The sequence below is a fragment of the Streptomyces sp. MS191 genome (assembly GCF_008042125.1).
In the GTDB taxonomy this organism is placed as follows: Bacteria; Actinomycetota; Actinomycetes; order Streptomycetales; family Streptomycetaceae; genus Streptomyces.
Window position 1 is genome coordinate 2532824 of sequence record NZ_RDBI01000040.1, and the last position, 57252, is coordinate 2590075.

The 57252-nt window shown below is 69.5% G+C and carries 54 protein-coding genes; 29 read left to right on the forward strand and 25 right to left on the reverse strand.

Going from position 1 to position 57252, the window contains the following annotated elements; translation table 11 throughout:
- Nucleotides 1-280 precede the first annotated feature (280 nt).
- Entirely contained in the window at nt 281-2068 is a 1788-nt protein-coding gene (thiC, locus tag EAO71_RS18685) for a phosphomethylpyrimidine synthase ThiC (RefSeq protein WP_147978752.1), read from the reverse strand.
- Nucleotides 2069-2278: 210 nt separating this feature from the next.
- Here thiC and EAO71_RS18690 point away from each other — a divergent pair, with 210 nt between their 5' ends.
- Nucleotides 2279-3631 carry a YibE/F family protein gene (locus tag EAO71_RS18690; protein WP_399755262.1) on the forward strand — a complete coding sequence of 451 codons (1353 nt, stop codon included), beginning with the start codon at nt 2279-2281 and terminating at the stop codon, nt 3629-3631.
- Nucleotides 3632-3755: 124 nt separating this feature from the next.
- Here the strand turns inward: EAO71_RS18690 and EAO71_RS18695 are convergent, their stop codons facing one another.
- The 4 genes from EAO71_RS18695 to EAO71_RS18710 form a co-directional block, all read right to left on the reverse strand.
- On the reverse strand, nt 3756-4190 hold the full coding sequence (locus EAO71_RS18695) for an SsgA family sporulation/cell division regulator (RefSeq protein ID WP_147979383.1): 435 nt from the start codon (nt 4188-4190) through the stop codon (nt 3756-3758).
- Between the two features lie 138 nt (nt 4191-4328).
- The gene (locus tag EAO71_RS18700) at nt 4329-5099 is read right to left on the reverse strand and encodes an IclR family transcriptional regulator (protein ID WP_187282706.1); all 771 of its coding nucleotides are present in this window, start codon (nt 5097-5099) and stop codon (nt 4329-4331) included.
- A gap of 281 nt (nt 5100-5380) precedes the next feature.
- Nucleotides 5381-5599, reverse strand: coding sequence for a DUF5326 family protein (locus tag EAO71_RS18705; RefSeq protein ID WP_147978754.1), 219 nt, complete (start codon nt 5597-5599; stop codon nt 5381-5383).
- 191 nt (nt 5600-5790) lie between these two features.
- Complete coding sequence (locus EAO71_RS18710) at nt 5791-6108, reverse strand: cupin domain-containing protein (protein ID WP_147979385.1); 318 nt, start codon at nt 6106-6108, stop codon at nt 5791-5793.
- 49 nt (nt 6109-6157) lie between these two features.
- Here EAO71_RS18710 and EAO71_RS18715 point away from each other — a divergent pair, with 49 nt between their 5' ends.
- The 5 genes from EAO71_RS18715 to EAO71_RS18735 all read left to right on the forward strand — a co-directional run bounded on the left by EAO71_RS18715 (nt 6158) and on the right by EAO71_RS18735 (nt 9833).
- Nucleotides 6158-6535 carry a phage holin family protein gene (locus tag EAO71_RS18715; protein WP_147978755.1) on the forward strand — a complete coding sequence of 126 codons (378 nt, stop codon included), beginning with the start codon at nt 6158-6160 and terminating at the stop codon, nt 6533-6535.
- Nucleotides 6536-6540: 5 nt separating this feature from the next.
- A complete protein-coding gene (locus tag EAO71_RS18720) occupies nt 6541-7029 on the forward strand; it encodes a low molecular weight protein-tyrosine-phosphatase (protein ID WP_147978756.1) in 489 nt (162 codons plus the stop codon).
- Entirely contained in the window at nt 7026-8177 is a 1152-nt protein-coding gene (locus EAO71_RS18725) for a cystathionine gamma-lyase (RefSeq protein ID WP_147978757.1), read from the forward strand. The genes EAO71_RS18720 and EAO71_RS18725 overlap by 4 nt, the downstream gene beginning before the upstream one ends.
- A 244-nt stretch (nt 8178-8421) precedes the next feature.
- Nucleotides 8422-9318, forward strand: a complete 897-nt coding sequence (locus EAO71_RS18730; RefSeq protein WP_147978758.1) for a LysR family transcriptional regulator — start codon at nt 8422-8424, stop codon at nt 9316-9318.
- Nucleotides 9319-9353: 35 nt separating this feature from the next.
- A complete protein-coding gene (locus tag EAO71_RS18735; RefSeq protein ID WP_147978759.1) occupies nt 9354-9833 on the forward strand; it encodes an NUDIX domain-containing protein in 480 nt (159 codons plus the stop codon).
- Nucleotides 9834-9959: 126 nt separating this feature from the next.
- Here EAO71_RS18735 and EAO71_RS18740 read toward each other — a convergent pair whose 3' ends face one another.
- Together EAO71_RS18740 and EAO71_RS18745 are read right to left on the reverse strand one after the other, a co-directional pair.
- Nucleotides 9960-11258 carry a globin domain-containing protein gene (locus EAO71_RS18740; protein ID WP_315986600.1) on the reverse strand — a complete coding sequence of 433 codons (1299 nt, stop codon included), beginning with the start codon at nt 11256-11258 and terminating at the stop codon, nt 9960-9962.
- A 43-nt stretch (nt 11259-11301) separates the two neighbouring features.
- Entirely contained in the window at nt 11302-11973 is a 672-nt protein-coding gene (locus EAO71_RS18745) for an HAD family hydrolase (RefSeq protein WP_147978761.1), read from the reverse strand.
- A 77-nt stretch (nt 11974-12050) separates the two neighbouring features.
- Between EAO71_RS18745 and EAO71_RS18750 the strand changes: the two genes are divergently transcribed.
- The 4 genes from EAO71_RS18750 to EAO71_RS18765 all read left to right on the forward strand — a co-directional run bounded on the left by EAO71_RS18750 (nt 12051) and on the right by EAO71_RS18765 (nt 14493).
- Nucleotides 12051-12578 (forward strand): DUF2269 domain-containing protein, encoded by a 528-nt coding sequence (locus EAO71_RS18750; protein ID WP_147978762.1) that lies wholly within the window; start codon nt 12051-12053, stop codon nt 12576-12578.
- A 5-nt stretch (nt 12579-12583) separates the two neighbouring features.
- Complete coding sequence (locus tag EAO71_RS18755) at nt 12584-13447, forward strand: GNAT family N-acetyltransferase (RefSeq protein WP_147978763.1); 864 nt, start codon at nt 12584-12586, stop codon at nt 13445-13447.
- A 78-nt stretch (nt 13448-13525) separates the two neighbouring features.
- A complete protein-coding gene (locus EAO71_RS18760) occupies nt 13526-13984 on the forward strand; it encodes a MarR family winged helix-turn-helix transcriptional regulator (protein ID WP_147978764.1) in 459 nt (152 codons plus the stop codon).
- Nucleotides 13985-14040: 56 nt separating this feature from the next.
- Nucleotides 14041-14493, forward strand: a complete 453-nt coding sequence (locus EAO71_RS18765; RefSeq protein ID WP_147978765.1) for a GNAT family N-acetyltransferase — start codon at nt 14041-14043, stop codon at nt 14491-14493.
- Between the two features lie 65 nt (nt 14494-14558).
- Here the strand turns inward: EAO71_RS18765 and EAO71_RS18770 are convergent, their stop codons facing one another.
- Nucleotides 14559-15953 (reverse strand): serine hydrolase domain-containing protein, encoded by a 1395-nt coding sequence (locus tag EAO71_RS18770; protein ID WP_147978766.1) that lies wholly within the window; start codon nt 15951-15953, stop codon nt 14559-14561.
- Nucleotides 15954-16037: 84 nt separating this feature from the next.
- Nucleotides 16038-17525, reverse strand: coding sequence for a replicative DNA helicase (dnaB, locus tag EAO71_RS18775; protein ID WP_147978767.1), 1488 nt, complete (start codon nt 17523-17525; stop codon nt 16038-16040).
- A 424-nt stretch (nt 17526-17949) separates the two neighbouring features.
- Here dnaB and EAO71_RS18785 point away from each other — a divergent pair, with 424 nt between their 5' ends.
- On the forward strand, nt 17950-19287 hold the full coding sequence (locus EAO71_RS18785; protein ID WP_147978768.1) for an MATE family efflux transporter: 1338 nt from the start codon (nt 17950-17952) through the stop codon (nt 19285-19287).
- Between the two features lie 101 nt (nt 19288-19388).
- Here the strand turns inward: EAO71_RS18785 and rplI are convergent, their stop codons facing one another.
- The 4 genes from rplI to rpsF all read right to left on the reverse strand — a co-directional run bounded on the left by rplI (nt 19389) and on the right by rpsF (nt 21113).
- The gene (gene rplI / locus EAO71_RS18790) at nt 19389-19835 is read right to left on the reverse strand and encodes a 50S ribosomal protein L9 (RefSeq protein WP_147978769.1); all 447 of its coding nucleotides are present in this window, start codon (nt 19833-19835) and stop codon (nt 19389-19391) included.
- 18 nt (nt 19836-19853) lie between these two features.
- The gene (gene rpsR, locus EAO71_RS18795; protein ID WP_005315025.1) at nt 19854-20090 is read right to left on the reverse strand and encodes a 30S ribosomal protein S18; all 237 of its coding nucleotides are present in this window, start codon (nt 20088-20090) and stop codon (nt 19854-19856) included.
- A 58-nt stretch (nt 20091-20148) separates the two neighbouring features.
- Nucleotides 20149-20748, reverse strand: a complete 600-nt coding sequence (locus EAO71_RS18800) for a single-stranded DNA-binding protein (protein ID WP_147978770.1) — start codon at nt 20746-20748, stop codon at nt 20149-20151.
- 74 nt (nt 20749-20822) lie between these two features.
- Nucleotides 20823-21113 carry a 30S ribosomal protein S6 gene (rpsF, locus tag EAO71_RS18805; protein WP_004950685.1) on the reverse strand — a complete coding sequence of 97 codons (291 nt, stop codon included), beginning with the start codon at nt 21111-21113 and terminating at the stop codon, nt 20823-20825.
- A gap of 285 nt (nt 21114-21398) precedes the next feature.
- Here rpsF and EAO71_RS18810 point away from each other — a divergent pair, with 285 nt between their 5' ends.
- From EAO71_RS18810 to EAO71_RS18820, 3 genes are all read left to right on the forward strand, one after another.
- Entirely contained in the window at nt 21399-21698 is a 300-nt protein-coding gene (locus EAO71_RS18810) for a hypothetical protein (RefSeq protein WP_147978771.1), read from the forward strand.
- Between the two features lie 190 nt (nt 21699-21888).
- Nucleotides 21889-23007, forward strand: a complete 1119-nt coding sequence (locus EAO71_RS18815; RefSeq protein WP_147978772.1) for a lipid II:glycine glycyltransferase FemX — start codon at nt 21889-21891, stop codon at nt 23005-23007.
- 85 nt (nt 23008-23092) lie between these two features.
- Nucleotides 23093-24124 carry an alanine racemase gene (locus tag EAO71_RS18820; protein ID WP_147978773.1) on the forward strand — a complete coding sequence of 344 codons (1032 nt, stop codon included), beginning with the start codon at nt 23093-23095 and terminating at the stop codon, nt 24122-24124.
- A 100-nt stretch (nt 24125-24224) separates the two neighbouring features.
- Here the strand turns inward: EAO71_RS18820 and EAO71_RS18825 are convergent, their stop codons facing one another.
- Together EAO71_RS18825 and EAO71_RS18830 are read right to left on the reverse strand one after the other, a co-directional pair.
- Nucleotides 24225-25718: a glycosyltransferase family 87 protein gene (locus EAO71_RS18825; RefSeq protein ID WP_147978774.1), complete on the reverse strand. Its 1494-nt coding sequence runs from the start codon at nt 25716-25718 to the stop codon at nt 24225-24227.
- A 110-nt stretch (nt 25719-25828) separates the two neighbouring features.
- A complete protein-coding gene (locus EAO71_RS18830) occupies nt 25829-28558 on the reverse strand; it encodes a transglycosylase domain-containing protein (RefSeq protein ID WP_147978775.1) in 2730 nt (909 codons plus the stop codon).
- 368 nt (nt 28559-28926) lie between these two features.
- Between EAO71_RS18830 and EAO71_RS18835 the strand changes: the two genes are divergently transcribed.
- From EAO71_RS18835 to EAO71_RS18845, 3 genes are all read left to right on the forward strand, one after another.
- Nucleotides 28927-29616 (forward strand): PadR family transcriptional regulator, encoded by a 690-nt coding sequence (locus EAO71_RS18835; protein ID WP_147978776.1) that lies wholly within the window; start codon nt 28927-28929, stop codon nt 29614-29616.
- 49 nt (nt 29617-29665) lie between these two features.
- Nucleotides 29666-30748 (forward strand): inositol-3-phosphate synthase, encoded by a 1083-nt coding sequence (locus EAO71_RS18840; protein WP_147978777.1) that lies wholly within the window; start codon nt 29666-29668, stop codon nt 30746-30748.
- Nucleotides 30749-30824: 76 nt separating this feature from the next.
- Nucleotides 30825-32084, forward strand: coding sequence for an MFS transporter (locus EAO71_RS18845; protein WP_147978778.1), 1260 nt, complete (start codon nt 30825-30827; stop codon nt 32082-32084).
- 74 nt (nt 32085-32158) lie between these two features.
- Here the strand turns inward: EAO71_RS18845 and EAO71_RS18850 are convergent, their stop codons facing one another.
- Nucleotides 32159-33601 (reverse strand): CCA tRNA nucleotidyltransferase, encoded by a 1443-nt coding sequence (locus EAO71_RS18850; protein ID WP_147978779.1) that lies wholly within the window; start codon nt 33599-33601, stop codon nt 32159-32161.
- A 191-nt stretch (nt 33602-33792) separates the two neighbouring features.
- On the opposite strand from EAO71_RS18850, the gene EAO71_RS18855 reads away from it, so the two are divergent.
- The 7 genes from EAO71_RS18855 to trxA all read left to right on the forward strand — a co-directional run bounded on the left by EAO71_RS18855 (nt 33793) and on the right by trxA (nt 43320).
- On the forward strand, nt 33793-36096 hold the full coding sequence (locus EAO71_RS18855) for a DUF6049 family protein (RefSeq protein WP_147978780.1): 2304 nt from the start codon (nt 33793-33795) through the stop codon (nt 36094-36096).
- A 260-nt stretch (nt 36097-36356) separates the two neighbouring features.
- Nucleotides 36357-38339 carry a murein biosynthesis integral membrane protein MurJ gene (gene murJ, locus EAO71_RS18860; protein ID WP_261992181.1) on the forward strand — a complete coding sequence of 661 codons (1983 nt, stop codon included), beginning with the start codon at nt 36357-36359 and terminating at the stop codon, nt 38337-38339.
- A gap of 117 nt (nt 38340-38456) precedes the next feature.
- The gene (locus tag EAO71_RS18865; protein ID WP_147978782.1) at nt 38457-40160 is read left to right on the forward strand and encodes a protein kinase family protein; all 1704 of its coding nucleotides are present in this window, start codon (nt 38457-38459) and stop codon (nt 40158-40160) included.
- Between the two features lie 24 nt (nt 40161-40184).
- On the forward strand, nt 40185-40889 hold the full coding sequence (gene sigM, locus EAO71_RS18870; protein WP_147978783.1) for an RNA polymerase sigma factor SigM: 705 nt from the start codon (nt 40185-40187) through the stop codon (nt 40887-40889).
- Nucleotides 40886-41800, forward strand: a complete 915-nt coding sequence (locus EAO71_RS18875) for a hypothetical protein (protein WP_147978784.1) — start codon at nt 40886-40888, stop codon at nt 41798-41800. The genes sigM and EAO71_RS18875 overlap by 4 nt, the downstream gene beginning before the upstream one ends.
- A 159-nt stretch (nt 41801-41959) precedes the next feature.
- Complete coding sequence (gene trxB / locus EAO71_RS18880) at nt 41960-42925, forward strand: thioredoxin-disulfide reductase (RefSeq protein ID WP_147978785.1); 966 nt, start codon at nt 41960-41962, stop codon at nt 42923-42925.
- Nucleotides 42926-42975: 50 nt separating this feature from the next.
- Entirely contained in the window at nt 42976-43320 is a 345-nt protein-coding gene (trxA, locus tag EAO71_RS18885; RefSeq protein ID WP_147978786.1) for a thioredoxin, read from the forward strand.
- Between the two features lie 104 nt (nt 43321-43424).
- On the opposite strand, the gene EAO71_RS18890 is transcribed toward trxA, so the two are convergent.
- The 9 genes from EAO71_RS18890 to rpmH all read right to left on the reverse strand — a co-directional run bounded on the left by EAO71_RS18890 (nt 43425) and on the right by rpmH (nt 50166).
- Nucleotides 43425-44042: a GNAT family N-acetyltransferase gene (locus EAO71_RS18890; protein ID WP_147978787.1), complete on the reverse strand. Its 618-nt coding sequence runs from the start codon at nt 44040-44042 to the stop codon at nt 43425-43427.
- A 153-nt stretch (nt 44043-44195) separates the two neighbouring features.
- Nucleotides 44196-45299, reverse strand: a complete 1104-nt coding sequence (locus EAO71_RS18895) for a ParB/RepB/Spo0J family partition protein (RefSeq protein ID WP_147978788.1) — start codon at nt 45297-45299, stop codon at nt 44196-44198.
- Nucleotides 45296-46372 (reverse strand): ParA family protein, encoded by a 1077-nt coding sequence (locus EAO71_RS18900; protein WP_147978789.1) that lies wholly within the window; start codon nt 46370-46372, stop codon nt 45296-45298. The genes EAO71_RS18895 and EAO71_RS18900 overlap by 4 nt, the downstream gene beginning before the upstream one ends.
- A gap of 266 nt (nt 46373-46638) precedes the next feature.
- Complete coding sequence (gene rsmG / locus EAO71_RS18905) at nt 46639-47355, reverse strand: 16S rRNA (guanine(527)-N(7))-methyltransferase RsmG (RefSeq protein ID WP_147978790.1); 717 nt, start codon at nt 47353-47355, stop codon at nt 46639-46641.
- Nucleotides 47356-47469: 114 nt separating this feature from the next.
- Nucleotides 47470-47979: a Jag family protein gene (locus tag EAO71_RS18910; protein WP_147978791.1), complete on the reverse strand. Its 510-nt coding sequence runs from the start codon at nt 47977-47979 to the stop codon at nt 47470-47472.
- A 13-nt stretch (nt 47980-47992) separates the two neighbouring features.
- Nucleotides 47993-49309 carry a membrane protein insertase YidC gene (yidC, locus tag EAO71_RS18915; protein WP_147978792.1) on the reverse strand — a complete coding sequence of 439 codons (1317 nt, stop codon included), beginning with the start codon at nt 49307-49309 and terminating at the stop codon, nt 47993-47995.
- A gap of 3 nt (nt 49310-49312) precedes the next feature.
- The gene (gene yidD / locus EAO71_RS18920; protein ID WP_147978793.1) at nt 49313-49639 is read right to left on the reverse strand and encodes a membrane protein insertion efficiency factor YidD; all 327 of its coding nucleotides are present in this window, start codon (nt 49637-49639) and stop codon (nt 49313-49315) included.
- Nucleotides 49636-50007, reverse strand: a complete 372-nt coding sequence (gene rnpA, locus EAO71_RS18925; protein WP_147978794.1) for a ribonuclease P protein component — start codon at nt 50005-50007, stop codon at nt 49636-49638. The genes yidD and rnpA overlap by 4 nt, the downstream gene beginning before the upstream one ends.
- Nucleotides 50008-50028: 21 nt before the next feature.
- The gene (rpmH, locus tag EAO71_RS18930; RefSeq protein WP_015659252.1) at nt 50029-50166 is read right to left on the reverse strand and encodes a 50S ribosomal protein L34; all 138 of its coding nucleotides are present in this window, start codon (nt 50164-50166) and stop codon (nt 50029-50031) included.
- Between the two features lie 382 nt (nt 50167-50548).
- Between rpmH and dnaA the strand changes: the two genes are divergently transcribed.
- The 5 genes from dnaA (at nt 50549) to EAO71_RS18960 (ending at nt 57147) form a co-directional block, all read left to right on the forward strand.
- Nucleotides 50549-52324 (forward strand): chromosomal replication initiator protein DnaA, encoded by a 1776-nt coding sequence (dnaA, locus tag EAO71_RS18935; protein WP_147978795.1) that lies wholly within the window; start codon nt 50549-50551, stop codon nt 52322-52324.
- Between the two features lie 982 nt (nt 52325-53306).
- Nucleotides 53307-54437 carry a DNA polymerase III subunit beta gene (dnaN, locus tag EAO71_RS18945; protein ID WP_147978796.1) on the forward strand — a complete coding sequence of 377 codons (1131 nt, stop codon included), beginning with the start codon at nt 53307-53309 and terminating at the stop codon, nt 54435-54437.
- Nucleotides 54438-54537: 100 nt separating this feature from the next.
- Nucleotides 54538-55416, forward strand: coding sequence for a phosphogluconate dehydrogenase (NAD(+)-dependent, decarboxylating) (gnd, locus tag EAO71_RS18950; protein WP_147978797.1), 879 nt, complete (start codon nt 54538-54540; stop codon nt 55414-55416).
- A 56-nt stretch (nt 55417-55472) separates the two neighbouring features.
- A complete protein-coding gene (gene recF / locus EAO71_RS18955; RefSeq protein WP_147978798.1) occupies nt 55473-56594 on the forward strand; it encodes a DNA replication/repair protein RecF in 1122 nt (373 codons plus the stop codon).
- Nucleotides 56595-56598: 4 nt separating this feature from the next.
- Nucleotides 56599-57147: a DciA family protein gene (locus EAO71_RS18960; RefSeq protein WP_147978799.1), complete on the forward strand. Its 549-nt coding sequence runs from the start codon at nt 56599-56601 to the stop codon at nt 57145-57147.
- Nucleotides 57148-57252: the final 105 nt, after the last annotated feature.

Here is a 57252-nt window from a genome sequence, read left to right on the forward strand (position 1 = left end):
CCGAAGGTCGGCTACAGCGGGCCGGACTTCTCCAGTCCGAGCGAGGGCGCCTCGGGCACCCGGCCGACGTACAGCAGCCCGGACTTCAGCAGTCCCGACTTCGGCCCGCCGGAGCACCGGCCGGAGTGAGCGGGGCGGAGGGCCGAGCCCCCGAAGTGCCCCGGGCTCGGCACGGACGACCTGCCGGAGCGACCGGCTCCGAGCCGCCGGCGCGCCGCCACGCACCGGACCCGCGACTCCCCCGGTGGGTCGCGGGTCCGGTGCGTCGTCGGTCCCGGCGTCAGTCCGCCAGCGGCAGGTAGACCCGGTTGCCCGAGGCCGCGAACTCCGCGGACTTCTCCGCCATCCCCGCCTCGATCTCGTCGGACCGGAGATCGCCGCCGTGCTCGCGCCGGATGTCCTGGGAGATCTTCATGGAGCAGAACTTGGGTCCGCACATGGAGCAGAAGTGCGCGGTCTTCGCAGGCTCCGCCGGCAGCGTCTCGTCGTGGAACTCACGTGCCGTGTCGGGGTCGAGGGCCAGGTTGAACTGGTCCTCCCACCGGAACTCGAAGCGCGCGTCCGACAGCGCGTCGTCCCACTCCTGCGCGCCCGGGTGCCCCTTGGCCAGGTCGGCCGCGTGCGCCGCGATCTTGTACGTGATGACACCGGTCTTCACGTCGTCGCGGTTGGGCAGTCCCAGGTGCTCCTTGGGCGTGACGTAGCAGAGCATCGCCGTGCCCCACCAGGCGATCATCGCGGCGCCGATGCCCGAGGTGATGTGGTCGTAGGCCGGGGCCACGTCCGTGGTCAGCGGGCCGAGCGTGTAGAACGGCGCCTCCTCGCAGATCTCCTGCTGGAGGTCGATGTTCTCCTTGATCTTGTGCATCGGGACGTGTCCCGGGCCCTCGATCATCGTCTGGACGTTGTGGCGCTTGGCGATGGTGTTCAGCTCGCCGAGGGTGCGCAGCTCCGCGAACTGGGCCTCGTCGTTGGCGTCCGCGATCGAGCCCGGGCGCAGGCCGTCGCCCAGCGAGTAGGTGACGTCGTACGCCGCCAGGATCTCGCAGAGCTCCTCGAAGTTCGTGTAGAGGAAGTTCTCCTTGTGGTGCGCCAGGCACCACGCGGCCATGATCGAGCCGCCGCGGGAGACGATGCCGGTCTTGCGGCGGGCGGTGAGCGGGACGTACGGCAGCAGCACGCCGGCGTGCACCGTCATGTAGTCGACGCCCTGCTCCGCCTGCTCGATGACGGTGTCCTTGTAGATCTCCCAGGTCAGGTCCTCGGCCCGGCCGTCGACCTTCTCCAGCGCCTGGTAGAGCGGCACGGTGCCGATCGGGACGGGGGAGTTGCGCAGCACCCACTCGCGGGTGGTGTGGATGTTGCGGCCGGTGGACAGGTCCATGACCGTGTCCGCGCCCCACTTGGTGGCCCAGGTCATCTTCTCCACCTCCTCCTCGATGGAGGAGGTGACGGCGGAGTTGCCGATGTTGGCGTTGACCTTCACCAGGAACCGCTTGCCGATGATCATCGGCTCGATCTCCGGGTGGTTGACGTTGGCCGGGAGCACCGCGCGACCCGCGGCGATCTCCTCCCGGACGACCTCGGGGGAGACGTTCTCGCGGATCGCGACGTACTCCATCTCCGGGGTGATCTCGCCCCGGCGGGCGTAGGCGAGCTGCGTGACGGCCTGGCCGTCGCGACCGCGGCGGGGCTGGCGCGGGCGGCCGGGGAAGACGGCGTCGAGGTTCTTCAGCCCGCCGCGCGGCGAGGTGTGCTTGATGCCGTCGTCCTCGGGACGGACGGGACGGCCGGCGTACTCCTCCGTGTCGCCGCGGCCGATGATCCAGTTCTCGCGCAGCGGCGGCAGGCCGCGCCGCACGTCGGTGTCGACGGTGGGGTCGGTGTACGGGCCGGACGTGTCGTAGAGCGTCACGTCCTTGCCGTTGGTGAGGTGCACCTGACGGACCGGCACCCGGAGGTCGGGACGCGAGCCCTCGACGTACCCCTTGTGCCAGCCCGGCGTGCGGCCGGCCTGGTCCTGGTCGCCCTGATCGACGGCAGGCGTGCGTGCATCCTGAATGGTCATGAGACCTACTCCCTACGCCGGCATTACCCGGTAACAGGTTCGGCGGTCGGCGCAGCCTCCTCCCGTACGTACGTCAGTACGCGCGTACGGTGATCAGCGCCCTCTCAGCCCGGTGCTCCGAGCTCCCGCGTGTGCAAAGGTGCCACCACGCTAGCGTCATCCCTGGCGTGCTGAACAGTGGGCCCCCGCCGTTCTTGCGATGATCTGTCGGTGACTTCCTCGCAGCAGACCCCCGAACCCGAAGGCCACGGCGACGGTCCGGGCGGTGGCCATGGCGGGCACGCGCACGGTCACTCCCACTCCCACGGTCCGGCCGCTCCGGTCTCGCGTCACCTGCGGAAGGTGATCGCCGCGGTGGTGATCCCGTTCGCCACGGCGGTCGTCGTCGGGCTCGTGGTCCTGTGGCCGGGCGGGACGCCCGCCCACGAGCGCACCGGCGTCGGCTTCGACCGGCAGACCGAGCAGGGGCGGGTCGTCTCCGTCGAGAAGGTCGACTGCAAGGACGTGAACGCCGCCCAGGTCCCGCCGACCGGCGACACCTCCACGCCCGAAGGGCGCGAGGCGGTCGACTCCCAGCGCGGGGAGTGCGGCAAGGCGACGATCGAGGTCACCACCGGCGTGAACGCGGGCCGCCGGTTCGTCGAGATCGTGCAGCCGGACGCGCCGCGGCAGTTGGACGAGGGGCAGGGCGTGGTCGTGGCGTACGCCCCCGACGCCCCGCGCGATCTGCAGTACTCGGTGATCGACGTCAACCGCAAGGTGCCGCTGACGGTACTCGCCGCGATCTTCGCGATCGCGGTCGTGCTGGTCGGCAGGATGCGCGGTGTCATGGCGCTCATCGCGCTCGCCGCGAGCTTCGTGGTCCTGACCTTCTTCATCCTGCCGGCGATTCTGGAGGGCTCGAATCCGCTGCTCGTGGCGGTGGTGGGGGCCAGCGCGATCATGCTGATCGCCCTCTATCTCTGCCACGGTCTGTCGGCCCGCACCTCGGTCGCGGTGCTGGGGACGCTGATCTCCCTGTTGCTGATCGGGCTGTTGGGTTCGCTGTTCATCGACTGGGCGTCGCTCACCGGCAACACCGACGACAACACCGGTCTGATCCACGGTCTGTACCCGGAGATCGACCTGTCGGGTCTGCTGCTGGCCGGCATCATCATCGGTTCGCTGGGCGTGCTCGACGACGTGACCGTGACCCAGACGTCGGCCGTGTGGGAACTGCACCAGGCCGATCCGCGGATGGGTCCGCGGGCGCTGTACCGGGCGGCGATCCGGATCGGACGGGACCACATCGCGTCGGTGGTGAACACGCTGGTGCTCGCGTACGCCGGTGCGGCCCTGCCGTTGCTGCTGCTCTTCTCCATCGCGCAGAGCAGCGTGGGGATGGTGGCCAACAGTGAGCTGGTCGCGGAGGAGATCGTCCGGACGCTGGTGGGATCGATCGGTCTGGTCGCCTCGGTGCCCGTCACCACGGTCCTCGCGGCACTGGTGGTCTCCGCCGACCGGCAGGGGGCGTCCGAGGCGCGGCCGGCCGGTCGGGGCGGACGCCGCCGGCGGGCGAAGTGAGTCCGGGTTTCTCGGGGAACCACGGGGTCTGCGGACCGTGGTTCCCGGTCCCACCCGTCCGTACGCCGCCGACGGGCCTGCGGGAGCGTTTCCGGGACCGCTCCCGGCCCGGGGTCCGGGCGGATCAGCCCGCGTTCTCCTCCGCCAGGATCCGGCCGAGCGCCGCTTCCAGGTTGTCCTCGAAGTCGCCCAGTGTCCGTTCCTGACCGAGCGGGACGAGCTTGTCGGTGCGGTCGAGGAAGGCGACCAGCGGCGGAGCGCTGGCGCGGAACAGCGCCCGGTCGCTGCCGACCTGGAGCCGGATGGTGACGTCCGACAGTCCCTCGGGGTCGGTCGGGGCGATGTGGACGTCGCCGTCGCCACTCGCTCCGTTGATCCCGTCGAGCAGCAGCTCCCGGCCGAACGCCCAGGTCACCGGGGCGTCTCCGGGAAGGTGGAAGGTCATCCGCACCGCGTAGGGATCCCGGGTCTCGTATCGCAGTTCCACCGGGATTCTGAAGGAGAGCTCCTCGGAGACGAGGAAGCTCATCAGGACCTCGGCCTGAACCGACTCTCGCATCATGTACCCCGCAGTAGATGGAGCAGTTGTGTAAACACGGCTGCTGAAAGCTGTGATCAAAACGGCCAGGAATGATCCCTCATGGCCCTCTTGACGCAATCGTGCTGTACGCGCTAGCAGATCACAAGGAGTGATTTTTCAGATACTGATAGAGAACGCGAACGAGCTGAAGAGCTTTCCGATCTCGTTGCGTAGTCGGTCGACTGCGGGCAGCAACCGTTCTTCCTGGTGAAGGGGCAGGGAAATGGCCATCGCGGCGGCCGTGGACCCCGCGGTGATGGGGATGGCGGCGCAGACCGTGCCGAGCGCATATTCCTGACGCTCCACCAGGGGTTCCATGCGCCCCATACCGCCCAAACGCTCCAAAAGGGCCGGGCGGTTACGCACCGTATACGGAGTGATGGTTTCGACGGGGTGGCGATCGAGGTGGTCTTGACGACTTCTCAGATCGAGTTGACTCAGCAGGCACTGACCGATCGCATGAGCGTGACCGGTCTCGCGGAAATCCGCCCATTCGGCGACCGCGGGGGCGGCGGGAGTGTCGGCGACGGCGACGAGTTCGATCTCACCCTCGCGGTAGATGGCGAAGTAGACCGGGACGCCGATCTCGTCACGCCAGTGCGCGAGAGAGTCCTCGATCTTGGTGCGACGATTCTGCAGAACTCCCCCACCGGCCAGCCGACCGGCCGCGTCGCCGAAGACGAACACACCCTTCTCGCGGCGCAGATAGCCCTCGTGCGTCAGGGTGCGGAGCAGGTGGTACGCGGTGGGAAGCGGGAGACCCGCCTCGCGCGCGAGCTGTTTGGCCGGAGCTCCGTCCTCGTGGGAGCCGACGGCCTCCAGAAGTCTCAGCGCGCGCTGCACCGAGCCGATCAGGGTTGGAGCTGCGGAATGCGAAGCCGTGGCCAAAGGTCACCCCCAGGCGAGTCGACGGGCGCCCTGCACCCGCCCGCGGGGGCCGCCCCCGCGCGCCCGCCGCGGCCTGGAAAACCGGTGGGGTCCCGTCAACGGACCTGCCCGGAACGGGTGGAAATCGCTGGTCGGCGTGGAGGTCTACACCTGATTTCCCCGGGGCGGCAGAGGAATTCCACTCTAATGGCAGCCCCAGGACCTCCACCCGGTTTCGACCTGCGCGTTCCCTCGGCCGGGCTAATGCCCGACGGCAGGTCCGAACCGGTGGATGGCTGCTGCTACCAGTCCTCGCGCGACGTCGAGGACGAGGTGAACTTCCGTACGACGTAGATCAGTCCGCCGACCAGGGCGACGAAGACCAGCACCTTGAACAGCAGGCCGATCACGAACATGGCGATGCTGGTGATCAGTCCGCCGAAGACGAGCAGGGCGATCAGGGGTATGGCGACCCACTTCACCCACCAGGGCATCCCCGCGAGCAGCTCCTTGACGGCCATTGTCCCAACCTCATCTCCGAAGAGTCCGTCCCGCGCGCTCTGCACCGAACACCTCCGATGCTAGGGGCGGCACCACGGTGCGCGGGGGCCCCGCAGCCCTTGAACTCCCCTGATCCGCCCCCTAGGGGGTGTCTGGGGAAGGGAGCCCCGGGGTACGTGAGGGCCACCGCCCGCCGCCGGCGGTCTCGCGGTCAGCCCTCCGGCGGCGAGAACACCACCATGACCCGGAGGTCCTCCGTGATGTGGTGGAACTTGTGGGCCACCCCCGCCGGCACGTAGACCACACTGCCCCGCGCCACCTGCGTGGTCTCGGTCCCGACCGTGATCGCGGCCCGGCCGCTGACCACGAAGTACACCTCGTCCTGAGCGTGCGGCTGCTGCGGGTCGAGCGTGCCGGCGTCCAGCGCGTACAGACCGACCGACATGTTCCGTTCGCGCAGGAACTGGAGGTAGGCGCCGTCGTTGGCGGCGCGCTCCGCCTCCAGTTCGTCCAGCCGGAATGCCTTCATGCCCGTTCGCCCCTGCCTTGGCTCGATCATGTCTGCCACGATCAGACACATGATGAATTTCGTAGTCAAGACGCTCGCCAACGCGGGCGCCCTGGCGGTCGCCATCTGGCTTCTCCAGGACATCACCCTGACCGGTGACAGCACCGCCAAGAAGGCGTGGACGCTGATCCTCGTCGCCCTGGTCTTCGGCCTCGTCAACATCGTGGTCAAGCCGGTCGTGAAGCTGTTCACGCTCCCCTTGTTCATAGTGACGCTGGGCCTGATCACCCTGGTGGTCAACGCCCTGATGCTGCTGCTCACGTCCTGGCTGGCCGAGCAGTTCGACCTCAGCTTCCATGTCGAGGGCTTCTGGACCGCCGTCCTCGGCGGCCTGATCATCTCCCTCGTGTCCTGGGCCCTCAACGTCGTTCTGCCCGACGGGGACTGAGCGACATGACCTACCGCGTCTGCTTCGTCTGCACCGGCAACATCTGCCGCTCGCCCATGGCCGAGTCCGTCTTCCGCGCCCGCGTGGAGGAGGCCGGCCTGGCCGACGCGGTGGAGATCGACAGTGCGGGCACCGGCGGCTGGCACGAGGGGGCCGGCGCGGATCCGCGCACCGTCGCCGTCCTCGAGGAACACGGCTATCCCACCGCGCACACCGCCCGCAGGTTCCGCTCCGCCTGGTTCCCGGCGCTCGATCTCGTCATCGCCCTGGACGAGGAGCACCTGCGGGACCTGCGGCGGCTCGCCCCGACGCCGCGGGACGCGGCCAAGGTGAGGCTGCTGCGCTCCTACGACCCGGTGGCCGACGGCCTCGACGTCCCCGACCCCTACTACGGCGGCACGGCAGACTTCGAGGAATGCCTGGAGATGGTGGAGGCGGCGAGCGAGGGACTCCTCGCCGCGGTACGCGAGAGCATGGAGGAACGCGCGGTATGAACACGGACGCGACGGACGGCGGGCGCACGCTCGGCGACGGGACCCGGGCGGTACGGGCGGGCCTGCCCGAGCCGGTGAAGTACGAGCCGACCCTCCCGGGGCCGGTCTTCGCCGCCCACTTCCACCTGCCGGGCGACCCCACCGGCCCCTACACCTACGGGCGGGACGAGAACCCGACCTGGACCCACCTGGAACGCGCCATCGGGGAACTGGAGGCGCCGGGGGAGCCGGAGGTCGAGACACTCGTCTTCGCCTCGGGGATGGCCGCGATCTCCGCCGTCCTCTTCTCCCAGCTCAAGGCCGGCGACACGGTCGTCGTCCCCTCCGACGGCTACCAGGCACTGCCACTGGTCCACGAGCAGCTGCGGGCGTACGGGATCGAGGTCCGCACCGCGCCGACCGCGGGCGACGCGCAGCTGTCCGAGCTCCAGGGGGCGCGGCTGCTGTGGATCGAGACGCCCTCGAACCCCGGCCTGGACGTCTGCGACATCCGCCGCCTCGTCGACGCGGCGCACGAGGCGGGAGCGCTCGTCGCGGTCGACAACACCCTGGCCACACCGCTCGGCCAGCGCCCCCTCCTGCTGGGCGCGGACTTCTCCGTCGCCAGCGACACCAAGGGGATGACCGGCCACGGCGACGTCCTCCTCGGGCACGTCAGCTGCCGCGACCCGCAGCGCGCGGCCGAGGTGCGCCGCTGGCGCAAGATCGTCGGCGCCATCCCCGGCCCGATGGAAGCCTGGCTCGCCCACCGCTCCCTGGCCACGCTCCAGCTCCGGATCGACCGGCAGTGCACCACCGCCCTGGCGCTCGCGGAGGCCCTCTCCAAGCGCGAGGACGTGACCGGACTGCGCTACCCCGGGCTCCCCGGCGACCCCTCGCACACGGTGGCGGCGTCCCAGATGCGGCGCTTCGGGCCCGTGGTGTCCTTCGTGCTGCCGGACAAGGCCGCGGCGGAGCGCCTCCTCGGGGGACTGCGTCTCGTGGACGACGCCACCAGCTTCGGCGGTGTGCGGTCCACGGCCGAGCGACGCGGGCGCTGGGGCGGTGACTCCGTCCCGGAGGGCTTCGTCCGCTTCTCGGTCGGCGCGGAGGACGCGGAGGACCTGATCGCGGACGTGATGCGGGCTCTCGACGAGGCCGCCGGCTGATCCGGTCCTGCGCGGACAGAGTCCGCGCAGGACGGAACGGGACGCTCCGAGCCTCCCCCCTCATGGCTCGGAACGCCCCGGTTCCACGCGCGGAGAACCGCCTGCACAAGGCTAGTTGACTCTGCGTCAGTGTCCAATCACGGTAGCGACAGCGGCCTATCGACTTATTTATAGTTGGACGGTCCTGAGGCGCCGTCAGTCGACCGCCTGAGTCGAACGGCCGCACGGCCGGGAGGGGGCGGACATGGATCTCGCCCTGCTGCGCACGTTCGTCGCGGTGCACCGGGCCGGCTCCTTCACCCGCGCCGCGGCACTGCTCGGCCTCTCCCAGCCCGCCGTGACCAGCCAGATCCGCACGCTGGAGCGGCAGCTCGGGCGCCCGCTCTTCCTCAGGCAGGCCCGCGGGGTCACGCCCACCACCATCGGCGACGAGCTCGCCCACCGGGCCGCCCCGCATCTGGACGCGCTGGTCGAGATCGCCGGGACCGGTCAGGAGGAGGCGAGCGGGACGCGGACCCTCCATCTGGCCGGGCCACCTGAGTTCACCTCGCTCCGCSCCCTSCCGGCCCTCACCGCGCTGGTCTCCCAAGGGCTCTCCGTGCGGGTCTCCTTCCTCGGGAACGCCGACGAGGTCCTCGACGGGCTCGCCGCCGGGCATCACGATCTGGCCATCGCGACGGCCCGTCCTCGCGGCGGACTGCTCACGTCGACTCCGCTCTGCGACGAGGAGCACGTCCTGGTCGCCGCTCCGCGCTGGGCCGCCCGGCTCGCGCCGGAGGTACTCCTGCGGAAGGGAGCGGTGGTCCTGGAGCAGCTTCCGGTGGTGGAGGTGCACGAGTCGCTGCCGTTCGTCTCCCGCTACTGGGCGGAAGTCTTCGAGACGAAGCCGGCCACCGCGGCCACCGTCATCGCCCCCGACCTGCGGGCGGTCCTGGAGTCGGCCGCCGCCGGCGCCGGGCTCGCCGTGCTGCCGCGGTATCTGTGCGAGGAGTCGCTGGAGCGGGGCCGCCTGGTGGCGCTGCTCGATCCGCCGGTTCCGCCGTTGCGGACGTACTTCCTGGCCGTCCGTACCGGAACCCTCGCTCTGGCGCCGCTGGCGCGGGCGCACGAGTGTCTCCTGCGGGCCGCCGGGGGCTGGTGAGTTTCAGGACGCCGGATGCGGGCCATTTTCTTCCCATGACCGAACGTCCTGTGGTCAAGCGCACCGCACGCGCCATCCTGCTCGATGGAAACGACCTCATCCTCATCAAGCGGACCAAGCCGGGGGTGGATCCCTACTGGGTGACGCCCGGTGGCGGGGTCGAGTCCTCGGACACCACGGTCGTCGAGGCCCTGCACCGCGAGGTGCACGAGGAGCTCGGCGCCAAGATCACCGATGTGGTCCCCTGCTTCGTGGACACCGTCGAGCACATCGTCGACGGCGGTGTGTCGGGCGTGAAGGTCCAGCACTTCTTCGTCTGCCGGCTCGACTCGTTGGATCCCTCTCTGCGGCACGGCCCCGAGATCGACGAACCGTGTGGTGAGTACGAGATCGTCCGGGTGCCGTTCAGCCGGGTCGGTATCGCGGCCGTCCATCTCGTACCGCTCTCCCTGCGGCACTACCTCGACGGCAACATCGAGGGCGTCCGCGCGATGCACGCCCCCGACCTGGGCTGACCGCCGGCCGACGCCCGGAAGACCAGGGTCCGTCGTCGCGGGCCCGAGAAGACCGCCCGGACAGGACGCCCCCTTGGGGGTGCCTTGTCGATCAGGCGGGAGCCGGCAAGATCGGCAGGACGCCCCCTAGGCGCCGCCGACGGCCACCAGGTCCTCCAGGGAGTCGTGACGAATCCGGTCGGGGGGCATGCCGATGCGCCTCAGCGCGTCGATCCCGCTGCGGATCATGCCGGGCGGCCCCGAGAGATAGGCGTCGTACTCGTTCCACGGGCCGTACCGGCACACGGCCTCCGGCAGGCGCCCCTGGTCCTCGGTGACCGGGCGCACCGAGAGCCATGGAAAGGTCCTCTGGAGCCGCATCATCGTGTCGATGTCGTAGAGGTCGTGGCCGCTGCGTGCCCCGTAGAAGACCTCGACGGGTCGCCGGTCCCCGTGCTCGGCGACGTCCTCGACGAGCGCCTTGATGGGGGCGATGCCCGTGCCCCCGCCGAGGCAGAGCAGGCCGTTGTCGGTGGAGTGGTCGACCGTCATGGAGCCCGCGGGCGGGCCGAGCCGCAGCACGTCCCCGGGGCGGGCGTGGTGCACCAGCGCGTTGGAGACCCAGCCGGCGGGGACCGCCTTGACGTGAAGGGAGAGCAGCCCGTCGGGCCGCGGGGCGGTGGCGAAGGAGTAGTGCCGCCACACACGCGGCCACCACGGGGTCTCCAGCGTCGTGTACTGGCCGGCGACGAAGTGATACGGCTGCTCGGGGCGCAGGGTGATCACCGCGATGTCGGGCGTCCGCAGATCGTGCGAGACGACCTCGGCATGCCACCAGGGTGGTGCCTTCCGCTCGTCGTCGGCCGCTGCGTCGATCATGATCTGCGAGATCGTGGTGTACGTCCGGATCCACGCCGCCTGGGCCTCGTCGTTCCAGGTCGTCGTGGCGTACCTGATCAGGGCCCCGATCAGGGCCTCCCCGACGGCCGGATAGTGCGTCGGCAGGGTGCCGTACTTGCGGTGCCCGCGCCCCAGGTGCTGGAGGTACTCGGTGAGGACCGGGGCGTTGTCCAGGTGCTCGGCCGCGGTCAGCAGAGCCTTGAGCAGGCGATCGCGCTGGGCGTCCATCGCGGCGGGGAACATCGAGCGCAGCTCGGGATGCCGGACGAAGAGCAGCGCGTAGAAGTACGACGTCACCCGGTCGGCGACGGGTCCGATCTCGGCCAGGGTGCGGCGGATCTGGATCGCGTCGGGAGAAGGACCCGAAGGTATCCGGGGAAGTGCGTCGGCGTCGTCGTCCGTGTTGTCGTCCGCGTCGTGGTCCTCAGCGGCTGACGTGGTGGTCGGAGCATCCATCGTGTGCCTCGCCTCGCGCAACGGGCTGTTGTCGACGCAGCATGACAGTTCCCGACGCCGCTTCGGACAGAAAGTGGAATTCCCGGGCATTCGCCCCCTGACTGCGGCTACTGTCTTTACTTTGCTTTCGACCTCATGGGGACGAGAGGTCTCCCTCGGCGTTTTCCCGCACCAGCGCGTACGCCTCGCGGAGATCGGATCCCGCATAGCTGTGGCGGGAGAGCCCGGCGAGATGGTGATCGGCATTCACCGCCACCGTCAACGGCACCGCCGCGAAAAGCTCCGCGTCGGACATCGAGTCCCCGTAGGCGACGCAGGACTCGAAGGTCACTCCGTATTCGACGCAGAGCCGGCGCGCGATCGTCACCTTGGCCGCGGCATTGAGAATGCCGGGACGGTGAATGGGCTGGGTGAAGGGCACAGCGGGCCACCGGGATCCGTGGGCGGAATCGGCTCCCCAGTCCAGCAGCCGTTCCACGAAGAAGTCCGGCGAGAGGGAGATCACCGCACAGCGGCCTCCCTGCGACCGGATGTCCGCCCAGACCTCCCGAATACCGCTCAGCCAGGGAGCGCCCTCGAAGGCGGCCGTGACCTGCTCGGGTGTGAGCGCGGACCAGAGCGCGTGGGCCTGCACGGCGAACTCGTCCGGCGACAGACCGCGCAGCAGGAAGTCCCTCTCCAACGCGGCGATCTCCTCGCTCACCCCGAGCTGGCGGGAGATCTCCACGGCGGCGGCCGATCCCCGGATCAGAGTGCCGTCGAGATCGAAAAGGTGGAGTCTGCCCCTGCCGGTGAGAGTCTTCATATACGCCGAGGCTAGTACGTGCGGTTACTCCCCCGGTCAGACGCGGAGAGCGCGAACGGACGGGCACGGTGTTTCACGTGAAACATCTCCGACGTCCCGCTCGGCGGGCACTCCTGGTCGTCCATGTCTCCGTCTCCGTGGCATGGCTCGGGCTCAGCGTGGGACTGCTGGCGCTCGGCGTCGCGGCTTTCACGACAAGCGACGCCTCACTGACGGAAGCCGCCTACCGAGCGATGAAGGTGTTCGCGGACTGGCTGCTGGCGCCGATCGCGGTGGTGACGCTCGTGAGCGGCCTCGTGCTCTCGCTGGGCACCCCCTGGGGGCTGGCCCGGCATCGGTGGGTCTGGATCAAGTTCTGGATCACCATGGCCACGGCAGCCGCGACCGTGTTCGCGCTGCGCCCGGAGATCGGGCACGCGGCAGCGGCCGGGGTGCCGGACGCCAGTCTCGTGGCCGCCCCGGCGGTGTCCACCACGGCCTATCTCTTCATGACGGCGATCTCGGTCCTCAAGCCCTGGGGGCTGACCCGACGCGGCCGTCGTCTGCGACAAGCGGGGGATTCACGAAAAACACTGGACGGTCGACCCGCACGTCAGACAGCCTGACCGTCATGCCGACCTCGCTCACCGCGCTCGACCAGCTCCCCATCCGGCTTCTCGACACCGGCGACCTGCTCGCCTGCGCCGACCTCTCCGAGGACCGGGGGTGGCCACGCGAGGAGCACAAGTGGGGCCTCCTGCTCAGCGCGGGGACGGGCTACGGCATCGACGACCCCACCGGCAAGGGCCTGATCGCCGCCTGCGTGGTCACCTCGTACGGCCCCGACCTGGCCGCCATCGGCATGGTCCTGGTCGCCGAACGCTGCGCCCGTCAGGGCGTCGGGCGCCGACTGATGCGCCATGTGCTGGAGCTGTCCGGAGACATGCCGCTCACCCTGCACGCCACGCCGAACGGGCAGCCGCTCTACGAAGAGCTGGGCTTCGCCCAGACCGGCCGGGCCGAGATGATCCGCGGCCACTTCACCCCGACGGAGCCCGTGCCCGACGTGCCGACCCGGCCGGCCACCGCCGAGGACCTCCCGGCGATCCTGCGCCTGGACCGCGAGGTGTTCGGCCTCGACCGCACCCACATGATCACTCGCCTCCCCGCCTTCGCCGATCAGCTGCGGGTCGCCGAGGAGAACGGCGAGATCACCGGCTTCGCGGCGGCATGGCCGAACATGGACACCCACGTCATCGGCCCGCTGATCGCCCGCGAGCCGGCCACCGCGCAGGCCCTGGTCGCCTCGCTGGCCGCGGCCACGGACCGACCGCTGCGCACGGACATCGACGTGCGCCACACCTCCCTGCTGGACTGGCTGAAGGCGAACGGCCTCGCCCCGATCGCCTTCAACGCGGTGATGACGCGCTCCATCCCGGGCCTTCCGGGCGACTGGACCCGCCGGTTCGCACCCCTGACGGTGGCAGCGGGCTAACGGCCATTTGATTGCAGACGCGGACTATTGCGGTCATCGTCTACTCTGGGAGGAGCAGCTCCGGACAGAGGAGAGACCATGACCGCGACCGACCCTGCACTCACCGCCCTCTCCCAGGGCTGGTGCGCCCTCTCGCTGCTGCACGGCCGGATCGAATCCCACATCGAACGCGCCCTGGAATCGCGCCACGGGCTCAGCATGCGCGAGTACTCGCTTCTCGACGTCCTCAGCCGCCAGCACAGCGGCCCCGGTGGACACCTGCAGATGAAGCAGGTCGCCGACGCCGTCGTGCTCAGCCAGAGCGCCACCACCCGGCTCGTGACCCGCCTGGAGGACCGCGGCCTGCTCACCCGGTACCTCTGCGCCACCGACCGCCGCGGCATCTACACCGACGTCACGGAAGCCGGCCTCAAGCTGCTCGAAGAGGCCCGGCCCACGAACGACGGCGCCCTGCGCGAAGCCCTGGACCAGGCGTCGGAGAACCCGGAGCTCGCTCCCCTGGTCCGCGTCGTCGAAGGCCTGAGCATCCCGGCCTAAGGGCTGTCCAGGCGATCTTCTCGGGCCCCGCACGACCGAGGCGTAGCCTGCGCTCCATGAACGATCTTCAGATACGCTCCGCCACCGCGGGCGACCTCGCGGCGATCGTCGCCATGCTGGCGGATGACCCCCTCGGTGCTCAGCGGGAGTCCCCCGATGACCTCACCCCGTACACGGTGGCCTTCGAACGGCTCGCCCGGGACCCGAACCAGCACCTGGTCGTGGCCGTGCGCGGAGAAAAGGTCGTGGGGACGCTTCAGCTCACGATCATCCCGGGGCTCTCCCGTCGCGGCTCGACCCGGTCGATCATCGAAGGCGTCCGTATCCACTCCGAGGAGCGCGGCAGCGGGCTCGGCAGCCGGCTGATGGAGTGGGCCGTCGAGGAATCCCGCCGCCAGGACTGCCGACTGGTACAGCTGACCTCCGATGCCACCCGCACCGACGCGCACCGTTTCTACGAGCGGCTCGGCTTCGAGGCGTCCCATCTCGGGTTCAAGCTCAGCCTCTGAGCCGGCCCACCCCGACAGCGGGCCCCAGGGATGTCCCGGGGCCCGTTTCACGTGAAACAGCCCGGTCAGAGGCCGCGCCAGCCCGCTGCGTCCACCCCTCCGGGAACCGCCTCGCCCTGCTCGTACGGCTCGCGGGTGAAGACGAAGGAAGCGAGATCGAGGTGGCTCACCGAGCCGTCCGGCCGTCGCACGACGCGCAGCGTCTCGCCCGCGTAGTACCCGTCCAGGCCGATCCAGCCGCCCTCGGGCAGCGCGCGGAACCGGGCACTGCGCCCGGCGCCGGTGAGCGGCTCCAGGCTGACGCTCCGCCCCGCCTCCAGCCGCAGGCCGTACGCGTAGGTGCCCCAGTACCAGGGACCGGTCAGAGCGAGCAGATCCTGGTCGACCTCCGCCTGCGGCAAGGGCCGCCACGGCTCCGGGAACCGGGGCTCGGCATCGGCCACGATCCGTACGAGATCGGCGGCCACCGTGCCGGTCAGCGGACCCGAGGTGGCGTTCGCCAGTGCCACGGCCGCCACCCCTTCCTCCACATCCACCCAGAGGCAGGCGACGAAGCCCGGCAACGAGCCGGTGTGCCCGATCAGCGTCCGGCCGTTCCGCCGCACCAACTGCAGGCCGAGACCGTAGCCACCCGTCCAGTCACCGACGCCGGGGGCCGCGGCGGGTTCCCGCATCTCCTCCACGGAGGCGGCGCTCAGGACACGGTCGTCGCCCTGTGCGAGGAATCCGGCGAACCGGCACAGGTCCTCGGCGGTCGACCAGAGCTGACCGGCCGGTGCCATCAGCCCCAGGTCCTCGGACGGTTCGGGCAGCATCACATCGGCCCAGGGGTGCACGGCCCAGCCGCCGGCGTGCGGGGCGACCGGCTGCACGGTCGTCCGCCGCATGCCGAGGGGCTCCAGGATCTCCGCGTGCAGCGCCGCCTCCCAGGACACCCCGCGGATCGCCTCGACCAGCGAACCCAGCAGCGTGTAGCCGGGGTTGGAGTAGTGGTGCCGGCGCCCCGCCGGATACCGGAAGGGTTCCTTGCCGAGGACGTCGGCCAGCTCCGGCCGCACCGTCCCGGGCGTACGCTCCCACCACGGGGCGGGCGTCTCCGCTCCGAGCCCCGCGCTGTGACCGAGGAGCTGTGCGATGGTCACCTCGCCCACTCCCGGGCCGAGTTCGGACTCCACGAGGTGCTTCGCCAGCGCGTCGTTCAGATCGAGGAGTCCCTCGTCCCGCAGCCGCATCACCAGAACCGCGGTGAACACCTTGGTGAGTGAGCCGATCCGGTACTGCGTGTCGGCGTCCGGCGCATGGCCCTCGACACAGGTGCGCGCCCCGCTCCACACCAGCTTCCCGTCACGGGCGATCGCGCCGACGAAGGACGGCGACCGCCCTTCGGACTGGGCGACGGCGACACGGTGGAGCAGCGCCCGTTCCGTGCTCGGGAGCAGGGCTTCGAGGAATGAGGTCATGGTCCGATCCAACGCTCCGCCCACGTCGGCGTCGACCACATTTCGCTCGCGGCGCAGTGCGTCCCTGGCGGGCGCATCGGCCGGTCAGGTCTGGGCCATGTCCACGAAGCGGGAGTAGTGGCCCTGGAAGGCCACGGTGATCGTCGCGGTCGGACCGTTACGGTGCTTGCCGACGATGATGTCCGCCTCGCCCGCGCGCGGTGACTCCTTCTCGTAGGCGTCCTCGCGGTGCAGCAGGATCACCATGTCCGCATCCTGCTCGATGGAGCCGGACTCACGGAGGTCGGAGACCATCGGCTTCTTGTCCGTGCGCTGCTCGGGTCCACGGTTCAGCTGCGAGAGCGCGATCACCGGCAGCTCCAGCTCCTTGGCCAGGAGCTTGAGGTTTCGCGACATGTCCGAGACTTCCTGCTGACGGCTCTCCTGCCGCTTGGAGCCGCCCGACTGCATCAGCTGGAGGTAGTCGATGACCACGAGCTTGAGGCCGTTGCGCTGCTTGAGGCGACGGCACTTGGCGCGGATCTCCATCATCGACAGGTTCGGCGAGTCGTCGATGTACAGCGGGGCCTGGGAGACGTCGGGCATCCGGCGGGCCAGCCGGGTCCAGTCCTCGTCGGTCATCGTGCCCGAGCGCATGTGGTGCAGCGCGACGCGGGCCTCCGCCGAGAGCAGGCGCATGGCGATCTCGTTGCGGCCCATTTCGAGGGAGAAGATGACGCTGGGCAGGTTGTGCTTGATGGAGCAGGCCCGGGCGAAGTCCAGCGCGAGCGTGGACTTACCCATGGCGGGCCGGGCCGCGATGATGATCATCTGGCCGGGGTGCAGACCATTGGTGAGCTGGTCGAGGTCGGTGAATCCGGTGGGCACGCCGGTCATCTCACCGCTGCGGGACCCGATCGCCTCGATCTCGTCGAGTGCGCCCTCCATGATGTCGCCGAGCGGCAGATAGTCCTCGGTGGTCCGCTGCTCGGTGACCGCGTAGATCTCCGCCTGGGCGGAGTTCACGATCTCGTCGACGTCGCCGTCGGCGGCGTAGCCCATCTGCGTGATCTTGGTGCCGGCCTCCACGAGGCGGCGCAGCACGGCCCGCTCGTGGACGATCTCCGCGTAGTAGGAGGCGTTGGCGGCGGTCGGCACCGACTGGACGAGGGTGTGCAGGTACGACGCACCGCCGACGCGGGTGATCTCGCCACGCTTGGTGAGCTCGGCGCCGACCGTGATCGGGTCGGCCGGCTCGCCCTTGGCGTACAGGTCGAGGATCGCCGCGTAGACCGTCTCGTGGGCCGGCTTGTAGAAGTCGTGGCCCTTGATGATCTCCACGACGTCCGCGATGGCGTCCTTGGACAGCAGCATGCCGCCGAGGACGGACTGCTCGGCGTCCAGGTCCTGCGGGGGCACCCGCTCGAAGCCGGAGAGCCCACCGTCCCAGGGGCCGGAGTCGCTGCCCCGGTCGTGCTGGTCCTCACGGCCTCGACCGCGTCCACGGGCCTCGCCACGGGGGCGGGTCACGGGCAGCCGGTCGCTCGGTCCGCTGTCCGCCCAGGGGTCGTCCAAAGGCTCGGGAATGCTCACGAGCCACCTCCTCCCGTCCGCTCCGCGGACGTTGCCGTGCCACTCTTTCTTACGCCACGGCTCGGACAAACAAGAGGCTTTGACTCCGCTTCTGGCGCGTCGGGCGCCGGACCACGGTAGGCCCGCGGGCACCGTCAGCCAATCTGGTTATCCACAGGGCCTGTGGGTGAAGGACCAGATGCTGTGGAGAACTCCGCAGAACCTGTGCACGGACCGGGGGACAGCCATGTGGACAAACTCATAAGCACCCCTGTCACACCGGGCTGACCTGCGGGTTTTCCATCCACGGGCTGTGGGGGAGAAAAACTTTCCCCCACGGACCAAGATCAGAACAAACGGCCCACACCCGAAGCTCCACACCGACCCTGGGTAAGGACCTGCGACTCATTGCATCTCTTACCTGTGGAAGATTAGATTGAGGCTCATGACCCAGGCACCCGCGCCCCCCAAGGCCGTTCGTCGACGGCACGACCGCGAGATCGTCTCGCTCGCCGTGCCGGCCTTCGGTGCGCTCGTCGCCGAGCCCCTTTTCCTCATGGTCGACAGCGCCATCGTCGGCCACCTCGGCACCCCGCAACTGGCGGGGCTCGCCATCGCGGCGGCGCTGCTGTCCACCGCGGTGAGCGTCTTCGTCTTCCTGGCCTACGCCACCACGGCCGCCGTCGCGCGTCGCGTCGGAGCGGGCGACCTCCAGGCCGCCATCCGTCAGGGCATGGACGGCATCTGGCTCGCGCTCCTTCTCGGTGTCGCCGTCGTCGTCCTCACGATTCCCACCGCTCCCTGGCTGGTCGACATCTTCGGCGCCTCCGGCACCGCCGGCCCGTACGCCGTCACCTACCTCCGCGTCTCCAGCCTCGGCATCCCCGCCATGCTCGTCGTCCTGGCCGCCACCGGCATCCTGCGCGGCCTCCAGGACACCCGGACGCCCCTCTACGTGGCCATCGGCGGCTTCGCCACCAACGCCGTGCTCAACGTGGGACTCGTCTACGGCGCCGGACTCGGCATCGCCGGCTCGGCCTGGGGCACCGCGATCGCCCAGTGCGGCATGGCCGCCGCCTACCTCGTCGTGGTCGTCCGCGGCGCCCGGCGTCACGGAGCCTCGCTGCGCCCGGACGCGGCCGGCATACGCGCCAGCGCACAGGCCGGCGCTCCCCTTCTCGTCCGCACGCTCTCACTCCGCGCCGTCCTGCTGATCGCCACGGCGGTCGCGGCCCGCCTGGGCGACGCCCAGGTCGCCGCCCACCAGATCATCCTCTCCCTGTGGAGCCTGATGGCCTTCGCGCTGGACGCGATCGCGATCGCCGGGCAGGCCATCATCGGTCGCTATCTCGGCGCGGACGACGCCGAGGGGGCGCGTCAGGTCTGCCGCCGCATGGTCCAGTGGGGCGTGGTGTCCGGCGTGGTCCTCGGCGCGCTGGTCATCGTGGCGCGGCCGTTGTTCATCCCGCTGTTCACCAGCGATACCGCGGTCCAGGACACCCTGCTCCCTGCCCTGCTCGTCGTCGCGCTCTCCCAGCCCATCGCCGGCGTCGTCTTCGTCCTCGACGGCGTTCTGATGGGCGCGGGGGACGGCCCGTACCTGGCCCGGGCCATGCTCCTGACGCTCGCCGTCTTCGCCCCGGTCGCCCTCCTGGTTCCGGTGCTCGGCGGGGGTCTGACGGCCCTGTGGTGGGCGATGACGCTGATGATGACCGTGCGGATGCTGACGCTCTGGCTCCGCTCGCGTTCCGGCCGCTGGATCGTCACGGGCGCCGCGCGCTGACGGTTTCACGTGAAACGGCCGCGAGGACGCCTCTGCGCCATGCAACGCGGAAGGGCCGCACCCCCGAGGGGTGCGGCCCTTCCTTACTGCTGAGAGCAGCGTTACGCGGCGACGACCTCGACGCCGAGCTTCGCGGCAACCTCGGGGTGCAGACGCACGGACACCTGGTGCGAGCCCAGGGTCTTGATCGGCGAGCCGAGCTCGACGCGACGCTTGTCGACGTCGGGGCCACCCGCGGACTTGATCGCCGTGGCGATGTCGGCCGGGGTCACGGAGCCGAAGAGGCGGCCGGCGTCGCCGGAGCGAACGGCCAGGCGCACCTTCACGCCCTCGAGCTTGGCCTTGATCTCGTTGGCCTGCTCGATGGTCGCGATCTCGTGGATCTTGCGGGCGCGGCGGATCTGCGCCACGTCCTTCTCGCCACCCTTGGTCCAGCGGATCGCGAAACCACGCGGGACCAGGTAGTTGCGAGCGTAGCCGTCCTTGACGTCGACGACGTCGCCAGCGGCACCGAGGCCAGAGACCTCGTGGGTGAGGATGATCTTCATTTTCCGGTCACCCTTCCCTTATCGCGCGGTGGACGTGTAGGGCAGCAGCGCCATCTCACGGCTGTTCTTGACGGCCGTGGCGACGTCACGCTGGTGCTGCGTGCAGTTGCCGGTCACGCGGCGGGCACGGATCTTGCCGCGGTCGGAAATGAACTTCCGCAGCATGTTCGTGTCCTTGTAGTCCACGTACGCGGTCTTGTCCTTGCAGAAAGCGCAGACCTTCTTCTTAGGCTTGCGCACAGGCGGCTTCGCCATGGTGTTTCTCCTGTGTGATCAAGAAGTGGGGGTACGAGCTTCCTTCGGGGGCTGTGCCCTAGAAGGGGGGCTCGTCCGAGTAGCCGCCGCCGCTGGAGTTCCCACCCCAGCCGCTTCCGCCGCCCTGCTGCTGGCCGCCGCCGGCCGGTGCGCTGGTCGCCCACGGGTCGTCGGCGGGAGCACCGCCGCCACCCTGCTGGGCGCCGCCGCCGGAGTTTCCACCCCAGCCGCCGCCACCCTGCTGGCCGCCGCCACCGCCGCCGTAGCCACCCTGGCCGCCCTGACCACCGCGACCGGTGGTCTTGGTGACCTTGGCCGTGGCGTTCTTGAGGCTGGGGCCGACTTCGTCGACGTCCAGCTCGTAGACCGTGCGCTTGACGCCCTCGCGGTCCTCGTAGGACCGCTGCTTCAGCCGGCCCTGCACGACGACGCGCATGCCTCGCTGGAGCGACTCGGCGACGTTCTCCGCCGCCTGACGCCAGACCGAGCAGGTGAGGAAGAGGCTCTCGCCGTCCTTCCACTCGTTGGTCTGACGGTCGAAGGTGCGGGGAGTGGACGCGATACGGAACTTCGCGACCGCCGCACCGGACGGGGTGAAGCGCAGCTCGGGGTCTTCGACAAGATTGCCGACGACCGTGATGACGGTCTCGCCTGCCATGGTGAACCTCTCGGCGGGATTGCTGCTGGCTGCTTGCTGCTACTCGAACCCGATGACCTCTGAGCGGTGAAAGCTCAGTGGGTCTCGGGACGGAGGACCTTGGTCCGGAGGACCGACTCGTTCAGGTTCATCTGTCGGTCGAGCTCCTTGACGACCGCAGGCTCGGCCTGCAGGTCGATGACCGAGTAGATGCCCTCGGGCTTCTTCTTGATCTCGTAGGCGAGACGACGACGGCCCCAGGTGTCGACCTTCTCGACCTTTCCGTTGCCCTCACGGACGACGGAGAGGAAGTTCTCGATCAGCGGGGAGACAGCGCGCTCCTCGAGATCGGGGTCGAGGATGACCATCACCTCGTAGTGACGCATGTGGAACCCACCTCCTTTGGACTCAGCGGCCACGGTCGTTCCGTGGCAGGAGGGTCGTGATGCGTAAGCAACGGTATCGGCCACCACTGACAATCCCCTCGGGACGAGGGAATCGCCGGCAAGGGTCCAGGACGGACCTGGGCAGACACCGGTGCAGACCGTACAGAGTACCCGCACACCGCCCTGCGGTTGAAATCCGGTGGTCGGGGGACGCAATCTGTACACATCGGATGTCGGCGGCGCGAAGACGCGCCGCCGTCCGGCAGGCACGCCAGGAGGTGCCCCATGGCACAGGCAATGCGACCCGACCCCGGACATTCCCTCCTCGCCAGCGACGGGAGGCCCCACCCGCTCCAGGACACCCTGGTCGGGGTGACGCTCTTCCTCGGAGTCCTCTCCTTCATCACCGCGCAGTTCCACGGCCTGCACGTGCTGGCTTCCTGGACCGGGCTGGTCGGCATCCTGACCGGCGCGTACGGACAGTTCATCTCCGTGACCACCAGGGAACGCTTCGCGTTGATCGTCGGGCTCGGCGCCTCCGCGGTGGGCTTCTACCTCGGCATGTTCTACGGGGGCCTCGCCTGAGGGGGCCGTCAGGGGGCCTCGTGGATCGGTCCGGGATCAGGGAGTGCCGGACGCCGCGAGCCCGGCGGGATCCGTGAGCCACCCCCGGGCCCCACACGGCCCATCGGGGCGCTCCCCGGTCACAGTAGGCTTCGGCGCGAGAGCCGGAGCCCCTGTACCGATGGGGACACACCTGCCGAGGAGCGCCCCCATGAGCCTGACCCTGAGGACCATCAGTCGTGAGCAGCATCTGGCATTCATCCAGAGCCAGCCCTCGGCGAGCCACTGCCAGGTCCCGGCGTGGGCTGATGTGAAGACCGAATGGCGTTCGGAGAACCTGGGTTGGTTCGACAAGTCCGGCGAACTCGTCGGCGCCGGTCTGGTTCTCTACCGTCAGCTGCCGAAGATCAAGCGGTACTTGGCCTACCTGCCCGAGGGCCCGGTCATCAACTGGTACGCCCCGAACCTCGACGAGTGGCTCCAGCCGATGCTGGCGCACCTCAAGCAGCAGGGCGCCTTCTCGGTGAAGATGGGCCCGCCGGTGGTCATCCGCCGCTGGGACTCCGCCGCGATCAAGTCCGGCATCCAGGACCCGGACGTCAAGCGCCTGAAGGACGTCGAGGCCACCCACATCGAGCCGCGCGCCTTCGAAGTGGCCGACCGGCTGCGGAAGATGGGCTGGCAGCAGGGCGAGGACGGCGGCGCCGGCTTCGGCGACGTCCAGCCCCGCTACGTCTTCCAGGTCCCGCTCGCCAACCGCTCGCTGGACGACGTCCTCAAGGGCTTCAACCAGCTGTGGCGCCGCAACATCAAGAAGGCCGACAAGGCCGGTGTCGAGGTCGTCCAGGGCGGCTACGAGGACCTCGCCGAGTGGCAGCGCCTGTACGAGATCACCGCCGTCCGGGACCGCTTCCGGCCGCGCCCGCTGTCGTACTTCCAGCGCATGTGGACCGTCCTCAACAGCGAGGACCCCAACCGCATGCGCCTCTACTTCGCGCGGCACGAGGGAGTGAACCTGTCCGCCGCCACGATGCTCGTCGTCGGCGGTCACGTCTGGTACTCCTACGGCGCCTCCGACAACATCGGCCGCGAGGTCCGGCCCTCGAACGCGATGCAGTGGCGGATGCTGCGCGACGCGTACGCGATGGGCGCAACCGTCTACGACCTGCGCGGCATCTCGGACTCCCTGGACGAGACCGACCACCTCTTCGGCCTCATCCAGTTCAAGGTGGGCACGGGCGGCGAGGCAGTGGAGTACGTCGGCGAGTGGGACTTCCCGCTCAACAAGCTCCTGCACAAGGCGCTGGACATCTACATGTCGCGCCGCTGACGGTTGCGTAGTCTCGTACGTAATCTGTAGGTCTCGTACATACCTCTGAATACACCGCAGCCACCAGAAAGGTCCCGGGCCGGCCATGGCGCTCTCCCTCTACGTCGACACCGCTCGCTGGCGGGCGCACCAGAAGACCGTGATCGACCAGTTCCCCGGTCTGATCCCGGTCTGCAAGGGCAACGGCTACGGCTTCGGCCACGAGCGGCTGGCGGACGAGGCGGCGCGGTTCGGCTCGGACATGCTGGCCGTCGGCACCACCTACGAAGCCGCCAAGATCAAGGACTGGTTCGGCGGTGACCTGCTGGTCCTCACCCCCTTCCGACGGGGTGAGGAACCGGTTCCGCTGCCGGACCGGGTGATCCGCTCGGTGTCCTCCGTGGACGGGGTGCACGCCCTGGTGGGCGCGCGGGTCGTCATCGAGTGCATGAGCTCGATGAAGCGCCACGGTGTCCTCGAGGAGGACCTGGGCCGGCTGCACGCCGCCATCGAGGACGTACGGCTGGAGGGCTTCGCCCTGCACCTGCCGCTGGACCGCACGGACGGCACCGACGCGGTCGAGGAGGTCATCGGCTGGATGGACCGCCTGCGGGCCGCCCGCCTGCCGCTGCACACCATGTTCGTGAGCCACCTGCGGGCCGAGGAGCAGGCCAGGCTGCGCCAGCAGTTCCCGCAGACCCGGTTCCGCGCCCGGATCGGCACCCGGCTGTGGCTCGGCGACCACGAGGCCACCGAGTACCGCGGCTCCGTCCTGGACGTCACCCGCGTGGCCAAGGGCGACCGCTTCGGCTACCGGCAGCAGAAGGCCGCCTCCGACGGCTGGCTGGTGGTCGTCGCCGGCGGCACCTCGCACGGCGTGGGACTGGAGGCGCCCAAGGCGATGCACGGCGTGATGCCCCGCGCGAAGGGCGTGGCCCGGGCCGGTCTGGCGACCGTCAACCGGAACCTGTCGCCCTTCGTCTGGGCCGGCAAGCAGCGCTGGTTCGCCGAGCCGCCGCACATGCAGGTCTCGATCCTGTTCGTGCCGTCCGACGCCCAGGAGCCGAAGGTCGGCGACGAGCTGGTGGCCCACCTGCGCCACACGACGACCCAGTTCGACCGGCTCGTCGAGCGCTGAGCCGGACCGCTCCGGCACACCCCGCACCACGAGCCCGTCAGGGCACACGAGAACCGCGTCCGGGCCCGGGTGATCCCGGTGCCCGGACGCGGTTCCGTCGTCATTCGCCGACCGCGCCCCACTGCACGCGCGGCCCTTCCACGGCCTGCGCCGCGTGCCGGGCCGGATGGGCGGCCCTGCCCCGCACGAAGACGTCCTCGGCGCCGTCCAGGACGCCCCCGGAGGGGTCGTCCGAGCCGTCCTGCCGGACCACGTCCCGTTCGGGCGCCAGAACGTCGCGTACGACCACGGCGCACAGGTACAGCGTGCCGAGCACGTGCAGGACGAGGACGAAGTGGTAGCCGTCCGTCGGCAGGCCCTGCTTGCTGCCGCTGGTGGTGAAGGCGAGGTACAGCCAGATGCCCAGGAAGTACAGGACCTCGCACGCCTGCCAGATCAGGAAGTCGCGCCAGCGCGGCCGTGCCAGCGCGGCCAGCGGGATCAGCCACAGGACGTACTGCGGGGAGTACACCTTGTTGGTCAGGACGAACGCGGCCACGATGAGGAAGGCGAGCTGGACGAACCGGGGCCGGCGGGGTGCGGTCAGGGCGAGCACGCCCAGGCCCGCGCAGGCGAGCAGCATCAGCAGGATCGCGAGGATGTTCGCGGTGCCCGGCGCGATCTGCTCGCCCGTACGCTGGCTGATCAGGAGCCACACCGACCCGAAGTCGACGTTCCGTTCGGTGCTGAAGGTGTAGAACTGCTTCCACCCCTCGGGCGCCAGCAGCATCACCGGCAGGTTGACCACCAGCCACGCTCCGCCCGCCCCGAGCAGGGCCGTGCCGAACTCCCGCCACCTGCCCGCCCGCCAGCAGAGCAGGAGCAGCGGGCCGAGCAGCAGGACCGGATAGAACTTGGCCGCGGTGGCGAGTCCGATGAGGACACCGAAGGCGAGGGTCCGGCCTCGTGACCACATGAGAACGGCGGCGGCGGTCAGGGCGACCGCCAGCAGGTCCCAGTTGATGGTGGCCGTCAGCGCGAACGCGGGCGCGAGGGCCACGAGCAGGGCGTCCCAGGGCCGGCGGCGGTGCGTCCGGGCGACGCTGACGACCAGGACCGCGGCACACACCATCAGCATGGCCGCGTTGACCATCCAGTAGGTCTGCTCGCGCTGCGTCATGTCGGCGCCGCCGGGCGTCAGCCAGGCCGCGACCTCCATGAACAGGCCCGTCAGGACGGGGTACTCCAGGAACTCTATGTCGCCGTTCAGCCGGTCGAAGTAGGGCACGAGCCCCTCGGCGAAGCCGCGCCCCACGAAGAGGTGCGGGATGTCCGAGTAGCAGGCGTGGGTGTACTGCGAGGTCGTGCCCCGGAACCACGCCCAGTCGTAGCAGGGGATCTTCTGCACCATGCCCAGCGCGAACATCCCGATGGCGACCAGGGCGATCACGCGTACGGGGGTGAAGGCGCCGGTGCCGAGCAGGGCACGGCGGCCCATCGGTCCGCCGATGAGTTCACTGCCCGCGGCGGCGACCTCGTCCCGGTGGGTGGGGCACACCACCGCCCGGTCCTGCGGCCGGTCCTGTGGCGGACTCGTCTTCTGGAGGCTCGGCATGGGGGACATCCTGCCGTACGCCCCCGGGAACGCGGCGAGGGCCGCCGCACCCGACGCGTACACGAGGTACGGATCGGGTGCGGCGGCCCTCAGGGCGCTGCCGGGGGCGGTCAGCCGCCGCCCAGGAAGCCGGTGCCGCCATTGGGTCTGCCGCCACCGCTGGTGTCGGTCGGTGTCGGCGTCGGGGTCCCCGTGGAGCCGCTCGTCGTCCCGCTGTTCGTCCCGCCGTTGTCGTTGCCGGAGGTGTTCCCGCCGTCCTGACCACTGGTGGTGTTGCACTGCCAGTCCCAGACGTCACAGGTCTTGCCCGGCTTGCCCGGGGTCTGGCTGGGCGTCGTCGGGGGAGTCGTCGACGGGGTGTCGGACGGGGTCGCCGACGGCGTGTCGGTCGGCGTCGGGGTCGGGCTGACGGCGCCGCCGCCGTACACGGGCTCGGTGTCGAGGTCCTCCGGCTCGGGGAAGGACATGACCTTGTCGTTCTTGAGCGCCGTGCTCATGTAGTCGTGCCAGATCTGCGACGGGAACGACGAACCGTGGATCTTGGGCTGGGCGCCGGTGCCGTACATGGACTCGAACTTGCGCTTCGTGTTCTTGGCGTTGTCGTCGAAGCGGTACATGTCGATCGCCGTGGACAGCTGCGGGGTGTAGCCCACGAACCAGGCGGAGTTGTTGCCGTCGGTCGTACCCGTCTTGCCGGCCGCGTCACGGTCGTCGAGCCTGGCCTTCTTGCCGGTGCCCTTCTCGACGACGTCCTTGAGCACGTCGGTGATGTTGCTGGCGACCGCGGTGGAGAAGACCCGCTTGCCCACGGTCTTGTGCTCGTAGACGACCTGGCCCTTCTCCATGACCTTCTTCACGGAGAACGGGTCGTTGCGCTCGCCGTTGTTGGCGAAGGTCGCGTAGGAGCCGGCCATCCGGATCGCGCTGGGGTCGGAGATGCCGAGGGAGAACGACGGCACGTTGGCCTTCACCAGCGAGCTCTCGAGCAGCCCGGCGTCGACGGCGGCCTGGCGGACCTTGTCGATGCCGACGTCCATGCCGAGCTGGACGTACGGGGAGTTGGCGGAGCGGATCATGGCCTCACGCAGGGTCATGTCCTTGTAGCTCGCGTTGTCGTCGTTGACCTGGAGCCACTCCTGGCCGTTCTCGTCGTGCCAGACCGAGCCGTCGTAGCGCTTGATGCGGAGCTTGTTCTGGCCGTTGTAGCGGGCCGTGTCCGGGTCGACCAGTTTCCGGGTGGAGGCGTCCTGCACATCGCCCCCGTCCTTGTCCCTGACGCCGTCCTTCATCGCCGCGGCCAGCACGAAGGGCTTGAAGGTCGATCCGACCTGGGCACCGGTCTGGTCGGCGTTGTTGGTGAAGTGCGTGGTGGCGTCGGCCCCGCCGTAGATGGCGACGATCGCACCGGTCCGCGGATCCACCGAAGCACCGCCGAACTGGACGTGGGTGTCCTCCTTCGGGCGCTTCTTCGGGTCGATGTGGTCGGCGTAGATCTTCTTGACGGACTTCTCCAGGGCGGTGACCTTCTGCTTGTCGAAGGTCGTGTAGATCTCGAACCCGCCGCGGGCGAGGTCGGTCTCCGTCTTGCCCTGTTCGTTGTTGTTGATGAAGTACGCCTTGGCGAGGCTCACCAGGTAGCCGGTCTGGCCGCTCAGCGCCGCGCTCTTCTTCGGCGGCAGCGGGTCGGGGAACTTGTCCTCGCCGATGAACGGCTGGGCCTCCGCCGCCGAGAGGTGACCGTCCTTGACCATCTCGGAGAGGATCCAGCCCCAGCGCTCCTTGGCGCGCTCGGTGTTGGCGGCGGCGTTGGCCTTCGGGTCGATCTCGGGGTAGCCGGCCGGGTCGTAGTACGTGGCTCCCTTGAGCAGCGCGGCCAGGAAGGCGCACTCGCTGGGGTTCAGATCCTTGGCGTCCTTGCCGTAGTACGTGCGGGCCGCCGCCTGGATGCCGTAGGCGCCACGGCCGTAGTAGGCGGTGTTGAGGTACCCCGCCATGATTTCTTTCTTGTCCAGGTCCGTGCCGACCTTGATGGAGATGAAGAGCTCCTTCACCTTCCGGCTCAGGGTCTGCGACTGGTCGGCGAGCCTGTTGTTCTTCACGTACTGCTGGGTGATGGTCGAGCCACCCTGGGTGTCGCCACCCTTGGCCATGTTCCACACGGCCCGGCCGATGCCCATCGGGTCGATGCCGGAGTCCTCGCGGAACGTCTTGTTCTCGGCCGAGATCACCGCGTTCTGCATGTACAGCGGAATGTTCTCGATGCCGATGATCTGCCGGTTGACCTCACCACCGGTCGCGGCCATCTGGCTGCCGTCGGACCAGTAGTAGACGTTGTTCTGCGCCTTGGCGGCCAGGTCCTCGTTGGGCACGCCCACCAGGGCGTACGCGACCGTCGCCGCGCCCATCAGGCTGCCGAAGAAGGCGAGGAAGAGGCCGGTCGTCAGCTTCCAGGACGGCATCCAGCGACGCCAGCCGTACTTGCCGTACCGCGGGTAGTCGATCAGCCGCTTGCGGCCCGGCGGAGGGCCGCCACGGCCACCCCGGCCGGGGCCTCCCTGTCCACCGCCGCCACCGCCACCGCGGCGGCCGCCACCGGTACCCCCGGGACCGGCGCTGTCGGGGCCGCGGCGCCGGCCACCGCCGCGCTGCGCGGCGCGGCGTGCCTCGGCCCGGCCACCGTACGGCCGCTCCTCCTCGTACCCGGACGAAGGAGATCCGGTACTGACGTCCCGCGCCTGAGCCGACCTGCGGCCCGTGGGCTGCTGGGCGGCGCGCCGGGCCGCCGCACGTCCGCCACCGGGCGGCTGTTGCTGCGGCATTCTGCGACGGTGCTCGCTCATCGAACGACTACTCCTCGGGCAGGCGCGTACGCCTGGAAGCGGCAGTTGAGTTCCGGTCCCCCCGAAATGCGCACGAACGCACCTCATGGGAGGCGGTTCCGTGCTGCAGCCGGTCCCCTGGATCACTGACGTCTCGCGGCGTCCCCTGGTTCCCGGTGGTCTGCATGCCGCACAGACTACGCACGGTCAAAACCTGCCTAGGGGCGAAGTTCACCCCAAATCAGGCAAGTCGATTGCTGTGAATTGATGATGTGACGCCGGTCACGGCCACCTCACTTGTCGCAGCAGAATCGCCGTTCTATCGTCAGGATGTATCGAGTCGATACATCAGTACGGCATAAGAGTCCCGATGGCGGAGGAGGCGACGGATGAGCAGACGCTCCGGAATCCTTGAGTTCGCCGTCCTCGGCCTGCTCAGGGAAGCCCCCATGCACGGGTACGAGCTGCGGAAGCGGCTCAACACCTCGCTGGGAATCTTCCGGGCCTTCAGCTACGGGACCCTCTACCCCTGCCTCAAGACGCTGGTCGGCAACGGATGGTTGATCGAGGAGCCCGGCAGCGCCCCGGAGGACGCGCTCGCGGCATCACTCGCAGGGCGCCGCGCCAAGATCGTCTACCGGTTGACGGCCGAAGGTAAGGAGCACTTCGAAGAGCTCCTCTCCCACGCCGGTCCGGACGCCTGGGAGGACGAACACTTCGCCGCCCGCTTCGCCTTCTTCGGTCAGACCGAGCGCGAGGTGCGGATGCGCGTACTGGAAGGCCGCCGCAGCCGGCTGGAGGAGCGCCTGGAGAAGATGCGCGCCTCTCTGGCCCGGACCCGCGAGCGCCTCGACGACTACACGCTTGAGCTGCAGCGCCACGGAATGGAGTCCGTGGAGCGCGAGGTGCGCTGGCTGAACGAGCTCATCGAGAGCGAGCGGGCGGGGCGGGATCAGCGATCCGGCCCCGACGCCCCCGAGGGCGCCGCTCAGCAGGACAACGATTCTGGAGAAACGGGCGGCCTGCCCCGGCACGGGGGCAGTACCCGGCCGGATCCGTCCGACGACACCGCCAAGTGAAACCCTGCGACCTGCAGGGCTTCCACGATCACACAGGGAGCAACCGGAAATGGGTTCGGTTCGCGTAGCCATCGTCGGCGTGGGCAACTGCGCCGCCTCGCTGGTGCAGGGCGTCGAGTACTACAAGGACGCCGACCCGGCGACCAAGGTGCCCGGCCTGATGCACGTCCAGTTCGGCGAGTACCACGTCGGTGACGTCGACTTCGTCGCCGCCTTCGACGTCGACGCCAAGAAGGTCGGCCTCGACCTCTCCGACGCCATCGGCGCCAGCGAGAACAACACCATCAAGATCTGCGACGTCCCGAACAAGGGCGTCACGGTGCAGCGCGGCCACACCCTCGACGGTCTCGGCAAGTACTACCGCATGACCATCGAGGAGTCCGCCGAGGAGCCGGTGGACGTCGTCCAGATCCTCAAGGACCGCCAGGTCGACGTGCTGGTCTGCTACCTGCCCGTGGGCTCCGAGGACGCGGCGAAGTTCTACGCGCAGTGCGCCATCGACGCCAAGGTCGCCTTCGTCAACGCCCTCCCGGTCTTCATCGCCGGCACCAAGGAGTGGGCCGACAAGTTCACCGAGGCCGGTGTCCCGATCGTCGGTGACGACATCAAGTCCCAGGTCGGCGCCACCATCACGCACCGCGTGATGGCCAAGCTGTTCGAGGACCGCGGTGTCCGTCTTGAGCGCACCATGCAGCTCAACGTCGGCGGCAACATGGACTTCAAGAACATGCTCGAGCGCGACCGCCTCGAGTCGAAGAAGATCTCGAAGACCCAGGCCGTCACCTCGCAGATCCCCGACCGCGAGCTGGGCGAGAAGAACGTCCACATCGGTCCGTCGGACTACGTGGCCTGGCTGGACGACCGCAAGTGGGCGTACGTCCGCCTCGAGGGTCGCGCCTTCGGCGACGTCCCGCTGAACCTGGAGTACAAGCTCGAGGTCTGGGACTCCCCGAACTCGGCCGGTGTCATCATCGACGCGCTGCGCGCCGCGAAGATCGCCAAGGACCGGGGCATCGGTGGCCCGATCCTCTCCGCGTCCTCGTACTTCATGAAGTCCCCGCCGGTGCAGTACTTCGACGACGAGGCCCTGGTCAACGTCGAGAAGTTCATCAAGGGCGAGGTCGAGCGCTAAGCGCCACACCCACGCGTCGCACGAGTGCCCCCGGCCTGTCGTCCGGGGGCACTCCGCGTATGTGAGTCTTGCTGCCATGTCCGTCGTACGTGATCTGCGCGTACTCCTGCGCCTGACCGACTTCCGCCGCCTGCTCGCCGTCCGCCTGCTCTCGCAGTCCGCCGACGGCGTCTACCAGGTGGCGCTGGCCACGTACGTCGTCTTCTCCCCGGAGAAACAGACCTCGCCGGCCGCCATCGCCTCGGCCATGGCCGTCCTCCTGCTCCCCTACTCGTTCATCGGCCCCTTCGCCGGCGTCCTGCTCGACCGATGGCAGCGCCGCCAGGTCTTCCTCTACGGCAATCTGCTCCGCACCGTCCTGGCCTGCGGCACGGCAGCCCTGATGCTCGCCTCCGCGCCGGACTGGCTCTTCTACGCCTCCGCCCTGTCCGTCACCGCCGTCAACCGCTTCGTCCTGGCCGGCCTCTCGGCCTCGCTGCCGCGCGTCGTCGACGAGGAGCGACTGGTCGTGGCCAACTCCCTCTCCCCGACCGCCGGCACTCTCGCCGCGACGCTGGGCGGCGGGCTCGCGTTCGGCGTGCGCCTGGTCTCCTCGGACTCCGATGCCGCGGTGGTCGCGCTGGGCGCCGTCCTCTATCTCTGTGCCGCTCTCGCGTCGCTGCGCATGTCCCGCGAACTCCTCGGCCCGGATCCGGAGCAGGTGCAGACCTCGCTCACCGCCGCCCTGGGATCGACGGCACGGGGGCTGAGGGCCGGACTGCGCCACCTCGCGGAACGACGCCCCGCGGTCCAGGCGCTGGCCGCGATGACCCTGGTGCGCTTCTGCTACGGCGCGGTGACCGTGACCGTGTTCATGTTGTGCCGGTACGCCTGGAGCAGCACCGAGTCCAAGGGGCTGGCTCTGCTGGGCCTCGCCCTCGCTCTTTCGGGTGCCGGGTTCTTCGCCGCCGCGGTGGCCTCGCCCTGGGCGGTGGGCCGCTTCGGCCCGTTCGGCTGGATGGCCCTCTGCGCGGGGACCGCGGCGGTCCTCGTACCGGCCCTGGGGCTGACCTTCGCTCCGGCGCCGTTCCTGGTTTCCGCCTTCGTCCTCGGGCTGACCACCCAGGGCACCAAGATCGCGACCGACACCGTGGTGCAGACAACGGTGGATGACGCCTACCGGGGACGGATCTTCTCCCTCTACGACGTGCTCTTCAATGTCGCCTTCGTCAGCGCGGCGGCGGTCGCGGCCCTGATGCTGCCGCCCGACGGTCGCTCCGCGCTCCTGATCGCCATGGTCGCGTCCCTGTACGCGGCGATCACTCTCCTCCTGCTGCGCCAACGCGGTGAGGGGTGATGTTTCACGTGAAACATCACCCCTCACCGCGTCCACTCCGTCGATGTTTCACGTGAAACATCGACGGGACCGACTCAGCCCTGAGTCGTCCACCACTCCTTGAGTGCCGCGACGGCGGCCTCGTGCTCCATCGGCCCGTTCTCCAGCCGCAGCTCCAGCAGGAACTTGTACGCCTGACCGACGGCCGGGCCCGGGCGGATCCCCAGAACCTCCTGGATCTGGTTGCCGTCCAGGTCGGGCCGGATCGAGTCCAGCTCCTCCTGCTCCTGCAGCTGGGCGATCCGCTCCTCCAGGCCGTCGTAGGCGCGGGAGAGTGCACCTGCCTTCCGCTTGTTGCGCGTCGTGCAGTCCGAGCGGGTCAGCTTGTGGAGCCGCGAGAGCAGCGGACCCGCGTCCCGCACATAGCGGCGCACCGCGGAGTCGGTCCACTCGCCGGTTCCGTAGCCGTGGAAACGCAGGTGCAGCTCCACCAGGCGCGAGACGTCCTTGATCATCTCGTTCGAGTATTTGAGCGCCGTCATGCGCTTCTTGGTCATCTTCGCCCCCACCACCTCGTGGTGGTGGAAGGAGACCCGGCCGTCCTTCTCGAAGCGGCGGGTGCGCGGCTTGCCGATGTCGTGGAGCAGGGCCGCCAGCCGCAGCACCAGGTCCGGCCCGTCCTCCTCCAGGTCGATCGCCTGGTCCAGAACGGTCAGGGAGTGCTCGTAGACGTCCTTGTGCCGGTGGTGCTCGTCACTCTCCAGCCGCAGCGCCGGCAGTTCCGGCAGCACCCGCTCGGCGAGGCCGGTGGTGACCAGCAGGCCGAGGCCCTTGCGGGGGTGAGTGGAGACCAGAAGCTTGTTGAACTCGTCCCGGACCCGCTCCGCGGAGACGATCTCGATCCGGTCGGCCATCTCCGTCATGGCCGTGACGACCTCGGGAGCCACCTCGAAGTCCAGCTGGGCGGCGAACCGTGCGGCACGCATCATGCGCAGCGGGTCGTCGGAGAAGGACTCCTCGGGGGTGCCGGGGGTACGCAGCACCCGCGCGGAGAGATCCTCGAGGCCGCCGTGCGGGTCGATGAACTCCTTCTCAGGGAGGGCGACGGCCATGGCGTTGACCGTGAAGTCCCGGCGGACGAGGTCCTCCTCGATGGAGTCGCCGTAGGAGACCTCCGGCTTGCGCGACGTCCGGTCGTAGGCCTCGGAGCGGTACGTGGTCACCTCGATCTGGTAGCCGCTCTTCTGGCAGCCGACCGTGCCGAAGGCGATCCCGACCTCCCAGACCGCGTCGGCCCAGGGGCGGACGATCTTGAGGACGTCCTCCGGATGCGCGTCCGTGGTGAAGTCCAGGTCGTTGCCGAGCCTGCCGAGCAAGGCATCCCGGACCGAGCCGCCGACCAGCGCGAGGCGGAATCCCGCCTCCTGGAAACGGACGGCGAGGTCGTCGGCGACAGGGGAGACGCGCAGCAGTTCACTGACCGCGCGGCGCTGCACCTGGCTCAGTTCAGTCGGGGTGTCTTCGTTGGCGTTCGGCACAACAGAAAAGGGTACGTGCCCCGGCCCCTGGTGACGTCCTCGATTTCCCGCGGGACCGGCCGCCCGGCACCGTGTCGACCCATCGGCTGGAGCAGTCCCCGGCACTTGGCCACAGCGTGCCTCGTTACCATGCCTGGACACAGCAACCGGAAACCACCGACACCACTGATACGACGAGGATGGGCGAACGCGTGGCCGAGGCGGCAGACATCCAGGGGACCTCACCCTCTCCTGCCCGTCGATGGCTGCGGCGGGCGGCGGCGTTCGCCGCGGCCGCGCCGTTGCTGGCCGGACTCCTCCAGCTGCCGGCCGCTCCCTCGGCGGTCGCCGCCGGGACGGTCGCACCGCAGGCCGCCCCCACCGGATCCCGCACCGTCGCTGTGTCTCTCGACACGCTCACACCGAGCGCTCCGGTCGAGAGCGACACCCTGACGATCTCCGGCACGCTGACGAACCAGGGCAAGCAGACGATCACGGATGCCACGGTGGACGTCCGGGTCGGTCCCCGGATGACCAGCCGAAGCGAGATCGAGCAGGTGGCCGGCCGGACCGGATTCCGCCCGGACAGCGACCCCGCGGCGCTGGGTGGCGCCTACACCCTCAAGATTCCGCGGCTGGCCGCCGGGCTGGCCCAGGAGTTCACGCTCTCGGTCCCCGTGTCCAAGCTCGGGCTCGACGACGAGGGGGTGTACCAGCTGGGCGTCTCCCTCACCGGCCACACCGCAGCGCAGCCCGGTGACCGGGTCCTCGGCATCAAGCGGACGTTCCTCCCGTACCAGCCCGAGCCCGCCGAGAAGAAGACCCGGCTCACCTACCTCTGGCCGCTGATCTCCACGTCCCATGTGGCCGCGCAGACCGGATCGGACGACCAGCAGACGCCCGTCTTCGAGAGCGACGAGCTGGCCGGCGAGCTGGCCCCCGGCGGGCGGCTGGAGCAGATGGTCGCGCTGGGCAAGGACCTCCCCATCACCTGGGTGATCGATCCGGACCTGCTGGCCACCGTCGACGCCATGACGAAGAACTACCGCGTCAAGAGCGGTGCGGGGAACGTTCCCGGCCGGAACCAGGCCGTGGCCAAGCAGTGGCTGGACTCCCTGGAGAAGGCCGTCGCGGGCGACAAGATCGTCGCCCTGCCGTTCGCCGACCCCGACATCGCCTCCCTGGCCCACTCGGGGAAGAGCGTCCCCGGCTCCCTCGGCAACCTCCAGACGGCGACGGAGCTGGCCGGGGCGACCGTCGAGACCGTCCTCCACGTCAAGCCGTCCACGGACTTCTCCTGGCCGGTGGACGGCGCCGTCGACCCCTCGATCATGGCCGTGGCCACCTCGGCCGGCGCTCGCAAGGTGATCGCGCGCAGCGACAGCTTCCGGGACGACCTCCCGTACACGCCCACGGCCGCGCGTCCCATCGGCGGGGGCACCACTGCCGTCGTGAGCGACGCCTCCCTCTCCACCGCCTTCGAAGGCGACATGCTCCGCACCGGGAACTCGACCCTCGCGGTCCAGGAGTTCCTGGCCCAGTCGCTCGCCGTGACCCTGGAGCAGCCGGACCGCCAGCGCAGCGTCGTCGTCGCTCCTCAGCGCATCCCGACGACCTCGCAGGTGCAGACCATGGCGAGTGCGCTGCGCGGGCTGTCCGCCAAGCGGTGGACCGAGCCGCTGGACCTCCTGGCCGCTGCGGAGACGACCTCTCCGGAAGCCTCGACCAGGGTGCCCGGCGCCTCCCGGTATCCGCAGGAGCTGCGGAAGCAGGAGCTGGGCCTCGACGCGTTCCGCCGGATGCGGCAGACGCGGGAGGGCCTGGACGACTTCAAGGTCATCCTGACCCAGCCGGACCGAGTGGTGACTCCCTTCGGCACGGCGATCAGCCGGGAGATGTCGACCTCGTGGCGCGGGCGTGCCGAGGCCGCCGGCGCGTACCGGACCCAGGTGTCCGGCTACCTCGAGGGCATCACCGACGAGGTCAGGCTGATCGAGAAGTCCGACCTCACCTTGTCGGGCCGCAGCGCGACCATCCCGGTCACGGTGCAGAACAAGCTGCTGCAGGGCGTCGACCATCTGGTGCTGCGACTGACCTCCAGCAACAAGACCCGACTGCAGCTCAACGGCGACGACCCCTTCGCGGAACTGCCGGTCAAGATCAGCGCCGGACACAGCCAGTCCGTGAAGTTCCCCGCTTCGGCCAACGCCAACGGCCCGGTCCCGATGACGGCCCAGCTCTACACGGAGGAGGGCGAGCCGTACGGTGACCCGATCACCTTCACCGTGCGGGTCTCCGAGATCACCTCGACCGTGATGCTCGTCATCGCCGGTGGCGTGCTGCTGCTTGTCCTCGCCGGGGTACGGATGTACACCCAGCGGAAGCGCGCGGCAGCCCGAAACTCCGAGGCAGAGACCACGGAGAGCGACGAACCGGAGCAGCCGAGTGACCCTGTGCCGGACACCGGTCCCGAAAGCGGCGACCCGTCCGGCGCGGGTGAGAAAGTGGACCGTTGAGCGATGTCGTGGCCGGTCGGCCGGGGACGATGAGGTGGGGTAACCATGAACGCGCCGTACGACGGTGACCGCGGCCAGGGCGCGGGCGGCACCGAGCCGTCCGGCGGCACGCCTGCGGGCCCCCAGGGACCCGGCCGAGCGCCGACCCCACCGCAGCAGCTTGTTCTGCACCGTGACCGGGATGGTCGCGCTGCGGCCCGACAAGGTGAGGTCGGACTTCTCGTCCCTATCGGGCCCAGGACCTGTCCTCGCAGGACCCGGTGGGTGAGGCGCTCTACGACCGCGCCGCGCACCCGCCGCCCCCGCCGGGCACCTACCAGGAACCCCAGCCGCTCTACCAGCAGCCGGCCGCGCCTCCGCACGCCCCGGACCCGCGGGTGTGGGCCCAGACCCCGGCACCCGAGCCGGACGGCCCCTCACGCCACCTGCCCTACGGCGACGACGCCCGTACGGTCCAGTTCACCGGAGTCGACGACCTGGTCACCCGGGCCGGGGACGAGGAACCCGAGCCGGATGCCTTCGCGCACCTCTACCGGGACCAGCAGACCCCGGGGCAGGTGCCCCCGCCCGCCCCGGAGCCGAACCCGATGCCCGCGCCCGCACCGAAGAAGTCCGGCCGCGCCTCCGGCCTGCTGAAGTCGAGCGCGGTCATGGCGGCCGGCACGCTCGTCTCCCGGCTCACCGGCTTCGTCCGCAGCCTCGTGATCACGGGCGCGCTGGGCGCCGCCCTGCTCGGTGACACCTTCACCGTCGCGTACACGCTGCCCACGATGATCTACATCCTCACCATCGGCGGCGGCCTCAACTCGGTCTTCGTCCCGCAGCTGGTCCGCTCGATGAAGAACGACGAGGACGGCGGCGAGGCGTACGCCAACCGGCTCCTCACGCTCGTCATGGTGGCGCTCGGCGCGATCGTGGTCCTCGCCGTCTTCGCGGCCCCGCTGCTGATCCGGCTGATGTCGAACACCATCGCCGACGACGCCGCGGCCAACAGCGTCGCGGTCACCTTCGCCCGCTACTGCCTGCCCACCATCTTCTTCATGGGCGTGCATGTGGTGATGGGTCAGATCCTCAACGCACGAGGCAAGTTCGGCGCGATGATGTGGACCCCGGTCCTCAACAACATCGTCATGATCGTCACCTTCGGCCTCTTCATCTGGGTCTACGGCACCTCCGCCGAATCCCACATGGGCGTGCAGACGATCCCCGACGAGGGCGTCCGGCTGCTCGGCATCGGCACCCTGCTCGGCCTGGTCGTCCAGGCCCTCGCGATGATCCCCTACCTCCGCGAGACCGGCTTCCGCTTCCGTCCTCGCTTCGACTGGAAGGGCCACGGCCTCGGCAAGACGGTCAAGCTGGCCAAGTGGACCGTGCTGTTCGTTCTGGCCAACCAGGCCGGCGTCCTGGTCGTGACCCAGCTCGCCACCGCGGCCGGTGAGGAGTCCGGCAGGAACGGCGCCGGCTTCCTCGCCTACTCCAACGCCCAGTTGATCTGGGGCATGCCGCAGGCCATCATCACGGTCTCCGTCATGGCCGCCCTGCTGCCGCGCATCTCGCGCGCCGCACACGACGACGACCCGGGCGCCGTCCGCGACGACATCTCGCAGGGCCTGCGGAACTCGGCCGTCGCGATCGTGCCGGTGTCCTTCGCCTTCCTCGCCCTCGGCGTCCCGATGTGCACCCTGCTCTACGCGTCCAGCGGCGTCGAGGCGGCCCAGGGCATGGGCTTCATCCTGATGGCCTTCGGCCTCGGTCTGATCCCCTACTCCGTCCAGTACGTCGTCCTGCGCGGCTTCTACGCCTACGAGGACACCCGGACGCCCTTCTACAACACCGTCATCGTCGCCGCGGTCAACGCGGCGGCATCGGCGGCCTGTTACTTCGTCCTGCCCGCCCAGTGGGCCGTCGTCGGCATGGCCGCCTCCTACGGTCTCGCGTACATGGTCGGCGTGGGCGTCGCCTGGCGCCGGCTGCGCAACCGCCTGGGCGGCGATCTGGACGGTGCCCACGTCATGCGAACCTATGCACGTCTCTGCCTTGCCTCGGTGCCTGCGGCGGTCGTGGCCGGTGCGGTGGGCTTCGGACTTCTGAAGCTCCTCGGGGAGGGTGCTCTGGGCTCGCTCGTCGCCCTTCTGGTGGGCGGAGTGGTCCTGCTGGGTGTCTTCTTCGTGGCGGCGAAGCGCATGCGGATCGAGGAGCTGAACTCCATGGTCGGTATGGTCCGCGGACGCCTGGGACGCTAGGAAGGCAGTCCCGCACAACCATCGTCGGCCGCTGCGTGTCGTGCATAGCGGCCGACTGTGGGCACAATTGGCATGGCTGTTGGATGTGGCGCAACGGATGGGGAGGCAGGAACGACGGTGGCGGAACGTAGCACGGCTGCCGTCGACGTGGCCGACAACAGCGGTGACGACCCGCTGACCGCGAAGGCGGAGAAGGCCGCGACCGACGGGGTGGCGGAAGAGCAGGAAACGGCGGACACGACCGCCGACGACGCAGAGAACAAGGCCGGCGACCGGCAGAACGGCGAACAGCCCTCCATCGAGACTCCCGAGCTGCACAGCGGCCACAAGCTGGCCAGACGCTACCGGCTCGAGGAATGCGTCACTCGTCTGGACGGATTCAGCAGTTGGCGTGCCGTGGACGAGAAGCTGCGGCGTGCGGTCGGGGTCCATCTCCTGCCTGCCGACCATCCGCGAGCGCGTTCGGTGCTCGCCGCGGCCCGCTCCGCGGCGCTGCTCGGCGACCCCCGCTTCGTCCAGGTCCTCGACGCCGTCGAGGAGAACGACCTCGTGTACGTCGTACACGAATGGCTGCCCGACTCCACCGAACTGACGACCTTGCTCGCCGCCGGCCCACTGGAGCCGCACGACGCGTACCAGCTCGTCAGCCAGGTGTCCCAGGCCATGGCGGCGGCCCACCGTGAAGGGCTCGCCCACCTCCGGCTCACCCCGAGCGCGGTGCTGCGCAGTTCCTCCGGCCAGTACCGCATCCGCGGTCTCGCCGTGAACGCCGCCCTGCGGGGCATCAGCGCCGAACGGCCCCAGCGCACGGACACCGAGGCGATCGGCGCACTGCTGTACGCGGCGCTGACCCAGCGCTGGCCGTACGACAGCGACGCCCACGGCCTCTCCGGGCTTCCCAAGGGCGTGGGACTGCTTCCCCCCGACCAGGTGCGGGCAGGTGTCCATCGCGGCCTGGCCGAGATCGCCATGCGCGCCCTGGCCAACGACGGTGCCACCGCCTCGCGCCAGGAACCGCCGTGCACCACGCCGGACGAGCTCGCCAAGGCCGTTGCGGCGATGCCCCGCATCCGCCCGCCGGAGCCCGAGTTCCCGACCCCGCCGGAGTACCAGCGCACCACCTACCAGCAGGGCAGCTACGGGCGTCCGCAGCAGCAGGCCGGTCCCGTGGTGACCCAGGCGATGGCGCCTCCGCCACCGCCGCTGCAGAGCCGCACGGGCAAGGCCCTGAAGTGGGCCGTCTCGGCGCTGCTCATCGCCGCCCTGGGACTGGCCAGCTGGCAGGTGGCGGACCGGCTCCTCGACCGGAACAACAAGTCGGAGACGCCGCAGAACAACCAGCCGCAGGACACCGAGGACGAGAAGGAGGTCGAGATCGGGAAGCCCGTCGCCATCGTCGGGGCCCACGACTTCGACCCGCTCGGCGACGGTTCGGAGAAGCCCCAGGGGATAAAGAACGCCTACGACGGCGACCCGAGCAGCTTCTGGAACACCGACGGCTACTACAGCGCCGACTTCGGCCGGCTCAAGGAGGGCGTGGGTCTCGTCCTCGACCTGGGCAAGGCACAGCAGATCGGATCGGTGGACGTCTCCTTCCTGGGAGACACCTCCGTGGAGCTGCGCACCGCCCCGGCCGACGCCACGACCGAACCGAGCTCACCCGATGCCTTCGCCACCCAGGCCAAGGGATCCGGCGGCAAGGTGACGCTGAAGCCCGCCAAGCCCGTAACGACGCGCTACGTTCTGGTCTGGATGACCAAGCTGCCCGCCAACGGCGGCACCTTCCGCGGCAAGATCACGGATATCAAGATCACCAGCTGACGGCAGGAGGGGAGGGGCTCACCGTTGGACGACGCGATATACGCGGACATCAGCGACCAGGAACTTCTGGAGCGCCATGTCGCGGGCGATCCCGACGCCTTCGGTGAGCTGGTGCGGAGGCACCGCGACCGCCTGTGGGCGGTCGCCCTGCGCACCCTGGGGGACCGCGAAGAGGCCGCTGACGCCGTTCAGGACGCCCTCGTCTCGGCCTTCCGGGCCGCCCACACCTTCCGCGGTCAGTCGGCCGTCACCACCTGGCTGCACCGCATCACGGTGAACGCCTGTCTCGACCGGGCCCGCAAGGCCGTCTCCCGCAAGACGTCCCCCATGGACGACACGGCCCGCTTCGAGCAGCTCCTGGAGCCCGTGGAGTCCGCCGAGGCCCCCGCCGAACGCCAGGACCTCCATCGCGAGCTCCTGGCCGCTCTGGCCAAGCTCCCCGCGGATCAGCGGGCGGCTCTCGTACTGGTCGACATGCAGGGATACCCCGTGGCCGAGGCCGCGCGCATCCTGGACGTGCCCACCGGAACCGTGAAGAGCCGCTGTGCGCGGGGCCGGGCGAAACTGCTTCCCATGCTCACTCATCTGCGCGCGGACACGGTGGGTAACGAGGGCTCCGACCGGGGAAGGAACCGGACGCCGGGGACATCCGTCCCACCGGTGTCGGAGACAAGGGATAGCGGATCGAATGGTCCGACTGCTGTGAAGGGCGGAGGTGGGCGCGCGTGACATCCACGACCGGCAAGGCCGACACGACACAGCACCCGGACGTCTCGGAGATCTCCGACCTCACCGAGGGGCTCCTCGCGCCGGCACGCGCCGCGGCGGTCCGCCGCCATCTGGACGACTGCTCGCTCTGCGCCGACGTACGCACGTCCCTGGAAGAGATCCGTGGGCTACTGGGGACCCTGCCCGGTCCTCCCCGGATGCCTGCCGAGATCGCCGGTCGCATCGACGCCGCGCTGGCCGCCGAAGCACTTCTCGATGCCACCGCCCCTGTCCCCGACACCGATGTTTCACGTGAAACAAGCACGCGGCCCGCGCCTCGCCCGGCGACGGCACCCTCCGGGGGCGCGGAACGTCCCGCCGGCCGCTCCGGTGGCGGCACCGGTCCGGGACGCCCCCGCAAGCCCCGCCGGAGGCGCGTCGCCACCCTGGGGGCCGCCTTCGGGGCCGCGGCCCTGGGTATCAGCCTGTTCCTCACGCAGGGAGGCCTCCAGAGCCTCAGCGGGGAATCCGGCGACACCAAGAGCGACACCGCTGCCAGCAGCGCCGTCGGCTCGCGTTTCGACGGCCAGGACATCGAAGCCCGCGTGCAGGCACTCCTCCAGCAGGACCACACCTTCAAGGTTCCCCAGGACAGCAGCCCCGAGTCGATGTCCGCGACGGGCGGTGACACCCTCCAGCGCGGCCTGGCCGAGCCACTGCCGAGCTGCGTCAAGGCCGGCACCGGCCGCCCCGACACGGTGCTCGCCTTCCAGAAGGGCGACTACGAGGGGAAGTCCGCCTATCTCGTCGTCCTCCCTCATGCGACGAACGGCTCTCAGGTGCAGGCGTACGTGCTGGACGCGTCCTGCACCGCGAGTGGGGGGAAGACCCCGGCCGAGGTCCTCACGACGCACACGTACCCCCGTTCCTGACGTCCACGCCGTGCGGATACCCCCGCCCGTCGCGTTCAGGCCGTGCCGCGCGTCGGTCTGGGGAATGCCCGCCCCGTAGGATCCGTTGGGTGGGGTGAGAGTCACCGAAACGACCGCCCCGTAGGCAGTAGGCAGTCTGCAGAGACGAGGAAGAAACCCGTGAGCGACGTCCGTAACGTGATCATCATCGGCTCCGGGCCCGCGGGTTACACCGCCGCGCTCTACACGGCGCGTGCGTCGCTGAAGCCGCTGGTCTTCGAGGGTGCTGTCACCGCTGGTGGCGCCCTGATGAACACGACCGACGTGGAGAACTTCCCCGGCTTCCGCGACGGCATCATGGGCCCGGACCTGATGGACAACATGCGTGCCCAGGCCGAGCGCTTCGGCGCCGAGCTTGTTCCGGACGACGTCGTCGCCGTGGACCTGACGGGTGAGATCAAGACCGTCACGGACACCGCCGGCACCGTGCACCGCGCCAAGGCCGTCATCGTCACGACGGGCTCCCAGCACCGCAAGCTCGGCCTGCCGAACGAGGACGCCCTCTCCGGCCGTGGCGTCTCCTGGTGCGCCACCTGCGACGGGTTCTTCTTCAAGGACCAGGACATCGCCGTCATCGGCGGCGGGGACACCGCGATGGAGGAGGCCACCTTCCTCTCGCGCTTCGCCAAGTCGGTCACGATCGTCCACCGCCGTGACAGCCTGCGCGCCTCCAAGGCGATGCAGGAGCGCGCCTTCGCCGACCCGAAGATCAAGTTCGCCTGGGACAGCGAGGTCGCCGAGATCCACGGCGAGCAGAAGCTCTCCGGCCTGACCCTGCGCAACACCAAGACGGGCGAGACCAGCGAGCTGCCCGTCACCGGTCTCTTCATCGCCGTCGGCCACGACCCGCGCACCGAGCTCTTCAAGGGCCAGCTGGAGCTGGACGAGGAGGGCTACCTCAAGGTCGACGCGCCGTCGACGCGGACGAACCTGCCCGGCGTCTTCGGTGCCGGTGACGTCGTCGACCACACCTACCGCCAGGCGATCACCGCCGCCGGCACCGGCTGCTCCTCCGCACTCGACGCCGAGCGCTTCCTGGCCGCCCTCGCCGACAACGAGAAGCTCGCCGAGACCCCCGCGGTCTGATCCCCCTCAGGCTTTCCCACCCCACACCCCGCGAAGTTAAGGAGGTCGCCGTGGCCGGCGCCCTGAAGAACGTGACCGACGCTTCCTTCGAGGACGACGTCCTCAAGAGCGACAAGCCCGTCCTGGTGGACTTCTGGGCCGCCTGGTGCGGACCGTGCCGCCAGATCGCCCCGTCGCTGGAGGCCATCGCCGCGGAGCACGGTGAGATCGAGATCGTGAAGCTCAACATCGACGAGAACCCGGCCACGGCCGCCAAGTACGGCGTCATGTCGATCCCGACCCTGAACGTCTACCAGAACGGCGAGGTCGTGAAGACGATCGTCGGTGCCAAGCCGAAGGCCGCGATCCTCCGCGACCTGGAGGGCTTCGTCTCCGACGAGGCCACGAAGGCCTGACGCAGCGCCTGTTTCACGTGAAACACGAACGGCCCGCCCCGATCCGGGGCGGGCCGTTCGTGTGAGACCTCGGGGCGGCGGCGGGCGGCGCAGCGCCCCGGGCCCTACAGCGGCCGCAGCGCGGGCTCCTTCTGCACCGCGCCGAGAAGACGGTCCAGCGCCATCTCGACGTCCTCCTTCCAGGAGAGCGTCGTACGGAGCTCCAGCCTCAGGCGCGGGTACGCCGGATGAGGCCGCACCGTCTTGAAGCCCACGGCCAGCAGATGGTCGGCCGGCAGGACACAGGCCGGCTCCTTCCATCGACCGTCACCGAAGGCCTCGATCGCCTTGAAGCCGCGCCGGAGAAGGTCCTTGGCCACGGTCTGCACCATCGTGCGGCCGATTCCCTGACCTTGGTACCCCGGCATGATCCACGCCGTCATCAACTGGACCGCGTCCGCGGAGACCGGACTGGTGGGGAAAGCCATCGACCGCGGCACATAGGCCGGAGGCGCGTAGAGAACGAAGCCGACCGGAACGTCGTCGACGTAGACCACCCGACCGCACGATCCCCATTCCAGCAGGACGGCTGAGATCCAGGCTTCCTTCTCCAGCTCGGGCCGTCCCGCCTTCACAGCGGCCTCCCCGCTCACCGGGTCGAGCTCCCAGAAGACACAGGAGCGACACCGCTTCGGGAGATCCGGAAGGTTGTCCAGCGTGAGTGGTACGAGCCGACGCCCCACGGCTGTTCCTCTCTTCCCGCTGCCGGCGCAGCACGGATTTCGCCTCCCAGAATCGTATCGATGGGGCGTTCGGGGCGATACCGCGCGCAGGCAAAGGGACGGGCCGTGTCCCGGTCTTCACCGGCACACGGCCCGCTGTGGGTCGCGGAGGGCTCAGCCCTCGGCGTCCTCTTCGTCCGTCTCGGCGTTCCCGTGGTCCATGACGCGTCCTTCGCCCGGGGCCAGCGTCGACAGGATCCGCTCCAGATCGTCCAGCGAGGCGAACTCGACGACGATCTTGCCCTTCTTCTGGCCCAGATCGACCTTCACCCTCGTCTCGAAGCGATCCGAGAGACGGGAAGCCAGTTCGGTGAGAGCCGGCGAGACGCGTGCGCCCGCTCGGGGGCCCTTGGGCTTGACCGTCGACGTGGGCTCGGAGCCCATGAGCGTGACGATCTCCTCCACCGCACGCACGGAGAGGCCCTCGGCGACGATCCGGTACGCGAGCTTGTCCTGCGTTTCCGGGTCGTCCACGGACAGCAGGGCACGGGCGTGGCCCGCCGACAGCACACCGGCGGCCACCCGGCGCTGAACCGGCGGGGAGAGGCGCAGCAGACGCAGCGTGTTGGAGACCTGGGGACGCGAGCGCCCGATCCGGTCGGCCAGCTGGTCGTGCGTGCAGTTGAAGTCCTTCAGCAGCTGGTCGTAGGCGGCGGCCTCTTCCAGCGGATTCAGCTGGGCCCGGTGCAGGTTCTCCAGGAGGGCGTCCAGAAGAAGCTTCTCGTCTTCCGTGGCCCGGACGATCGCAGGGATGCGCTCCAGACCGGCCTCACGGCAGGCCCTCCAGCGCCGCTCACCCATGATCAGCTCGTAGCGCTCGGTGCCCAGCTGCCGTACGACGACGGGCTGGAGCAGACCGACCTCCTTGATGGAGGTGATCAGTTCCGCGAGCGCGTCCTCGTCGAAGACCTCACGCGGCTGCTTCGGGTTGGGCGTGATGAAGTCGAGCGGCAGTTCGGCGAAGTGAGCCCCGGCGGGCGCTTCCGGCTCCTCCACCACGGCGGGCTCGACCACGGGCACCACGGAGTCCGGGGACTGCGGGCTCTGCGGGAGGGTCGCCACCTTCGCGGCCGCCACCCCTCGCTCGGAAGGCAGCACCGGGGTGGAGACGGACGAGGACGGTCCCGCCACTCCGACAGCCGGCACCTGCCGCTCCTGGGGAGCAGCAGGGATCAGCGCACCGAGCCCACGCCCCAATCCCCTACGTCGCTCGCTCACTGGATCCCCTCCGACATGTTGCTCTGGTTGTTCTGCTGCCCGACGTGGGCGTGCTGGGCGTCGTAGCGGATGCCGACTCCGCGCAGCGCGATCTCACGGGCCGCCTCGAGATACGACAGTGAGCCGCTGGAGCCCGGATCGTACGTGAGAACGGTCTGGCCGTAGCTCGGGGCCTCCGAGATACGTACGGATCGCGGGATGCTGGTCCTCAGCACCTCCTCGCCGAAGTGGCTGCGCACCTCGTCGGCGACCTGGGAGGCGAGCCTCGTCCGGCCGTCGTACATGGTGAGGAGGATCGTCGACACGTGCAGCGTGGGGTTCAGGTGTCCCCGCACCAGGTCGACGTTCCGCAGCAGCTGGCCCAGTCCCTCCAGGGCGTAGTACTCGCACTGGATGGGGATCAGCACCTCGGCACCCGCCACGAGGGCGTTGACCGTCAGCAGTCCCAGGGACGGCGGGCAGTCGATGAGGATGTAGTCCAGAGGCTGCTCGTAGGCCTGGATGGCTCGCTGCAGGCGGCTCTCCCGCGCCACCAGCGAGACCAGCTCGATCTCCGCACCAGCGAGATCGATGGTGGCGGGGGCGCAGAAGAGACCTTCGACGTCCTGGACGGGCTGGACCACGTCGGAGAGCGGCTTACTCTCCACCAGGACGTCATAGATCGAGGGCACATCGGCATGGTGATCGATACCCAGAGCCGTCGAGGCGTTGCCCTGCGGGTCGAGGTCGATGACCAGGACCCGGGCTCCGTGCAGGGCCAGCGAGGCGGCAAGGTTGACCGTCGTGGTCGTCTTGCCGACGCCGCCCTTCTGGTTGGCGACCACCATCACGCGTGTCTGGGCAGGCCGGGGGAGCCCCTCACCAGCGCGCCCCAACGCCTCTACGGCAAGTTGGGCTGCACGACCAATGGGGGTGTCGTCCATCGGGGGCGGTGTTTCACGTGAAACATCCTCCCCCACCGATTCGGTTCGGGGACCGGGGACCGGGTCGGTCATCGGTCCCGCGATGTTGGCGTCGGACCGCAAGGATTCACTCTCCTCGGCTTCAGGCTCGCGATGGACAGAGCCTGCCATGCTTTCGGGGTCGTGAACCAGCGAGGCCCGTGGTTCTGTGGGTGAATCCACCTCTGTGGACAATCCCGTAACCCTCACGGGGGGTTTCGAGAGGGGTTTCCGGTCCCGGGGCGTGGCAGCCGCGCGACCGCGGCCGATGATCCCCTGCAGCAGTGAGCGACGTTTCACGTGAAACACGATGCACTCGCTGCTGACCCCGGGCCGTTCGACACTCCGAAATGCTCACGTATGGCAGCTTGTAAGGATCAACAAGACAGCGCGACGGCTCAGCGACGGCGACGAGTCCTGCTGGGTCGAGCGGCCTTCGCCCGCTTGGCGGCGAACCTCACACCGCCGGGGCTCTCGCCGACCTCCACCCGGACGACCGTCGTCATGGGGTCGACGATGCCCTCGCCGACCTGGAGGACCGAGGTCCCCACCACACCCAGCTTGGCGAGAGCGGCGCGTGCGCCGCTGATCTCCTCCTCGGCCGTGTCCCCCTTGAGGGCGAGCATCTCGCCGTACGGGCGCAGCAGGGGAACACCCCAGCCGGCGAGCCGGTCGAGCGGCGCCACGGCGCGGGCGGTCACCACGTGCACCGGCGGGACCTTGCCCAGCATCTCCTCGGCACGGCCGCGGACCACGGTCACATGGCTCAGCCCCAGCAGCTCCACGACCTCCTGGAGGAAGTTCGTCCGGCGCAGCAGCGGCTCCAGGAGCGTGATCTTCAGGTCGGGCCTTACGAGCGCCAGCGGGATGCCGGGAAGTCCGGCGCCCGAGCCGACGTCGCACACGGAGACGCCTTCGGGGACCACTTCGGAGAGCACCGCACAGTTCAGCAGGTGTCGCTCCCACAGGCGGGGGACCTCGCGCGGGCCGATCAGCCCGCGCTTGACTCCCGCGTCCGCGAGGAGCTCCGCGTAGCGAACGGCCTCCGGGAAGTGCTCACCGAATACCGTCCGCGCCTGCTCAGGCGCAGGGGGAAGCTCCGCTGCCTCCGTCACGGGAACCGTCCTTCCGTAGCGCACATCCTGCGCGCGCACTGTGGTGGCTGAACTATCAGGCTGACAAAGATCGGCCCCGCCTGCGAGCAGACGGGGCCGACACTGCGAAGGGGGTCAGGCAGGGAGCACGACGACGAAGCGCTGCGGCTCCTCGCCCTCGGACTCGCTGCGCAGACCGGCGGCGGCGACCGCGTCGTGCACGACCTTGCGCTCGAACGGCGTCATCGGGTCCAGCTTCACCGGGGCACCGGTGGACTTCACCTCGGACGCGGCCTTGGCACCGATCTCTGCGAGCTCGGCCCGCTTCTTCGCGCGGAACCCGCCGATGTCGAGCATGAGGCGGCTGCGGTCGCCGGTCTCCCGGAGCACGGCCAGCCGGGTCAGCTCCTGGAGCGCCTCCAGCACCTCGCCGTCGCGGCCCACAAGCTTCTGCAGGTCGCGGCTCGAGTCGCTGACGATGGAGACCGCGGCCCGGTCCGCCTCGACGTCCATGTCGATGTCGCCGTCGAGATCGGCGATGTCGAGCAGACCCTCGAGGTAGTCGGCCGCGATCTCACCCTCCTGCTCCAGGCGGGTGAGGGTGTCGCCACCCTCTGCGGCGGCGGTGGTGGTGCCTTCCGTCACGGATGGACTCCTTCTACTTCTTGGAAGACGGGTGCTTGGGCCGCTGCTGGCCCTTGCGCTGACCGGACTTGGCCTGGCGGGAAGCCCCGGAGTTGGCGCGGCTGGGACGCACGGACTGATCGCCCGAGGCGTTCTTCGCCGTGTCCTTGGTGTCCGTGGCTTCGTCGCGGGGCTTCTTCTCCAGCGAGGTGGTCGGCTCCGCGGCTGCGGACTCGTCCTTCTCCTCGCCGCCCTTCGCCGGGGCCGGGTGGGCACCGCCGGCCTGGCGCTTCGCCTTGGTCTGGCGCTTGGGCTGCTGACGCTTGGCGGCGCCGGCACCCTCGGCCTCGGCCGCGATCGTGTCGCTCTTGATCACGGTGCCGTCGGCCTGGGCGGCGAAGCCGGCCTTGGCCAGGCCCGCGAAGAAGCGGCGCTCGTTGTCGTTGCGGTCGGCCCCCTTGGCGACGACGACCTTGACGATGTTCTTACGGCGACGACCGCGGACCTCGCCGTGCGTGGTGACGCTCTTCAGGAGGCGCTGCAGGTAGGCGTCCTGCGCCTTGCTGCCCGGGGTCGGGTTCTGGTTGATCACGTACATCTGCTGGCCCATGGTCCACACGTTCGTGGTCAGCCAGTAGACGAGAACACCGACGGGGAAGTTGATGCCCATGACGGCGAAGATCAGCGGGAAGATGTACATGAGCATCTTCTGCTGCTGCATGTACGGCGTCTTCACCGAGAGGTCGACGTTCTTCATCATCAGCTGGCGCTGCGTGAAGAACTGCGAGGCCGACATCATGACGATCATGACCGCGGTGACGATGCGGACCGACGTCAGCGAGGCGTCGAGAGCGGCGACCTCGGCAGCGCTGTCCGTGAACTTGGCGGCCAGCGGAGCACCGAAGATGTGCGCCTGACGGGCACTCTCGAGCAGCGACTGGTTGATGACGCCGATCGTCTTGCCCTCGGCGATGTGGGAGAGCACGGCGTACAGGGCGAAGAAGAACGGGGACTGCGCCAGGATGGGCAGGCACGAGGAGAGCGGGTTGGTGCCCGTCTCCTTGTACAGCTTCATCATCTCTTCGGACTGACGCTGCTTGTCGCTCTTGTAGCGCTCCTGGATCGCCTTCATCTTCGGCTGGAGCGCCTGCATGTTCCGGGTCGACTTGATCTGCTTGACGAACAGCGGGATCAGACAGATCCGGATCAGCACCACGAGGGACACGATCGACAGGCCCCAGGCCCAGCCCGTGTCAGGGCCGAAGATCGCCCCGTACAGCTTGTGGAACTGGACGATCACCCATGAGACAGGTGTGGTGATGAAGCTGAAAAAATTGGCAATCGTGTCCACTAATCAGGCTCCTTGAGCATTGGGCGAGGTCTCTGCGGCCGGGCTCGTCTCGGCGGTGGACCCGCCCGTGTCGCCGCGCAGTGCGTTCCGCAGCATTTCGTGCCAGCGAGGACGCTTGCGTGCGGGGACATGGTCCACGCCGCCGGGCGACCACGGGTTGCACCGCAGGATGCGCCAGGCGGTCAGGGCAGTGCCCTTGATCGCGCCATGCCGGTCGATGGCCGTGAATCCGTAGTGGGAACACGACGGGTAGTACCGGCAGACGGGCCCGAGGAGCGGGCTGATCGTCCACTGGTACAGCTTGATGAGAGCCAGCAGCGGGTACTTCATCGCGTGCCCCCTCCCAGGAGCCGCTCGAGAGCGGCGTCCAGGTCTCGGGCCAGCTGTGCGTGATCGGCGTCGCCGGCTCCGGGCAACGCCCGTACGACCACCAGGCTACCGGGGGGCAGCTCGGAGAGCCGGTCGCGGACGAGATGGCGCAGACGTCGCTTCACCTGGTTGCGTACGACGGCGCCGCCCACGGCCTTGCTCACGACGAAACCCGCACGCGTCGGGGAAGCGCTCTCCCCAGGCGCGTGCGGGTCCGTTGCACCGCTGCGTAGGTGGACGACGAGGAGTGGGCGACCGGCCCGGCGTCCTCGACGTACCGCGGTTGCGAAGTCCTCGCGCCGCCTCAGCCGATTCTCGGTAGGCAGCACGTCATGACCTGTTTAAGAAGATCAGGCGGACAGGCTCGCGCGACCCTTGGCGCGACGGTTCGCCAGGATGGCGCGACCGGCACGCGTACGCATCCGCAGGCGGAAGCCGTGGGTCTTGGCGCGACGACGGTTGTTCGGCTGGAAGGTGCGCTTGCTCACTCGGGGGCTCCAGAAATGATTCGTGTGGTGGCGGGACATCGCCTGGCTGTCACCGTGCGCCCACGAGAAGCTCGCAATACGCCCGAGTGCACCGCTTCACGATCACAGACCGTGATCTTTGCCCATCGGAGGCAGGCGGCAGCAGCCATCGACAACTCGACCTGGTTACGGTACGCGCGGCTACGCCATCCGGTCAAACCGACCGGTCACCGGGGTCCATTGTGCACAGGCTGTGGACAACAACTTGAACCACGTCAGCCGCCGCGACTACCGTGGCTGGACTCCTGAATCTTTTTCCGTTCTGTCCTTTCCTGTCCTAACGGACTTCGACCTGCCGTCCCGAGAACCACACATTCGTGGGACCTGCGAGGAAGCGTGCCCCGTGGCTGACGTACCTGCCGATCTTGCCGCAGTGTGGCCACGCGTGCTCGAGCACCTCCTCGGCGAAGGCCAACAAGGCATCGAGACCAAGGACAAGCAGTGGATCGAGCGCTGCCAGCCTCTCGCACTGGTGGCCGACACAGCGCTCCTCGCCGTACCGAACGAGTGGGGCAAGCGCGTCCTCGAAGGCCGGCTGGCCCCGCTGATCAGCGAGACCCTGAGCCGGGAGTGCGGCCGGCCCATCCGGATCGCGATCACCGTCGACGACTCGGTCGGCGAGCCGACCCCGCCCGCGCCGCCGGTCCAGCAGCAGCCCCGCTACGACGAGCGGCCGCCCACCGACACGTACGAGAAGTACGAGGGCTACGGTCACCGCCCGATGCAGGACGACGGGCTGCCGACCGCCCGCCCGGCCTACCCGGACTACCAGCAGCCGCGTCCCGACCCGGGCTCCTGGCCGCGCACCCAGGAGGACCTCTCCTGGCAGCAGCCGCGGCTCGGCGGTTTCCAGGAGCGCGACCCGTACACCGGCCCGCGCCCGCAGCAGCCCCAGCCGCCGCGCTACGACGAGCGTCCGTCGGCCTACCAGCAGCCGCAGCGGCCGGAGCGCTCCGAGCCGCAGGGCCCGGGTGCCGGTCAGGGGATCGGTCCGGGCTCGCGCCCGGGCGGTCCGGCGTCGGGTCCCGTCGGCGGCCCCGGGCACTCCTCGGGGCAGGGCTCCGCACCGGGTGCCCCCGGTGAGCAGCACGCCCGTCTGAACCCCAAGTACCTCTTCGACACCTTCGTCATCGGCTCGTCGAACCGCTTCGCGCACGCGGCCGCCGTCGCGGTGGCCGAGGCGCCGGCGAAGGCGTACAACCCCCTCTTCATCTACGGGGAGTCGGGCCTCGGCAAGACGCACCTGCTGCACGCGATCGGCCACTACGCGCGGAGCCTCTACCCGGGCACCCGCGTGCGGTACGTGAGCTCCGAGGAGTTCACCAACGAGTTCATCAACTCGATCCGCGACGGCAAGGGCGACACCTTCCGCAAGCGCTACCGCGACGTGGACATCCTGCTCGTCGACGACATCCAGTTCCTCGCGAGCAAGGAGTCGACGCAGGAGGAGTTCTTCCACACCTTCAACACGCTGCACAACGCGAACAAGCAGATCGTGCTCTCCTCGGACCGGCCGCCCAAGCAGCTGGTGACGCTGGAGGACCGGCTCCGCAACCGCTTCGAGTGGGGCCTGACCACCGATGTGCAGCCGCCGGAGCTGGAGACCCGGATCGCGATCCTCCGCAAGAAGGCGGTGCAGGAGCAGCTCAACGCCCCGCCGGAGGTGCTGGAGTTCATCGCCTCCCGGATCTCGCGGAACATCCGTGAGCTGGAGGGCGCGCTGATCCGGGTGACGGCGTTCGCGAGCCTCAACCGGCAGCCGGTGGACCTGGGGCTGACCGAGATCGTCCTCAAGGACCTGATCCCGGGCGGCGAGGACTCGGCCCCGGAGATCACGGCCGGCGCGATCATGGCGGCGACCGCGGACTACTTCGGCCTGACGGTGGAGGACCTCTGCGGGTCCTCGCGCAGCCGGGTGCTGGTGACGGCACGCCAGATCGCGATGTACCTGTGCCGTGAGCTCACCGACCTGTCGCTGCCGAAGATCGGCGCGCAGTTCGGCGGCCGCGACCACACCACGGTGATGCACGCGGACCGCAAGATCCGCGCGCTGATGGCCGAGCGGCGCTCCATCTACAACCAGGTCACCGAGCTCACCAACCGCATCAAGAACGGCTGAGCCGCCGGCGGACAGAGCCCGAAGGGCGCCCGGGACATGTTCCCGGGCGCCCTTCACGCGTTCCAGGAGCCGCAGCGCGTGCCTCGGCGGAGCCTTCCCCTCGGTACGTCGGGTGCCCTCGGGCACCTCTGCCCCGTGCCCTGGCGGAGCTCTCCCGGACTTCTCCCGGAGCCTTCTCGGGCCCTCGCGACGCCTCCGCAACGCCTCCGGGTGCCCTCGCCGGACGTCCGCGACGACTGTGCACAGCTCTGTGAACGGGCCGGGCTGTTCGAATCCACGGGAGGGGTGGCGTGTTCTCCACAGATTGGGGGATGATCTTCCGTCCACAGGGTGGGGACTGCCGAGTTATCCGGATCATGTCCACAGGCTGGGCAGGGGGCACCCCATCAGCCCAGGTCAGGAGGGTGTGGATTTGTTGGCAACCTTGATCCACACCCTGTGGATGAATCTTTCGTCCACAGGAGCGGCTTTCGGTTGTCCACTGGCAACCCACAGGCGGCTCTCGGTTGCCCACAGCTTCTCCACACCGCTGTCCACTGTTCGGCAACGAAACGGCTGCTCTCACTGCGTCGAGTGAAAGCGGTCACACCAAGGGGGACGGTTGGGCTGTGGGGAACGGGGGTAAAGCTGGGGACAGCGTTGGGGAGAAGTCAGGCCGCCCTGTGTACCGGGTGTGCAGAACTTTCGGGTGTCCACAGAACCGCCCTGTTGTCCACGGGCTCCACCCACAGGCGCGGTGGACAAAAAATGGGTGCTGACCTGCGAAAACGGGGTTATCCACGGTTTCCACAGCCCCTACTACTACTCCCACTTAGAGTTAGCTAGGAATCCGCTTCGAAGTGGGACCTGTGCACAACTCGACGCCGGGGCTTCGGCGACCTCTTGTCGCGACTTGACCCCGAGCCGCACCGAGTGTCGGCGGCGTACGTCAGACTGGTTCCCGCAGTCGACGAAGAGCCAGCAACAGCAGGAGGCGGTTCCGGTGAAGATCCGGGTGGAGCGCGATGTACTCGCGGAGGCGGTGGCCTGGGTGGCCCGCAGCCTTCCGGCCCGTCCGCCGGCGCCCGTTCTCGCGGGCCTTCTGCTGAAGGCCGAGGACGGCGCCCTGAGCTTCTCGAGCTTCGACTACGAGGTCTCGGCCCGCGTCTCCGTCGAGGCGGAGGTCGAGGAGGACGGCACCGTCCTCGTCTCCGGCCGCCTGCTCGCCGACATCTGCCGCGCCCTCCCCAACCGTCCGGTGGAGATCTCCACAGACGGTGTACGGGCGACCGTGGTCTGCGGCTCCTCCCGCTTCACCCTCCACACCCTGCCTGTGGAGGAGTACCCGGCGCTGCCCGAGATGCCCACCGCGACCGGCACGGTCCCCGGTGAGGTCTTCGCCTCCGCCGCCGCGCAGGTCGCCATCGCGGCCGGCCGCGACGACACGCTGCCCGTCCTGACCGGTGTGCGCATCGAGATCGAGGGCGACACGGTCACCCTGGCCTCCACCGACCGCTACCGCTTCGCGGTCCGTGAGTTCCTGTGGAAGCCGGAGTCCCCGGACGCCTCCGCGGTCGCCCTGGTGCCCGCGAAGACCCTGCTGGACACCGCCAAGGCGCTCACCAGCGGCGACACCGTCACCCTGGCGCTCTCCGGCTCCGGCAAGGGCGAGGGCCTGATCGGCTTCGAGGGCGCGGGCCGCCGCACCACCACCCGCCTGCTCGAGGGCGACCTGCCGAAGTACCGCACGCTCTTCCCCACCGAGTTCAACTCGGTCGCGGTGATCGAGACCGCCCCCTTCGTCGAGGCCGTCAAGCGTGTGGCCCTGGTGGCCGAGCGCAACACCCCGGTCCGCCTGAGCTTCGAGCAGGGCGTGCTGATCCTGGAGGCCGGCTCCAGCGACGACGCACAGGCTGTGGAGCGCGTGGACGCGGCGCTGGAGGGCGACGACATCTCGATCGCCTTCAACCCGACCTTCCTGCTGGACGGTCTCAGCGCGATCGACTCCCCGGTCGCCCAGCTGTCCTTCACGACGTCCACGAAGCCCGCGCTGCTGAGCGGCAAGCCGGCCCTGGACGCCGAGGCGGACGAGGCCTACAAGTACCTGATCATGCCGGTGCGTCTGTCGGGCTGACACCTGTCGACTGAGCGGCCGACCCCACAGGTGTGCACCCGTGTCCGGGCGTAGGCTCGGGCACGGGTACGAACCGCACACGACGCTTAAGGAATCTCTGATGGAGCTCGGTCTCGTCGGTCTCGGCAAGATGGGCGGCAACATGCGTGAGCGCATCCGCCGCGCAGGCCACACCGTCATCGGATACGACCGCAATCCGGACCTCGCGGATGTCCACAGCCTGGAAGAGCTTGTGGGCAAGCTCAAGGGTCCGCGCGTCGTGTGGGTGATGGTCCCGGCCGGTGCCGCGACCCAGTCCACGGTCGACGAGCTGTCCGAGCTGCTCTCCCCCGGCGACATCGTGGTGGACGGCGGGAACTCCCGCTGGACCGACGACGAGAAGCACGCCGAGGAACTGGCCGCCAAGGGCATCGGCTTCGTCGACTGCGGTGTCTCCGGCGGTGTGTGGGGCCTGGAGAACGGCTACGCGCTGATGTACGGCGGCGACGCGGAGAACGTGGCGAAGGTCCAGCCGATCTTCGACGCGCTCAAGCCCGAGGGCGAGTTCGGTGCCGTCCACGCGGGCAAGGTCGGCGCCGGCCACTTCGCCAAGATGGTCCACAACGGCATCGAGTACGCCATGATGCAGGCGTACGCCGAGGGCTGGGAGCTGCTGGAGAAGGTCGACTCCGTCACCGACGTGCGCGAGGTCTTCCGCTCCTGGCAGGAGGGCACCGTCATCCGCTCGTGGCTGCTCGACCTGGCGGTCAACGCCCTGGACGAGGACGAGCACCTGGACCAGCTCCGCGGTTTCGCGCAGGACTCCGGCGAGGGCCGGTGGACCGTCGAGGCCGCCATCGACAACGCCGTGCCGCTGCCCGCGATCACCGCTTCGCTGTTCGCGCGCTTCGCGTCCCGGCAGGACGACTCCCCGCAGATGAAGATGATCGCCGCGCTGCGCAACCAGTTCGGCGGCCACGCGGTCGAGTCCAAGAAGTAGTCCACAGGCTGTGCACCCTCCGGTGCACGGCAGTCGGGGGAAGGCCGGCGCACACCATGCACGTCACGCATCTGTCGCTGGCCGACTTCCGCTCCTACGCCCGGGTCGAGGTCCCGCTCGATCCGGGCGTCACCGCTTTCGTGGGGGCCAACGGGCAGGGCAAGACCAATCTGGTCGAGGCCGTGGGCTACCTGGCCACCCTCGGCAGCCACCGGGTCGCCTCGGACGCCCCGCTGGTCCGCATGGGGGCGGACCGGGCGATCATCCGCGCCGCGGTCACCCAGGGCGAGCGCTCCCAGCTGGTCGAGCTCGAGCTCAACCCGGGGCGGGCCAACCGCGCCCGGATCAACCGGTCCTCCCAGGTCAGGCCCCGTGACGTGCTGGGCATCGTGCGGACCGTGCTGTTCGCGCCTGAGGACCTCGCGCTGGTCAAGGGCGATCCGGGCGAGCGCCGGCGCTTCCTGGACGAGCTGATCACGGCACGCTCGCCGCGCATGGCCGGGGTGCGCGCCGACTACGAGCGGGTGCTCAAGCAGCGCAACACGCTGCTGAAGTCCGCCGCGATGGCCCGCCGGCACGGCGGCCGCGGAATGGACCTGTCCACCCTCGACGTCTGGGACCAGCACCTGGCCCGGGCGGGAGCCGAGCTGCTCGCCCAGCGGCTGGACCTGATCGCGGTGCTGCAGCCGCTCGCCGACAAGGCGTACGAACAGCTCGCCCCGGGCGGCGGACCGATTCTGCTGGAGTACCGGCCGTCCGCGCCGGGTGCCGGGCACACCCGCGAGGAGCTCTACGAGCAGGTGCTCGCCGCGCTCGCCGAGGTGCGCAAGCAGGAGATCGAGCGGGGCGTGACGCTGGTCGGTCCGCACCGCGACGAACTGCTGCTCAAGCTCGGCGACCTGCCGGCCAAGGGGTACGCGAGCCACGGGGAGTCCTGGTCGTACGCGCTGGCGCTGCGGCTGGCCTCGTACGACCTGCTGCGGGCGGAGGGCAACGAGCCGGTGCTCGTCCTCGACGACGTCTTCGCGGAGCTGGACGCCCGGCGGCGCGAGCGGCTCGCGGAGCTGGTGGCTCCGGGCGAGCAGGTGCTGGTGACGGCGGCGGTGGACGACGACGTTCCGGGAGTTCTCGCGGGGATCCGGTACGGGGTCGCGGGGGGTTCGGTGGAGAGGCTGTGAGGTCGTGAGCGAGACCGAGGGCACGAGCGGAGCCCCGAAGACCCCCGAACCCACCGGGGTCGACCTCGCCCGGGTCGCGCTGCGTGCCGCCAAGGAGCAGGCGAAGGCGAGGGGCGCGGCCGCCCAGCAGAAGAAGCAGGCCCGGCGAGGCGGCGGGCTGCGTTCCGGCTCGGGTGCCGACGGGCGTGACCCGATGGCGCTGGGCTCGGCGATCAACCGGCTCATCACGGAGCGCGGCTGGGAGACCCCGGCGGCGGTCGGCGGTGTCATGGGGCGCTGGCCCCAGATCGTGGGCGACGACCTGGCGAAGCACTGCGTGCCGCTGAAGTACGACGAGGATCCGGACGCCCGGGTGCTCACGGTGCAGTGCGACTCGACGGCATGGGCGACGCAGCTGCGGTTGCTCGCTCCGAGGCTGGTGGCACGCCTGAACGAGGACCTCGGGCACGGCACGGTCCGGGTGATCAAGGTGCTGGGTCCGGGAGCTCCGCGGCGGGACTACGGGCCGCTGCGCGCGCCCGGTTCGGTCGGGCCCGGCGACACCTACGGGTAGCGGGGAGCTCCTCCGCGGTCGGGTCGTCCACCGGCGTCCCGTGCCCCCGCGCTTCGTCCACAGGCGGCGCCCGCCTGTGGAGGGTGCCTGTGCGCGGTGCCGCGC

Coding starts and splice junctions, on each gene's coding strand:
- thiC (WP_147978752.1), bottom strand. CDS start 2,068: ATGACCATTCAGGATGCACGCACGCCTGCCGTCGATCAGGGCGACCAG.
- EAO71_RS18695 (WP_147979383.1), bottom strand. CDS start 4,190: ATGCGAGAGTCGGTTCAGGCCGAGGTCCTGATGAGCTTCCTCGTCTCC.
- EAO71_RS18705 (WP_147978754.1), bottom strand. CDS start 5,599: ATGGCCGTCAAGGAGCTGCTCGCGGGGATGCCCTGGTGGGTGAAGTGG.
- EAO71_RS18710 (WP_147979385.1), bottom strand. CDS start 6,108: ATGAAGGCATTCCGGCTGGACGAACTGGAGGCGGAGCGCGCCGCCAAC.
- EAO71_RS18715 (WP_147978755.1), top strand. CDS start 6,158: ATGATGAATTTCGTAGTCAAGACGCTCGCCAACGCGGGCGCCCTGGCG.
- EAO71_RS18720 (WP_147978756.1), top strand. CDS start 6,541: ATGACCTACCGCGTCTGCTTCGTCTGCACCGGCAACATCTGCCGCTCG.
- EAO71_RS18725 (WP_147978757.1), top strand. CDS start 7,026: ATGAACACGGACGCGACGGACGGCGGGCGCACGCTCGGCGACGGGACC.
- EAO71_RS18735 (WP_147978759.1), top strand. CDS start 9,354: ATGACCGAACGTCCTGTGGTCAAGCGCACCGCACGCGCCATCCTGCTC.
- EAO71_RS18740 (WP_315986600.1), bottom strand. CDS start 11,258: ATGCCCGGGAATTCCACTTTCTGTCCGAAGCGGCGTCGGGAACTGTCA.
- EAO71_RS18745 (WP_147978761.1), bottom strand. CDS start 11,973: ATGAAGACTCTCACCGGCAGGGGCAGACTCCACCTTTTCGATCTCGAC.
- EAO71_RS18755 (WP_147978763.1), top strand. CDS start 12,584: ATGCCGACCTCGCTCACCGCGCTCGACCAGCTCCCCATCCGGCTTCTC.
- EAO71_RS18760 (WP_147978764.1), top strand. CDS start 13,526: ATGACCGCGACCGACCCTGCACTCACCGCCCTCTCCCAGGGCTGGTGC.
- EAO71_RS18765 (WP_147978765.1), top strand. CDS start 14,041: ATGAACGATCTTCAGATACGCTCCGCCACCGCGGGCGACCTCGCGGCG.
- EAO71_RS18770 (WP_147978766.1), bottom strand. CDS start 15,953: ATGACCTCATTCCTCGAAGCCCTGCTCCCGAGCACGGAACGGGCGCTG.
- EAO71_RS18785 (WP_147978768.1), top strand. CDS start 17,950: ATGACCCAGGCACCCGCGCCCCCCAAGGCCGTTCGTCGACGGCACGAC.
- rplI (WP_147978769.1), bottom strand. CDS start 19,835: ATGAAGATCATCCTCACCCACGAGGTCTCTGGCCTCGGTGCCGCTGGC.
- rpsR (WP_005315025.1), bottom strand. CDS start 20,090: ATGGCGAAGCCGCCTGTGCGCAAGCCTAAGAAGAAGGTCTGCGCTTTC.
- EAO71_RS18800 (WP_147978770.1), bottom strand. CDS start 20,748: ATGGCAGGCGAGACCGTCATCACGGTCGTCGGCAATCTTGTCGAAGAC.
- rpsF (WP_004950685.1), bottom strand. CDS start 21,113: ATGCGTCACTACGAGGTGATGGTCATCCTCGACCCCGATCTCGAGGAG.
- EAO71_RS18810 (WP_147978771.1), top strand. CDS start 21,399: ATGGCACAGGCAATGCGACCCGACCCCGGACATTCCCTCCTCGCCAGC.
- EAO71_RS18815 (WP_147978772.1), top strand. CDS start 21,889: ATGAGCCTGACCCTGAGGACCATCAGTCGTGAGCAGCATCTGGCATTC.
- EAO71_RS18820 (WP_147978773.1), top strand. CDS start 23,093: ATGGCGCTCTCCCTCTACGTCGACACCGCTCGCTGGCGGGCGCACCAG.
- EAO71_RS18825 (WP_147978774.1), bottom strand. CDS start 25,718: ATGCCGAGCCTCCAGAAGACGAGTCCGCCACAGGACCGGCCGCAGGAC.
- EAO71_RS18830 (WP_147978775.1), bottom strand. CDS start 28,558: ATGAGCGAGCACCGTCGCAGAATGCCGCAGCAACAGCCGCCCGGTGGC.
- EAO71_RS18835 (WP_147978776.1), top strand. CDS start 28,927: ATGAGCAGACGCTCCGGAATCCTTGAGTTCGCCGTCCTCGGCCTGCTC.
- EAO71_RS18840 (WP_147978777.1), top strand. CDS start 29,666: ATGGGTTCGGTTCGCGTAGCCATCGTCGGCGTGGGCAACTGCGCCGCC.
- EAO71_RS18845 (WP_147978778.1), top strand. CDS start 30,825: ATGTCCGTCGTACGTGATCTGCGCGTACTCCTGCGCCTGACCGACTTC.
- EAO71_RS18900 (WP_147978789.1), bottom strand. CDS start 46,372: ATGGCAGGCTCTGTCCATCGCGAGCCTGAAGCCGAGGAGAGTGAATCC.
- yidD (WP_147978793.1), bottom strand. CDS start 49,639: ATGAAGTACCCGCTGCTGGCTCTCATCAAGCTGTACCAGTGGACGATC.
- gnd (WP_147978797.1), top strand. CDS start 54,538: ATGGAGCTCGGTCTCGTCGGTCTCGGCAAGATGGGCGGCAACATGCGT.
- recF (WP_147978798.1), top strand. CDS start 55,473: ATGCACGTCACGCATCTGTCGCTGGCCGACTTCCGCTCCTACGCCCGG.